Below are 57,671 nucleotides of genomic sequence, written 5' to 3' on the forward strand. Positions count from 1 at the left end.
TTTCTGAAGCTCGGATAGTTAACTCACCAGTTTTTCCAAAACCATCGTTACTAACTAATATCAATCCACCATCATTGACTCGCAATTTTCCAGTTTCTAGAATTAATTTGCCTGCATTACCTGTACCTCCAGGCAGAACACTAGCAAATAAACCGCTCGAATTTCCAGGACTAGAGCCATTGACATCAATCTCTACAGCTTTTACAATTACATTTCCAGCATTTCCCGAAGCCCCGAAACCAAAACTACTGGCAACTATTTGGGCGCCATCAGTGATTAACAAACGTCCGGTTTCTATGTTGATATTCCCTCCATTTCCTGAAACTCCTGGGGCAACTGGCGCAAACAAACCACTTGTTCCCAAAGGAGTGGCGCCAATAAGTTCCACATTCTCAGCTTTAACTGTTAAAGTGCCTGCATTTCCTGAGCTAAATGTGCCACTTGATATTTGAGTACCATTCGCAACTAATAGGCGCCTGGTTTCAATCGTTAAATTGCCTCCATTTCCCGTAGCACCCGGAGCAACATCAGTAAATACACCTCCATAAAAAGGATTATATGAAGCCTGTCCAATAACCTCTACTGATTCAGAACCTTTGACGGTTATAATTCCTGCGGCACCGTCATTAAAATTATTTGCAAGCATTGCCGAACCATCAATCAGGCTAATACGCTGACCTTGAATGTGAATTGCACCACCATTACCACTGGTATCAATCGAAGCAGCTTGCGATAGTTTAATATCTTTAAAATTATTTATATTTTCATAGCTAAATGCCCATCCTGGATTGGTGCTTGTCAGCTTAACCGTTCCCTCTTGATTAACACTACCAACCTCTACTCGTCCTCCCGTTGCCGTGAGATTTCCTCCCTCTAGCAAAACATTACCACCAACTAGTGCTAAAGTTTGACCGGGCGCCACCGCAAGTCCCACAGGACGATTTTGCCTGTTAATCGCAAAAGTATCAAAATCAATACTAAGACTGTTCCCCACTCCCTGCACAACGATATCCCCTGCACTGTTGCCAAATTGTAAGCCAATAGGAACACTAACCTTTAGTAAGGGGGGAGCTTGAGGGTTTGTCGCACTAAAAAAATTACCCGAAGCAAACTGAATACTGTTGGCTGTAGTAGCGATAAAAGAACCACCAATATTAAGAGAAGCATTAGAACCAAAAATAATGCCTTGGGGATTGAGAAGAAATAAATTAGCAGTACCGTTATTCCGAATTAAACCATTAATCTGAGAGGCTGATAAACCAGTTACCCGACTAAATATGTTTTCAACCTGAAGGGGGTTATTGAAATAAGCTTCTGTTCCTGTGGGAATGGAAAATTTCTCAAAGCTGTGAAAAAGTAACTTGTTCTCAATGATTGTGCCACCTGTTATCTCGTTGACGCTCCCGTTCGTTTGGATGATGGAATTGCTAGGTAGAGTCGTATCGGGTATAATTTCGGCTTTGGCTAAAGAACCTAAATGATAACCGGAGACGAGGACAAACACTAGGAATTTATTCATGGAAATGGAGTAATAATTATTATTGACATTATAAGTATTACCACTTAATTTGATGAATTAATATTGTTTGACGGTTTTGGGCGTGACAGCTTTTTTCGAGAAACCAAACCCAGCCCAACAAGCCCCAACAAGCCAATAAATGACGATGGTTCTGGTGTTTTTGTCGCTTTACCCTGAGTATTTAAAGTTTGCCAGCTATAATTTTGCCAGAAACCTTCTTGGCGCCAACAGCCTGGGGTTCCACGGATACAAGTTACAGGACCCCACTCATAAATTTGGCTTTGATCAATCATCGTTGCTACGTCTTGGTCGCGATTTTGACTAAGAAGTTGAGCAGCTGCGATGGGGTTTGCATCAAGCCAAGCTACTGTTTTACCTATTCGCTGTGCTAGTCGCTCTTTAGCTTGACCATGTAAAGTCGTATAATTAATATTACCTTGTCCCAAATCCCAACCAATGGCATCCATCGCGCGTCTGTCAATAGTTGTGATACTTCGTCTCTGACCTACATTCAGTAATGGATCCATAATGCCTAATACATTACTTTCCTGTTTCCAGTGACTTGCTTGTTCACCATCACCACCTAAGCTAGTATTTTCTCCTGTTGCGAAATAAGCTAAAGAAGTTTGACCACCATCAACAGAGAAATAAGGATTACCACCGATGGATAGGTCAAGCCAATTCTCAGAAACTCCTCCTGCTGCAACGCTCTGTTGCGAATAACGGAACATATCCAGTGGGGTAACGTTGTTTAAAGTACCTGTTAAGCTGGAATAAAAATCATCTATATTATTCTGGTTATATTGCGTCTTTTGGCTTAACCATCCTGGTCTATCAATTCCACTCACAAAGCCAAGAATATGACCAACTTCGTGAACTCCAACGCTCAAGAAATCCAATTTGTTATTGGGAACGGTGTTATTCAGAAAATCGTAATTCCAACTCACAGGTAAGCTTGATAAGTTACTCATGAGTATATAACCATCAAGAGCATTGTTATTGCCATTCAACATTCCTAGTGCCTTTGCGTTGGCACGAGTCATATTCAGTTCTTCGTTATTATCGACTTTAAAACCATCGATATAAGCAGTAAACTTGTCTACTTCATCTTGTAAGTTGTTAAAAATGCTGGTGTCATCAGCAGATGTGATGTCTGCTTGTAAATTATTTCGCCAGTTAGTATATGTTTGATTTGCTGCTATTCCAGGAAGCGCACCACCAATAACATTCGTTGGTAAGTCGTTTGTCATCTCGACGTAGATATTAACACTTGCATTATCCGATAAATGTGATGACCAGATTCCACCAGCCATTTCAAAACCCACCATTTGCTCTAGTGTTGTTCCTTGTGCATAATTAAAGTTGAAGGTAAGAGCATTCGCTGAGGCACTACTTGCTATAACTCCTGTAAAAGCAAGAATAACTTTTAAATACAAACTATTAATGTTGAAACTAATATTTTTCACTTTATTGCCTGTATAAAATTATAATTTTTATGCTGGAATATTCATAATATAATTTAATTTTGTTTAAAACTTATTTAATTTAGAAGAATTTTATTTAAATTAATTACTAATCTTTATTCGATAATTAGACATTAACGTATAATTGTTTAAGTGAAAATACATACTTAAGCTGCTTTTATCATACTATTTTATGATTTGTGTCCAAATAAATTTTGGAGGTATCTACAATTCAACCTAAAGATATATATGTAGCTTCAAAAATTAAAATACGATAAATTCAAGTTATTAACTTCCCCAAAAAAAATTCATCTAAACCCGAACAATATGCTTGGACGGTTGATGATGGCATTGCTTTTAGCCATCATACTTTGGAGTGGTTTATTCGCTAAAACCGCTTCATCACAGCTTATCGAATCTCGCTTAAATAACCTACAAGCCGATTTTAATCGCTTGGAGTCTCGTTTAGCTAATCTTGAAGCCCAAACAAATCGTACACTACCTTCACCAGGAGGACGTACTTCACCAACCTTACCAGCACCCGCGCGTCGAACAACAACGCAGTCACAGCGTGACCAAATGTTTGATAGGTTAGCAACTTTAGTAGTTGAACTCAAACAGCAGGTAAGTAACTTAGAGCAGCGTGTCAAAAAGTTAGAAGCACGTTGATACTATGTAGCAACTACCCGGCAGTATTGAAAATCAAACTTTATACTTGAAATAGAGTTAATTTTAACAGGAGACCAAAAAATGGCTCCCAATCCTTCGATAATGCGGGCTGTTGAACAATTAGGGTACCGTGTCACCGTTGGTGATGTGGCAACCCAAGTTGGTTTAAACGTTGGACAAGCCAATCAAGGTTTGTTAGCTCTTGCATCCGATGCTGGAGGTCACTTACAAGTTGCTGATACTGGTGATATTGTATTTTTATTTCCTAAAAACTTCCGTGATATCCTACGCGACAAGTATTTTAAGCTTAAGTTGCAGGAATGGTGGAATAAAGTTTGGAGTATTTTATTTTACATAATTAGAATTTCTTTCGGTATTTTTCTGGTTGCTTCGATTGCTTTAATAACTATTGCTATATTTTTGATAATTACTGCCATGTCTAACCGTGATGATGGTGGTAATAGTGGTGGTGATTGGGGTTCTAGTGGAGGAAGTTTCTTTTACTTCCCTAATTTTTGGTGGTTTCTTAGCCCTAATTACGATAGTCATTATCGGGAGCGGCGCCGTGAGAAACGTGAGCTAAATTTCTTCGAGGCTGTTTTCTCGTTCTTATTCGGTGATGGTAATCCGAATGCGAATTTAGAGGAACGTCGCTGGCAGGAAATTGCTACAGTTATAAGTGAAAATCGCGGCGCCGTTGTGGCAGAGCAAATATCACCATATTTAGATAATATCGGCGAAAAGTACCAGCAAGAATACGAAGATTACATGCTTCCAACGTTGACACGGTTCAACGGTCAACCTCAAGTTAGTCCCTCTGGAGAAATTGTTTATTACTTTCCTGAGTTACAAGTAAGTGCAGTTAAAAAACGGCGCCATGCTATAGCATCTTACCTTGAAGAGTTGAAATGGAAGTTTAGCGCCGCAACTTCTGGACAAATTATGCTGAGTGCTGGTTTGGGTATTGCTAACTTTGTAGGCGCCTTAATTCTTGGTAGTTTACTACGTGGTGGTGTAGTTGCCGCCAAGTTAGGTGGACTTGTCGGATTTGTTCAAGGTATTTACTGGTTGCTTCTAGCTTACGGTACCGGATTTTTAGTTATACCGCTAATTCGGTATTTTTGGATTCAGTGGCGTAATACTAAAATCACTGAAAGAAACTCCGAACGAATTTCTCGTGCCAAATTGCTATCTAGCATTAGCCAAGAGTTACAAAATAAAATCAACTTTGCACAACAGTTTGCCGCTAACAAGTTTATCGGTAACGAAAATCTAGCTTATTCCACAGAAACCGATTTACTTGACCAAGAAGTTAAACGTTTGGAAGAGTAAAAAGTGCTGAGTGCTGAGTTAGGAGTTAGGAGTTAGGACTTTACATGATTAATTAATAATCTTGTGGGTAATAATCTTGTGGGGTGGGCATCCTTGCCCGCCTTCTTTCAATGAACGGGCAGGATGCCCGTTCCACAAAAAGATATTGGAGATTTTTTTATTTGGAAGTCCCTAAGTAACAATCAGGAGTTAGGAATTACTACTTTGCACTCAGAACTTAGAACTCAGCACTCAGCACTCAGCACTCAGCACTCAAAACTCAGCACTTAGCACTATTTCCTATCTTGCTTTTATAGGTGAGAGTGCTACACCTCGGAAGTAATAAGCTAATATTTGCAAGTGATTTGCACGTTGTAATGCTAAGTTGTAGGCGCCCCATTGACTCAAGCCTACACCGTGCCCGAAACCTCGACCCTGAAGTAAAAAGCTACCACCAGGCGCATTAGCAACTGTAAAGCGGGTACTTCTGAGTTTGAGCGCTGTCCGTACATCTTCACCACGTAATACTTTGGTACCCTTATCACCGACAATACGTAGCGACCTAACGCTACCAAAGGACGATACTGTTTCTATTGCCATTTGCTTGGCTTTACCAATTTCAGGAAAACGTTGACCAATTTCTGCTGCTGTAAAAGTTCGTTGCCAACTGCACTCAGGAATATTTTGGTCAAAGTCTGGTACTGCCCGCAGGTAAGGTTCTTTTCTTCCCCAAACATCTTCGACATTCTCGGTATGTCCACCTGAACAAGCATGAAATACTGACTCAATTATTCGGTTGTTGTAAGTTAACACTTGACCCGCTGTTTTATCGACTGCATCTAGTGTACTAGGAGATTCGCTTACTATTCCTTTGTATATTTGCCACTTGTCTGGAGTGTCCCCTAAATCAAAAATTGGGTCATTGCGATTTTGCTCGCGTCTGTAAATAGCATAAGTCCGTGCGGCAATAGCTTGTGCTTTAAGTGCTTCTTGGGGCCAACGTGCGTCCATTTCACCACCAATAACGCTGTAAAGATACTCTTCTAAATCGATCCAATTAACCGCTGTTAAACCTTGACCAGTTGGAACTACTAAAGTTCTGCCTCGATACCACTTGTCACCAATAAAAACATACCCTTTTCCAGTTGGCTCAATCCAAAACAAACCTGAACGCCATTTATCTAACGCAACTCCACCTCCAGGTACAGGTTGAGCAAAGTATGCGCTGTTTGCTGGTAATTGTCCTAGCGTCCGACCACTACCATCCTTTACAACCGCAGTTGTAGAACTACCGACTCGGACTTGGTTAACGTTCTGCTCAATTGCGATACGCAAAATTACTGATGCTTGAGCAGGAGCGGCCATTGCTATAGATAACAAAATCCCAAACCACCAGTGACGGGCTTTAAACTGGGACAATAATGAAGCAAAGTTAACTTGGATTTTCATGTTTATATAATAATATTTTTCCTACGCCTCTATACATATATATATTCCCTATTACACGTAGAGACGTTACATGTAACGTCTCTACAAAAAATGTTATTCAGACTGAATTGGATTATCCTTTGGGTTTACTAGTCTCAACAACTTCTGCTTGATTTGCGAGTCGTAAACTTCCCATTTCATTCTGGCATAAGCGGAATTTTCGTTCCCTCCCGACAAAAAGCCCATTGGAATTTCAAATCCACCTGCACTGGTACGTCCACCACCAAAAAATCTACCGCTACTGTCTTGCCCAAATGCTTCTTTTATGAATTCGTCGGGGTCTAAAGTCAGTTTGCTTGTTCGTAACGAACCAATAACTACTTCGAGTTCTTCGTCTTCGTCGTGAACTATACCATACACCACAGCAGTATGGACATTCTCTTCTGTCACCAGAAAATCTGCTGCTTGCGGAATTGCGTCACGGTCGTCATAACGTAAATACCCAACTCCAGCTATCGAAAAGTTGTTTTGAACGATTCGATTTTTTAATGACCGCTCAATTACATCCATCACCCGTTTCGAGCGATTCGCTTGTAATACAGCGTTTAAAAGTTGAGCATCGTAAAACCTACTCAAATATGCTGCTGCCATAAAATCTTCCTCCTGCGCTTGCATCAACCGATTGGTATCAGAACGCAAGCCGTGCATTAAGGCAGTAGCACATTTAACATGTTGACTAACGCTATTGTCAAGGGTTAGTAACCCTGTTTGTAAATACTGAGTAAAAATTGTTGCGGTTGCTCGTACCGAAGGACGTATATCTGTAAACTCTGACTTAAGTTCTCCTTGCAAACTGTGATGGTCGATAACTGCTACAAGCGGCAATTTTGCTTGGACAACTGCCGATAATAACTGTGAGGTGGTTCCTTGGTTATCGATTAGTACAAAGCCATGATAAAGTGATAAATCTTTTGTTTTTAGCGTTGGTGGAGTCCAACGTTGTGCTGGTAAACCCGTTAACTTGACTAATGCGATGTTTTCTTGGTGACTTAACGTGCCCCCGTAAATTATTTCACACTTGATATCGTATTGCTGGGCTATTAACTGGTAAGTCCAAGCTGATGACAACGCATCTGGGTCAGGAAAATCTTGCAATACTATTAAATGACGCTCGTGTCGGCGCCCCATTAACGTTTGCTGTAGTTCTTCTGATTTCTGGTACGCTAGGTAGTTATTGCGCTGCTGTCCGACAAAGCCACTTTCAGTGTTTGATCCATTAGTCGGTTGCCTTACCAGGGGTTCGATGTCTAGGTCTGTCTCTTCAGAATGTGAATCGTTTGTCAAGGTTAGACTCTCAAGCTGAGAAAGGGAAGAGTTTAGTTGCATATAAAATTTGTTTTTGATTGGGTGAGGCTCCTTATCTCTGTTAATAAAATAATTACCACCAGTGACACCGTCAGTCACTATGAATCGCCACACACTTATAATTTTCGCAAAAATTTCTAAGCTTGGCACCATCTATTATGCCAGTCTTATACATCACTGCGCTTGAGTTAAATATACATTTAGACTGAACCTTTTTAGGCAATATCGCTCAACAGCAGTATATCTATCGCACCAAACCTAAGCACGATAACCCTTTAGTATATATTTTAGCCAATAAGTCAATCACAAGAGTGAACTAGGCGCCTCAAGAAGACGCGCCAAATATCGTCAAAATAAAAATATTTCAACACAGCAGTTGCCTACGACGATTTTCTCTGCTAAACTCTAAAAGTTCGTCGCTCAACTCGCATTCTGTGCGAACGTTATCGATTGCTCTCCACTACTTTACATTTCTTAACAAACTGTTGTAGTATTAGAGACCGATTACATATTTCTGCCATTCCTTATGCGTTCCTGTTTTAAGGTGTTTGCTCACCTCAAAATAAAGACTGCTGTAAGGTCTTCTTGGCGTATGCCGTAAAGGCATATTAGCTTCTTGTGGTGTACGACTGCCTTTTCTAACATTGCAGCGAACACAGGCCGTTACAATGTTTTCCCAACTGTCTCCACCACCACGGGAGCGCGGAATAACGTGGTCTAACGTCAATTCATCTCCGGAATAACCGCAGTATTGACAGCAGTGACCATCGCGATGTAGTAAGTTCCGACGAGTAAGGGGAATTTCTTTGTAAGGTACGCGGACATAATGCCTCAACCGAATGACGGTAGGCAGTGGGAAGTCAGCGTAAAGAAATTTACCATTATGCTCAACCTGTTCCGCTTTGCCCTTGATAAGCAAGATAGCAGCACGGCGCCAGCTTGTAATGTTAAGCGGTTCGTAAGAGGCGTTTAATACTAAGACCTTCCCCATTGATCAAAGCTCAAGGTATTAGTTTTACATATATTAACACAAATATAACCCAGTTTGCCAGAGTAGCACAATTTATACATACGACAAGTGATTCTAAAAGCTGGAAAGACTGAGATAGATTTAAAGATTAAGATATTTTAGATACAACTCCAGTCTCATAGTGTTGATTGCCTTTAGCTTCAACATTCGCATTCACACGGCTTTTTACGCAATTATCTATAAAAAGTTTATGTGATTTTTATTACATATATTGTCGTAAAAATATTTTTATATAGATTGAGGATTGTCACAGTTTGTTACAGTTATATACCGCTTTGCTCTTGCCCGAATTTAGTTTTGAGGGTTAAACTTCCAAATTATTCGGAGTTGCTGGGAGTGATTTGTATATTCAAGTAATATTCATTCAATGAAGGGTGACGTGATTGTGTGGTGTGTAGGAGTTATATGGATATGTTGAGTAATGAGCAGTTTTTGGGTATTGCTCAGAAGGATTGCGATACTTATTCTTGGATGCAGCAACGTGCTTGGGTGGAAATTGATTTAGGCGCCGTGGAGCATAATGTTAGGCAGTTAAAGAAGTTGCTGGCACCACAGACACAGTTAATGGCGGTCGTTAAAGCTGATGCTTATGGTCATGGAGCAGTTACTATCGCTAAAGTCGCGTTATCATCTGGCGCCAGTTGGTTAGGAGTTGCGACAGTTCCAGAAGGTATTCAACTGCGCGAAGCAGGGATTACTGCACCGATTTTACTATTAGGCGCCGCACAAACCTTTGAACAAATACACGCAATCGCGAATTGGCAACTTCAACCAACGTTGTGTAGTCCCAGACAAGCTTTAGTTTTTTCCGATACGTTAGAAGCAATTAATTATAATTCTTCATTACCTGTGCATATCAAGCTAGATACAGGAATGTCGCGTTTAGGAACTAATTGGCAGGAATCTGGGGAATTCGTTAAGTTGGTAACTCGCTTACCTCGCTTGCGTATCGCGAGTATTTATTCGCATTTAGCAACTGCTGACAGTCCAGACCCTACCATTATGAACCTTCAGCATGAACGGTTTGAGGCTGCAATTGCCCAAATTAAAGCTAGCGGTATCACAATACCCAGTTTGCACTTTGCCAATAGTGCCGGAACACTCGTTAGTAAGAAACTACATTACGATATGGTGCGAGTGGGGTTAGCTATTTATGGACATTACCCAGCAGAGCATTTGCATAATGTAAATCTTAAACCTGTTCTACAAGTCAAAGCCCGCGTTACCCAAGTCAAAACTATCGAGGCTGGAACTGGTGTAAGCTACGGCTATAAATATATAGCTTCTCGCGATATGCGTATTGCCGTGGTTGGCATTGGTTACGCTGACGGTATTCCCCGTAATTTGTCCAATAAAATGCAGGTGATAATTAGAGGACAGCGCATTCCTCAAATAGGCGCCATTACGATGGATCAAATTATGCTAGATATCAGCAGCATCCCAGATATTCAAGAAAACGAAATCGTTACCATATTGGGTAAAGACCAAAACGAACAAATTACTGCCGACGACTGGGCAAACGAGCTAAACACCATATCTTGGGAAATTCTCTGCTCTTTCAAACACCGTTTGCCTCGTGTTGCAGTAGAGACGTGATTAACCACGTCCTCTACTTTGGGAAATTTGTAATTTAGTATTCCCATTTCATTTTTATTGTGTTATTGTTTATAACTGATGCGGATGTGGCGGAATTGGCAGACGCGCTAGATTTAGGTTCTAGTATCGTAAGGTGTGAAGGTTCAAGTCCTTTCATCCGCATTTAGTTAAAAAACATTAAGACCTGGCAACACTAACTGCCAGGTTTTATTGTGTAAGTAACTAGAAACCCGGTTTCTAAGCAAAATCTTCATTTTGATTACAGATTGTAACAAGAAACCGGGTTTCTAAGATTTTGCGAAGTCACAAGAAACCGGGTTTCTAAGCAAAATCTTCATTTTTATTACAGATTGTAATAAGAAACCCGGTTTCTAGGATTTTATTACACCTGACTAAAGAAAATAACAAGTAGCAAATTTTATACAAATACAGAAAATATTGTCGGAAAAAACACAAACAGATGTTAAGTCAAGTCTAGACGATTGATTATAATTTTGATATAAGCATTATTTCTTAATTGATACTTAATGCTTGTTAACTTTGAACAGTAACTTAACCTGAGCAACGAAGTATTTTAAAATTGTATAAAATAAAACTTTATATTGATTTAAAGCCCATAGTCTTTAATTTTACTGAATAAAAATCTCTAGAAAATAAATATACAAAGGTAAATATGACTCAGTGCTGTAAAAATAACAACATAAATAGTAAAAGTGCTTATGGTTGATAAAAAGGAAGCAAGTGTTTGCATTGTTAGATAATGATGCTTTATACTTAAGTGTTAACACTGGAAAATGAGCATTAATCATTGCGACTTGATACAGTGTTATTACAAAAACATCTAACTAAAGTTTACATAGAGGAGAGTGACTTCATTTAGTCTTTACAGATTTTTTAGCAACTGTGTTCAAATGTTTGGTAGGCTCAGTATAGATAACTAGATAATTCACTCAAGCTAATAAATAATTGTTATGCTGAGTCGGGTGAGAAGGTTACGGGTAGAGAGTTCTACCACTTTTCCCCAATTAGGATATTTGTAGTTTAATATACAAACAGTCCAAATTTACTGAAGTAGTGGGTGCGATGATTAAAAATTTCGATTATACCTATCAAATGAAGTTTAGGTAGCAGATACAATGAGTACAACTCCTCTCGATAGTTATAGGGTATTTCAGAAGCTACACCCACTATCGTTGCTAGCGCAGTTAACTAGTCGCCGTGCAACTGGCTGTTTGAAAGTATTGACTGGTGCGATTTCTTGGTCGCTTTATCTTGAGGAGGGTAAACTTACCTATGCCTCATACTCAAATCAACTGTTTGATTGGCTTGATGGACACTTAGAGCGTTTTGCTCGACAAATACCTACTTTGAATCGCTCGACTCGAATGCAGATGCGACTATTATTCGAGCCGAAACACATTAATCAATCGATTGCACAAGCTGACTATCAAGCTATTTGTTGGTTGGTTAATCGTGATTACATGACGAGAGAGCAAGCATCTGTATTAATTGAGGAATTAGCGCTCGAAGTATTAGAGTCGTTTCTAACGTTGAAAGAGGGTAGTTACGAATTTAGTCGCGAAACAGCTTTAGATGACCTTCCTAAGTTTTGTCGTCTAGATTTAAGAACTTTGGTTGAACAATGTCAAAGACAATTACGAAGTCGCTACAGCTATTCTGCTCCTGATGTAATTACCCACATTGAGGAGCGAAATCAGGCGCCACAATATGATAATGAGTCAAAAAATGAAGATAGCCAGCAAGTATCTAGCAGCATTCATACTACAGATACTTATGACAGGAATGACAATAATATAAATGTAGAAACTAACACTATAGGAGGTAATAACCAGTATTCAAGCAAGCAACTTCGTAAAAAAGTGTACACAGTCGCTTGTATCGATGACAGTCTAACGGTTTTAAGCTCGATTAAGCGGTTTTTGGATGAAAGTACTTTTGCAGTGGTGATGATAAATGACCCAGTAAAAGCTTTAATGCAAATTCTTCGCAGTAAGCCCGATTTAATCTTGCTAGATGTGGAAATGCCGAATTTAGATGGGTATGAGTTGTGTTCGCTTTTGCGAAGACATTCATCATTTAAGGACATACCAATAATAATGGTTACAGGTCGAACGGGGTTTATTGACCGCGCTAAAGCCAAGATGGTACGTTCTAATGGTTATTTGACGAAGCCATTTACCCAATCTGAATTATTGAAAATGGTTTTCAAACACATCAGTTAGATTTAATTTTTAAGCTTTAGCTATTTGGGATTTATTCCCAAATATAAATTAAATTTATCAAATTTGTTTATACAGTTCGATTATTATTTGAGGGAATTTAATATGACTCTTACAATGTTAAGCACAATTTTAATAGTCGAAGATTCTCCTAGTGAACTAGAGTTGATGAGTCACTATCTCAAAGAAAGTGGCTACGAAGTTATTCAAGCGACAGGCGCCAAAGAAGCTTTGGAAAAAGTCACGACTCTAAAGCCTGATGTGATAGTAACCGATGTTGTAATGCCTGGAATGAGCGGTTTTGAACTGTGCCGTGCGCTCAAGCGAAATCCTAACACAGAAAACGTACCAATTGTTGTTTGCAGTTCCAAAAACCAAGAGATTGACCGTTTGTGGGCAATGCGACAAGGTGCAGATGCTTATTTGACTAAACCTTACACGCGCGACGAACTACTGCTAGCTATCAAATCACTTGCAATGTAATTAATATATGAACAATCCAAAACTTCCACTCTCGACAACAGAAAACTTAACTAGCTTGGGAGACGGCTATCTCAAGTTTCAGATTAACCAGCAAACTACTGCGGTGATTTCGATGCTTCATACCCAAGAAGCTATTGTAGTGCCTGTTGAGTCAGTAACTTCGATGCCGGGAATGCGAGAGTGTATTTTGGGGTTGATGAATTGGCGCAGTCGCATAGTTTGGGTAGTTGATTTACCAAGAATACTCAATTTAGAGTCTATAGAAACTCGATTGCGTCAGTACAGCGTAATTATTATACGAGTTGATTCACTATTATTAGGCTTAGTTGTTGATGACATTATTGGCACGGTCAAATTTCTTCCTGATGAGATTCATTCGCCAATTGGACAAGTTGCATCAAGCTTAGTTCCATATTTACGCGGTTGCGTTATACAACAGCAAGAAACGCTATTAGTTTTAGATGCTCACGCAATTGTACATTCTTCTGCGTTAAAAGCAGATTAATTTAATTAATAATGATGTCGTGAGGGAGAAAGGAGAAGCCTTTACTCCCTCTCCCTCACTTCACACTTCATAAAATGTGCGTCTATTGTAATGAACGGCTAGTTTGTAAAATGATTGGTTTCCAAGATTCGGTGTTCTCGATAATTTATTTGAGGGAAATTATTTATGTTTAATAAAACTGAGCCTGCAAAGAGCAGCGATACTCAAAAGAAACCGTTAATGCCTACAGAATCCAACAACGGCACAGATAAGAATAATAAAATTATATTGTATTCTCAGGAATCTAATTTTTCTCATCATAATATTAATAACTCTGTGGCAGAAAAATTTAAACAGCTAAGTTTGCGGACAAAGGCAACAATTATCGCAATTGCAATTGGAACTATTCCTGTTTTAGGATTTGGGATTTTATCTTATTCGATTGCGAGTAAATCAATTGAGAATAAATTTACTCAGTCGCAGCAGTCCGAAACTGAAGGTTTAGCCGATAAAGTTAGCCGCTTTATGGTTGAACGTTATTCTAATGTTCAAGTATTGGCAAACCTACCAATTTTTGCAAATCGAAGAATTCGCGAATCACTTTCTCCTCAAGAAAAACAAGTTGTTCTAGATAAAATTGCTGAGACGAGTAAAGTCTATGACAGCATTGCCGTTGTCGATTTAGACGGCAACGTCATTGTACAATCTAAAGGCAGTGTAATACCATCAAATATTGGCGACAGAGATTACATCAAAGCTGTTAAACGAGACGACCGTCCTTACATCAGCCAACCTCAATTATCCCCATCATCAAACAAACTCAGTATTTATACTGTGTCTCCTGTCAAGGATAATGTTAGTAATGAAACGGTTGCAATTTTAAGAGCAAGAATGCCTGTTGAATCATTAGAAAGTGTGATTAAAAACTATGGGGGGGCAGGTAGAAAGTATAGTCTTGCTGACGTGACTGGAAAAGTTTTTGTCGCAAGTAAAAAAGACCAAGTTGGTAAAAATATTAATACTCAGAAATTGGGTGGAGACGAAGTTGTTAGTTCTGCTTCTACAACAACTGTTCAAGGTTTACCCGATTTAAAATGGAAAGCAGTATTGGCAACCAACAAAGCAACAGCATTTGATGCACAGCGTCAGTTATTATTAACTACTGTTATTGGTACTGGGTTAACTGCATTGCTTGTAGCAATGCTAGCTTACTTACTCGCAAAACGTGCAACGGAACCAATATTAAATGCAACTGCTGCGGTTGCCAGGTTAGGAGAAGGAGAACTAGATACACGCTTAGAAGTTGAACGTGGTGATGAATTAGGTGTTTTAGGCGCCAATATTAATCAAATGGCAGAGCAAATGCAAGCTCTACTTCAAAAACAGCAGTTAGATGCTGAACGGGCAAAACTATTGGCGGAAATCACATTAAAGATACGCCAAACACTTCAATATGACGAAATTACAAAAACTGCTGTTCGCGAAATTCGTCAAGCACTATTAGCTGACCGAGTGGTTTTTTACCAATTTAACCCACAAACTTTTGAAGGGACAATTGTTTCTGAATCTGTGGTAGCAGGGTATCCAAAAATGACGGGTGTAGAAATTGATGACCCTTGTTTCCGTGAGAGACATGCAGAAACTTATAAAGATGGGCGAGTCAGGGTAATTTATAATATTTACAATGACCCTAGCTTAAAAAATGCTGCTTGCTACATTAAGATGCTTGAAAAATTTGTAGTTAAAGCTAACTTAATTGCACCCGTAATCAAGCAAAAGCAATTAATTGGATTACTTATTGCTCATCAATGCGACGGTCCCCGTCAATGGCAAGCATCAGATATTGAATTTTTTAAGCAATTAGCGATTCAAATTGGTTATGCTGTTGAACAAGCGCAACTTCTAGAAACCGTCGAAAAAGGTAAAATGGTTGCTGAAAAAAGCACCGAAGATGAACGTCATCAAAAAGAAGCGCTACAAATGCAACTTCTGGAACTACTTAGCGAAGTTGAAGGCGCCGCAAGTGGTGATTTAACTGTACGTGCGGATGTTACTGCTGGAGAAATTGGCACCGTCGCCGACTTCTTTAACTCGATTGTTGAGAGTTTGCGTGAGATTGTTACCCAAGTTCAACAAACAGCAATAAAAGTTAACGATTCGATTAATGTTAATTCTGGCGCCATAAACGAACTCGCTGACGAAGCACTCGAACAAGCAGCCGAAATAAATCGTACTCTCAGCGCCGTTGATAGCATGACAAGAGACATGCAAGCAGTCGCCCAAAACGCTCAAAAAGCCGCGTATGTGACTAACACAGCACGAAACACAGCTACAAAGAGTGGCATGGCGATGGATATGACAGTGCAAAATATCTTGAGCTTACGCGAAACAGTCGGAGAAACCGCGAAAAAAGTTAAGCGTTTGGGTGAGTCAACACAGCAAATTTCGCGAGTTGTGGCACTTATTAACCAAATTTCAATGCAAACCAACTTACTCGCCATCAATGCTGGTATCGAAGCAGCTCGCGCTGGAGAAGAAGGTCAAGGATTTATTGTTGTAGCTGAAGAGGTGGGAGAACTAGCGGCACGTTCAGCAGCAGCAACAAAAGAAATTGAGCAAATTGTCGAAAATATTCAGCGCGAAACCAGTGAGGTTGTACAGGCAATGGAATTGGGAACCACACAAGTTGTAGAAGGAACTCATATTGTAGAAGATGCTAAATCAAGCTTGAATCAAATTTTAGAGGTATCACGTCAAATCGATGCTTTAGTACAATCTATATCAAATGCTACAGCATCGCAATTAGAGACTTCCAGCACGGTTAGCGAACTGATGAAGCAAATTGCTGCATCTTCCCAACGTACTAGTACTTCCTCACGCCAAGTTTCCCAGTCATTACAGCAAACAGTGGCAATATCTGAGCAACTACAATCAACCGTCGGAACCTTCAAAGTCAATTAGTTAATGGTTAATAGTGGGCATCCGCTTGTAACAGGTGCTTTGGGTTAGTCTTTGAATAAGTCACAAATGTAGCCAGAGATTATGTGTAGTAGCAAAAATTAATAGTTTGTAGTTGATAGTTCTTGCATCCCTGTTAGTATTAGCTATTAACTAGTTTAGGAGATATGTTACTCACTATAACCTTTTACACAAATAACCCAAAGCTAGCTAATGGTTTTAACCTAAAGCTAGGCTAAATTAATTAGCCAATACCAGTTACTTATTATCCGAAAAAAAAATAAACAGATAACAAAAAACCAATAACTAATGACTAAGGGCTAGTAATCATGTCACAGGATAAAGAGCATGAAATCCAGATGCAGTTTCTGGAAGAAGCGACGGATTATCTGAATACGCTCGAAGGAGTTCTTCTTGAAATCGACAGCAACCGAATTGATATTGATAAAATCAATGCGGCACTAAGAGCTGCCCACTCAATTAAAGGTGGAGCAGGAATGATGGGGTTTCGTGTGTTAAGCGATTTGGCGCACCGAATAGAAGATTCGTTTAAAGTTTTAAAAACAAAACGAAATTCTGTTTCGGTTGATACCGAGCTTCAAAGTTTGTTGCTAACAGGTGTTGATTGGCTGCGTCAAATCGTCGATTTACATTCGCAGGGTGCCACTTTAGACTCAGAATGGCTAGCAACTTTTTGTAACCCTGTTTTTGATGAGTTGCACGAGCGTTTAGGTGACCCAAGCGAAGAAGATGCTTCGACTATCCTGTCATCAGAAGATGGGCAAGATATAATTCCCCTATTATTTCAGACTGAGGTTGAGGGTTGTTTAGAGCGTCTTGAGTCGATGTTGGCAGACAACCAACCCGAAAGCTTATTGGAAGAAGTCAGCATTATGGCTGCTGAGTTGGGTGGGTTAGGAGAGATGTTACAACTCGAATCTTTTAGCCGTTTATGCGAGTCAGTGGCACATCATTTAGAATACGCCGACCCTGTCCATATTTCTACTATTGCCCGTGCTGCACTTTTATCATGGCGCCGTTCGCAAGCGCTAGTTTTAACGAATCAACTCGATAGTTTACCCGTAGAACTTGATTTAGAAGAAGTTACCCCTGCTAGCACTGATGTAGTTACAGCTATAAATGATACTGAGCATGTCGAGTCAACTCTAGAAGAAATTTCTATAGAAATTCCAGACCACATCGGCGCCGCAGAAACAGCAGTTAGTAAAATAGAGTCAAATTGGCTAAACGACGAAATTTTACATACTGATTTTGAAGCATTAGAAGCAGCGTTTGCAATTGAAAGTGCAGCAGCAGAATTTGAGGAAGTGCAATTAATCGAAACCGCAGATGCATCTAGCATTATCGGTGAAGAATATCAAGATTACCAGCTACAAACCGAGCGTGAGAGTACAGAGCGTAAAGTTGAGCAACCCGAAAAAGCTAGAGAACGTGACCAAGAAAACACAGTACGTGTTCCTAGTAAGCAGCTTGAACAAATCAACGATTTGTTTGGGGAACTAGTTATTCAAAGAAATGGTTTAAATTTACAACTCGAACGTTTACGTAAATTAGTTCGTAACCTTAACCAACGAGTTCAAGTATTAGAGCGTGAAAACCAGTACTTACGTGCAGCATACGATAAAATTTCCACAAGAGCATCTGAGTACTTTAATACATCACCAACAGTAATATCCGAAGTTCCTTCTTACTTTGTTGCCAGCCAAGAACTCGAAGAAAGTTTAGAATTTGCAGATGGTACAGAGGTGCAAAGTATTGAACATCGCTTTGATGCTTTGGAAATGGACCGTTACAACGAGCTTAATCTATTATCGCAAGAGGTAATGGAAACCATAGTTCAGGTGCAAGAAGTTACAACTGACTTACAGTTAAGTCTTGATGATACAGATAATATTTCTCGTAAACTCAATAAAACTTCTAAACAACTCCAACGTAAACTAACTCAAGTGCGAATGCGTCCACTTTCGGACGTATTAGACCGTTTTCCGCGTGCGTTGCGGGACTTGTGTATTGAATATGGTAAAAACGTTCAATTAAAAATAGAAGGTGGAAACACTTTAATCGAGCGCAGCATACTAGAAGCGTTAAACGACCCCTTAATGCACTTAGTTAGAAACGCTTTCGACCACGGTATTGAAGACCCCGCTTCGAGGGTAGCAGCTGGAAAATCTGAGCAGGGAACAATCGAAATTAAAGCTACACACCAAGGCAACCGTACTATTATTACAGTGCGTGATGATGGTCGCGGTATTCCACTCGCTAAAATTCGCAACCGTGCTTTAGCGATGGGGTTAGATGAAGCATTACTTACTGCTGCCACAGAAGAAGAGTTACTATCATTAATTTTTGAACCTGGTTTTAGTACTTCTGAGCAAGTTACCGCTCTTTCGGGTCGCGGTGTTGGCATGGATGTAGTTAGAAACAACCTTAAGCAAGTTCGAGGCGATGTTAAAGTTAATACAAGTTTGGGTGAGGGAACTACTTTTAGTCTCTCTGTACCATTTACGCTTTCCGTCGCACGAGTGCTGCTTGTAGAAAGTAACCGCATGTTATTAGCATTCCCTACCGATATAGTAGAAGAAATTTTCTTGTCACAAGAAGACCTAGTATATCCAATGGGAAATGGAGAAGTTCTTAACTGGCAGGGTAACATGCTGCCATTAGTGCGTCTAGGTAGATATTTAGAGTTTAACTGTCCTCGCTTTGATAACCCTAACTTAGAAACGGCGCCTGCAATTAATGCGGAGTCAGTATTAATTATTCGGGGTAACAACCAACCTGTAGCTGTACAGCTAGACAAAACGTGGGGAGAACAAGAAGTTGCGATACGTTTAGTAGAAGGAAATATTTCATTACCTCCAGGTTTCAATAACTGTACAATTTTAGGTGATGGAAGAGTAGTGCCTTTAGTCAACGCCAGTGAGCTATTATATGCCATTGCAGCGAGTGAGCGTACACCTCGGAACCAACAGTTACCATCTGCACGGTTGAAAACTCCTTTCTTGAACTCAGTTGAAGAAAAACCCGCACCACCAAAAAACCAAAAAGGTACAATTTTAATTGTCGATGACTCAATAAACGTGCGTCGTTTCCTTGCCTTAACTCTTGAAAAAGCTGGATACAAAGTAGAACAAGCAAAAGACGGGCAAGATGCAATTGAAAAACTTCAAACAGGTTTAAGAGTTCAAGCTGTAATTTGCGACATTGAAATGCCACGTGTTGACGGTTATGGGTTCTTAGGACGTGTAAAAGCCAATACTGATTTTAAAGGTATACCTGTAGCCATGTTGACATCGCGAAGTAGCGATAAACACCGTCAACTAGCAATTCAATTAGGCGCCCGTGCTTACTTTTCAAAACCATACAACGAGCAAGAATTACTAAGAACTTTGGAAGAAATTATCTTTCCAATGGCGGGTGCAACTAAATAGTTTATAACATCCCAAATTGTGTAGAGACGTTACATGTAACGTCTCTACATTTTTGTTTGTATCGGTTATCATCAATACATCATTTTTGTGGTAATTACGGTAAATTAGTAGTCAACATTAGAAACCCGGTTTCTTCACGTAATTAATATTACTATAATATGTATAAACCAGAGCTATCATTAAATAAAAAACGGTTGTCCATTTTAGAATATTTTTATAATCTACCAATTAGCCGTAAGCAAATGATAGCGTTAATAGTGTGCGAAATGGTATCTATCCTAGGTATAGGAATGGGCGCCACGCTAATAATTACTCAAGGATTACGAAATCAAATACTTGAACAAGCGAAATCAGAAATTGCCGTTACAGACATAAACTATAATATCAAAGTTAATCAAATGGGGCTTGGGTTTCGTGGACAATCAGATAACCAAGCATTAATTCGTGCAACTAAATTTCATAATTCCGGTAGGTCATTAAATCGAATTTATCGGTCGGAAATAAAGCAAATTTTAATTAATGAAGTCAAAGCTAGACAAATTGAATATGCAACCTTGGTAGGTAAAGATTTAAAGATTATTGCAAATGCCAATACTGACCGAACAGGTGAAGAATTTAATCCAGATAATTTAGTTAGCGAAGTTTTAAATAATCCTAAACAGATTAAAGCGTCTCGTGTTGTGAGTTGGAGTGAACTAAGTAAAGAAGCACCACCCCTACCAACAGGATTTAGTAATCAAGATGCTCTCATTCGTTATACAGTCACACCTGTAAAAGACCCAGTGAATCAAGCTGTTATAGGTGCTTTAGTATCAGGAGATATTGTCAATGGCAAAAATGGGATTGCTAAACAAACTCTACAAGCAACTAGAGGTGGTTATAGTGCGGTTTATTTTTACAAAGCGAATGGAGACTTTGAAGACGCTAGTTCGCTTCATCAAGGAGAGTCTCAAGATATTAACCAAGCTGTATCGAATGTTGAACTGCCTATTGAGAGTAAGTCATTACTTACTGCTGCTGCAAAATCTCCCAACGGTCAAGTTATAACTGGAAGGATGAATATAGGCGCCCAAAGTTATACAATGGCTTTTAAAGCTATTCCCAGTAAAATTATTGAAAATATAGACGAACAGCAAGCTATTTACGATAAAACTTCAACAGCTATTTTAGTTAGAGGAACACCAGAGTCATCGCTGAATAACTTGCTAATGCAAAGTTTATTCCAGCAAATGCTAACGGTGTTTATTGCTTTAATACTAGTTGGCGCCTGTATAATAATATTACGACGGTCAATAGTTAAGCCAGTTGATAACCTTAAAACTGCTGCTCAAAAATTTGCAGACAGCGTAACTACTGAAAATCATAGAGATATTCAAACATCGCGAGCGCAAATTTTTGCAAAAGATGAAATTGGCGAATTAGCAGTCAGCTTCAACACAATGGCTGATACAATTTATACACAAATTCAACAAAGAGAAAGTGAAGCACATTTAGCGTTACAACTTAACGCTATTACAGCAGTAATACGTGAATCACTCGATAGCGAAAAAATTCTAAGAGTCGCTGTCATGAATACACGTAAAGCAATGCAAGTTGCAAGAACGTTATTTTACAGTTTAAATGAATGGCAAAGTCAAGTGGTTGCAGAGTCAGTTGACTATAAATCTAACACACTCTTAGGAGCAAATATAAAAAATCCTTATGATATTAAGGAAAATATAGAAGATTTACCAATTGGTAGCATTAAAGCCGTTAATAATATAGATATTGTTTCCAACACACCGCGCTTGAGTCAAAGTTGTATCAAGTACTTACAACAATTTAACGTCCAAGCATACTTATTGGCGCCTATATTTGTGAATAAAGAGCTATATGGTTTATTCATAGCACACCAATGTGAAGATGCACGTCCGTGGCAAGACAGCGAAATAAATCTATTTAAACAAGTTGCGGTTCAAATTGGTTATGCGTTAGAACAATCTCAACTACTACAACAAGTTCAACAAGGACGAATAATAGCAGAAACAGTTTCTGTTGAAGAACGACGACAAAAAGAAAATCTTCAGATGCAGCTTATGGAACTTCTGCAAGATGTTGAAGGTGCAGTCAGTGGAGATTTAACCGTGCGTGCTGATGTTAGCGAAGGTGAAATTGGAACTGTCGCTGACTTTTTTAACTCTATCGTCGAAAGTTTACGTGATATTGTCACGAAAGTAAAAGCAACAGCAACCCAAGTCAATGAAGCAATCGGTTCCAACTCAGGAGAAATTCGACAGCTAGCAGAAGAAGCACTCGAACAAACAGCAGAAATTAATATCACACTTGAAACAGTTGATAGCATGACGACAGAAATGCAAAATGTCGCTGTTTCAGCACGTCAAGCATCAACAGTAGCTTCATTAGCAGCGCAAAACGCAGAAGAAAGCGAAAAAGCAATTGACCGTACAGTTCAAAAAATAATGCACTTACGAGAAACAGTAGGTGAGACAGCTAAAAAAGTGAAGCGTTTAGGAGAATCAACGCAGCAAATCTCGCGGGTAGTATCATTAATCAATCAAATTGCCGTCCAGACAAATCTTTTAGCCATTAATGCGGGTATTGAAGCAGCACGTGCAGGTGAAGAGGGACAAGGTTTTGCGGTGGTAGCAGAAGAAGTCAGTGAACTTGCTGCACGTTCATCGTCTGCGACAAAAGAAATAGAGAACATTTTAGAAAACGTTCAAAGAGAAGCAACCGAACTAGTACAGGTAATCGAATTAGAAACAACTCAAGTCGTAGAAGGTACGCGAGTAGTAGAAGACGCAAAATACAGTCTTGCACAGATTTTGGAAGTATCGCGTCAAGTAAACTTACTAGTAAACTCCATCTCTAATGCCACAGATTCGCAATTAGAAACATCACAAATAGTCAGTACACTAGTCAAACAAATCGCCTTAACATCGCAGCGTACAACAACATCATCGCAAAAAGTATCACACTCGTTACAACAAACAGTAGCAATTTCGCAACAACTACAGAAAACCGTAGGCGCCTTTAAAATAATGTAGAGACGCGATATATCGCGTCTCCATTACTACAAGACGCGAATACATTGAATTAGACGCGACATGTCGCGTCTCTACATTGAATTAACGTTCGACTTTGACGCCGCGCCAGAAAGCTACATATCCTTCTATTTGTTTGGCTTTATCTTTTGCAGTGGGGTAGTACCAGGCAGCATCTTTGTTAACTTGCCCGTCAACTTCAATGCTGTAATAGCTCGCGACACCTTTCCACGGACAAGTTGTGTGAGTATCGCTGTCTTTGAAATATTCTTTGTTAATTGCGTCAGCAGGAAAATAGTGGTTGTTTTCGACGACTACAGTTTTGTCGCTTTCCGCAAGAACGGCGCCGTTCCAAGTTGCTTTTGCCATGAGTAATTATGGTTATACTGAGAATTTACACTTATTTTACTTTATATATCTTTACATAACACAGCCAGGATGCCTGTGCTACATTACCCTTGTTTTATGGGAATTTTGATGATAAATGTAGTACCTTGTTCTGGTGATGAAATACACTGCAAATCACCGTGATGTTTCTCAGTAATAATTTGGTAGCTAATAGATAAACCCATACCAGTACCTTTACCAATGGGTTTAGTGGTAAAAAATGGGTCGAATAAACGTTTTTGGACTGAAGGTGGGATGCCAGAACCATTGTCTGTAATTTTAATATTTATATATTTATTATTATTCTCAGTTGTTATATTTATATAACTAGGTAAAATTTCAATATCAGCAAGTGGACGCTTAAGGTCTCGTTCTTCTAATGCATCTAACGCATTACCAATTATATTCATAAATACCTGATTTAGTTGACCTGCATAACATTCAACGAGTGGTAAATTTCCGTATTGCTTAGTAATATTAATTGCTGGACGATTAATTGTTGCTTTGATACGATGTTCAAGTATTACAAGCGTACTATCAATTCCTTCGTGAATATTGACTTCTTTATATTCAGCTTCGTCCATTCGAGAAAAATTTCTTAAGGATAAAACAATTTGCTTGATACGGTCGGCGCCCATTTTCATGGAAGTAAGCAATTTGGGTAAGTCTATTTTAATAAATTCAAGGTCAATAGCATTAATTTCTTCTGTAATAGTTGAAGCTGGGTTTGGATGATATTTTTGATACAAGTAAACTAAATGTAGTAAATCATTGATATAACTTTTAGCAGGTTCAAGATTACTGTAAATAAAGCTAACAGGATTATTGATTTCGTGTGCAACTCCTGCTACAAGCTGACCAAGTGATGACATTTTTTCGCTTTGGACAAGTTGCGCTTGGGTACGTTGAAGTTGTTGAAGTGCTTGTTCTAAATCTTGTGCTTTTTGCTGTAAGCTTTCTTCTGCTGCTTTCTTTTCATGAATATCTCGAAGAATACCTTGCATTGCTGTAATGTTGCCCAAACTGTCTAATACAGGTGAAACGCTGCATGTTACCCAAATATATCTCCCGTCTTGATGCTGAATACGAAATTCTATTCCTTCTTGTTTTTTGCCTGTTTCAACAACATATTTACTTAACGCTGTAATTTTTACTACATCTTCAGGATGAACATTAGAACTAGTCTGTTTTCCTATTAGTTCCGATACTTGGTGCCCAAATATATCTACAATTCGTGGAGAAACATAAGTAAATTTTCCGTCGGCAGAGTATTCAAATATAATATCGTTGGCATTTTCAACTAAACCGCGAAATCTTGCTTCGCTAATTCGTAGAGCTTCTTCGACACGTTTGCGTTCGCTAATATCTATACATGTAGCGACAATACGATATATTCTGCCATCGTTATCGAATAAAGGATGTAGTTGAGTTAATAACCAGAAAGTTTGACCATCATGCAGAAAAAAATCTTCAAACGATTTCGTTTGACCAAGCTGTACACATTTATCATAATGTTTTCGTAATTTTGCTGCTTCAATGGCGCCGAATATATCTTCAAATGTTTTCCCTCTTATCTCTTGTCTTTTAATACCAGTTATTGCTTCAGCAGCTTTGTTCCAACCAGCATAGTGATATTCACCATTTTCCAAAACATCCACGACAATAAAAGGATTTTGGGCGCCATCGTAAATACTGCGAAGGAATTGTTCTTGGTTACGAAGGTATTCCTCGTTTCCTTGTAAAGCTTGTTGAATAACTTGACGCTCTTCAATTTCTGCTTTGTGCGTGGTGATATCTTTAACTTTTATAACAAGCTGATGTACCTGCGAATTTTCATCACGTAATGGCGCCACATCTAGTTGCCACCAACTTTGTTTGCCGTCTACCCAAAACTGTTCCTCAAAAGAAACCGTTTTACCTGTACGCACGCACTCTATATACTTTACGCGGTATGGTTTAACTACGGTATCAGGTAAAGTTTCTTTAAGCGTTTTGCCTAATAAAGTTTCGGTTGGCATTACACTCATTCTTTGAAAAGCAGGGTTAAAAGCAGCAAAGCGATATTCTGCACCATTATCCAAAACATCCAAAACCATGATGCCGCACTCCACAACATCCCAAATGTTACGAAAGAAGTCCGCATTTTCTATCGAGTTAGGGGTTAATAGCTTGTCTTGAACTGGGTTTAGATTTTGCTGCTTAATATATTCCATAAGGAGCGTGGCGCCAACGTCGTTTGTATTTATTCTTCCCCTAGAATCGTAATATCTATCACTCTTAACTCTTGTACATGTATTTATTGCTACCAAAAGTAGCTATAATTTAAGATTTTTTATCAAAGGTTAACAATTTACCCATAAAGACGTGTTATTGTTTGGGGAATGTGAGTTGAAAAATCATCCTAAGGTATGATGCAAAATTCTTTTAAGTTGTCCCTTAACCTGGAAGCAGAATTTTTTTTCCAGCAAGGACTGCGCCGTAACAAGACAGAAAAGTTTGAAGCAGCTATAGCGAGTTTTGACAAAGCGCTGCGATGCAAGCCAGAATATCCCGAAGCCTTATTCCAAAAGGGTTTCGCACTAGGTTCTTTAGGTAAACACGAACTGGCTATTGGTTGTTTTGACCAAATGTTAACTTTCAAAAGCGATGATTGCTGGGTTTGGCATAACCGAGCGATAGCTCTTGGTAAGTTAGAACGTTACAACGAAGCACTCAATAGTTTTGAGCGTGCAATCGAGTTTAATCCCAACGGAACAACCGCATGGCACAATCGTGGTTTGACGTTATGTGATTTAGGGAAGTATGAGAAAGCAGTTCTCAGCTTTGACCGTGCGTTAAAGTTACAGCCAGATGCTTATTGGGCATGGTATAACCGAGGTAATGCGCTCAAACAGCTCGAACGTTATGAAGAAGCGCTAAATAGCTATGACCGTGCTATCGAGTTTAGCCCCAAAAACTTGTTGGCTTGGTACTATCGAGGTGTAAATTTAAGTGAATGGGGATGCCATGAAAAAGCGATTCTTAGCTTTGACCGTGCGTTAACAATTCAACCTCAATATTATAAGGCTTGGCTGCACAAAGGCTTTGCTTGGGAACAGTTGAAAAACTACGAAAATGCGATTGCATCTTACAACCAAGCTTTGGAACTGGCGCCTAGTGATGACGCTGTTTGGTATAACAGAGGTCGTTGCTACATGGTACTACAGAATATCGACCGCGCGGTAGAAAACTTCCGTCAAGCGATAAGCATTCATCCAGGTAAATATTTACAAATTATCCAAACAGATGCTCAATTTGACTCATTACGTCAAGACGAACGCTTTCAAGCTCTACTCAATTGCTAGCCATAAATGCTAGACGGTATTATAAGCGCGTTTATTATTACGCATAAAGTGGGTGTGGGTTCAAGTCAAAATTATTTTATAATTGCGCGTATCTAATACCGATTAGCCATATACAATTAGTGAACTAAATATAACTTTGACCACCTTTGTTGTAGGATGCTAGCTAGGGTATGTAAACCCCAAATTTCACAGCGATAGTGCCCAACAGCAATTACAGACATTTGAGTATCAATAACTGCCTGTGCAGCTGGTTGTCTAAGTTGTCCTGTTATGTAAACATTAACACCGTGTGATGCGGCTTCTCGTACCAGCAAATCTGTCATGGCGCCAACCACCGCAACTTTTTTGACTTCGTTTTCACTTGCCGCCCGTATTTGCTCGTACCCATTAAATATTTCTTTTACACAATTAAATATATCAGTAAACGTTTGATTAGGCGCCTGTCCAATCATCCCAATTGGTCTATTTTGCTTTTCTCCAAATACTTCTAAATTAGAAAAGCTTAATACATCAGCCAAGCGAGTATTAAATCCTAGTGTCAAGGATTCATCAAACGGCAAATGATAAGAAATTACTCCTATATCGGGTGGGAGTTGTTCGACATCAAGCTTCCAAGGTCGATGTAAAAATAATGCATCAATATGTTGATTTGCTACCCAGTTATATAAACCATCCCAAGGTTCTAATGCTAAACCCAAACGTTTGATGGAGCGCGTGGAGGGAAGGTATATACCACCTTGTTCATCTTCGTTATAGCGCTCAACCTGGAAAAATGTGTTGAGAAATTTAGTAATTGTGTCTAAATGCATGTTAATCCCAACCCCCCCCTTAATAAGGGAGGGCTTTAAATTCTTTTTTTTTCTAAAAATAAAATAAACTAAAAACCCCTCTTATTCCCCCCTTATTAAGGGGGGTTAGGGGGGATTTAAAATCTATATTATTTTACAAATGATAGAATTTCCAAAAATGTATCTAAAGGTTGAAAATATAGCATTCAATTTTGATTATTTTTAGATGTTTCAATAAATCTCCTAATCTCCTCTATGATCCACACTTTTTCATCCCGACTCAAAAACAGTCCAAACTTAAGCTTCTTTGACCCAGTTTTTAAAGCACAGTAAAAATTAGTAAACTTCCAAAATAGAAGCTTATATTGTTCTAACCGCACTTCTGATATATTTTGGTCAGCAGTAAATTCGCTCTTGATATTCCAGAAATTCAATAAACTTTTTACTACTTTAATTTCTTGCCAAGTCATTATTTCAATGCGAGTATGAAAAATGCCACTAAAAAGTAAACTTTTTGTAGCAGTAATCCAGATACTAGCAGCCATTTGGAAACTAAGCATCACCATTAGCGTGCGAAAATATACTTCTACTTCTTGTTGTAGTCGAAGTCCTGGTTCTACAACTTGAAAAATCAAATCATATATAACTACTAGGCTAAAAACACTTCCAAAAAGCGGCGCCATTCCAAGCCAAAAGCTTTGCGGGCTATTTAAAAGAGTGCTAGGAATATCAACAATCAATTTATTGATTGTTTGTGTTAATTGAATTGCAGTGTTTTTAGGACGCTTATAAATTAAAGGACATGGTGGTAAAGATTTTCCAAGTAAAGCTTCTAAAGCTTGTTGGGCAGAAGTAAATCTTGCTGCACTAACAGGTTCAATCATCCGCTCTAACCAATCTGCATAATGTTTTGACAATTGAATTGCTGATTTAAAATTAATTTTTAGCTGACGTTGTGGTAAATCTGCTGGAGATTGACCTGTGAGTAAGAATAAAAGCGTTGTTCTAAGTCCGTACAAATCAGTTGACAATACAGCTTGACCCCGAAATTGTTCAGGCGCCATATATCCAAATGTCCCAACAATAGTGCTTCCACCAGTCACGGTATTTTGATATGTATCTTGAACGGCGCCGAAGTCAACAAGAAATATTTTGCCGTCGTCAGAGCGAATAATATTTTGTGGTTTGATATCGCGATGAATAACCGCAGGAGTCAACTGCTGTAAATAAACAAGAATTTTTAGAACTTGAGCCGCGATAATTAGCACTTCTTTGATAGTTGGGTGCCAACCTTCATTTATCCAATCAAATAGAGGTTTTCCAGGTGCTAGTTGTTGAACGAGATAGAAAGCTTTTTCTTCTTCAGTTTCAACTTGAAAATAATCTATATATTGAGGAATACTAGAATGTTCAAGGTTTGCGAGGATTTTGGCTTCTCGTTCAAATAGCTCTAGTACTTTCCAATCATTGATTCGATGTAAAGAAAGGACTTTAAGTGCTACAGGTTTTCCAAGTTGTAAATCATTTGCAGCATAAGTAATACTAGTTCCACCATGTCCTAAAATTTTGATAATTTGATAACGCCCTGCAATTATATCAGCAGTATTTAAAGTATTCATGCTTATTTTTTACTTTCTTGCTGCAATTCACGAATGCGTTGAGAACTTGAATATAACTTGGCAATTGCTCCTTTTGATAAAAGCATTTGCCCAGCGTTTTTTTGATAAGCTGCTGCTGCAACATCAAGTGCCGTATAGCCACCTGTGTCTTTTGCGTTAATTTCGGCACCACTGCTTATAAGTAGTTCTGCAATTTCAATTTGACCGTACTGTACAGCCTCGTGCAATATAGGGTACTCGTAAAGTGGTTTCATTTTCTGTATGATTTTAGTGTTAGGGTCGGCGCCGTATTCCAATAGCAATTTGACTAAGTTTAAATCATTAGATTTGATTGCTGTGAAAAGTATAGGCTCGCCTAATTCTCTAATATTTGGATTGGCACCATGCTTTAGTAATAGCTTGACACCTTCAGGAGAAACACAAAATAATAATGGATATTTGCTGTCTCCTTTTTCGTTAAATGGCGAATAAGTAAAGTGCCGAAAATAATAAGCGCGAGTATCAGGATTACCACCTTGATTAAGGTAATTTTGCAGCACAGTTATATTTTCACAAATTCCGCTTGGCGTAAATCCAAACGCACTTAATACTTTCCACTTAAATGCGTTACCTGCCCATAATGCGACAAGTGTTACTAACACTCCTCCAATTATCGTGTCAGATGGTTTGAATTTAGTTGGAGTTTGAAGATTTTTTGGCTGTTGACGTAAAGCGGTCAGCGCTGCTTGTGCTGATACAAATCGTTCATTTGCATCAGGTTCGAGCATTTTTTCTAACCAATTAGCAAAACTATCTGTAACTTGAACTCGCGAACGAAAATCGATAGCTAAACCATCTGTTGGTAGGTCTTTTGGCTCGCGGTGTGTTAACAAAAATAGTAGCGTTGCTGCCAACCCATATAAATCAGTTGCTGGTACTGCTTGACCGCGAAACTGTTCAGGCGCCATATATCCATATGTACCAACAACTGTACTACCTCGCATCAAAGTGCTGTAGTATGTATCCCGAACGGCGCCGAAATCAACCAAAGCTAAAGAACCATCTTCACCACGAATAATATTTTGCGGTTTAATATCACGGTGAATAACAGGAGGGTTAAATTTTTGTAAATAAATTAAAATTACTAGTATTTGCTGGGCAATTTGCCGCACAGTAGCTTCCGAAGCGTGCCATCCTTGTTCTACCCAAGAGAAAAGCGATTTTCCCTTTGCCAACTCTTGGACTATATAAAATTTGCGGTCTTTTTCTGTATCAACGTAAAAAGAATTATGATAACGTGGAATTCCTCTGTGCTGGAGTTGCGCTAGTACTTTTGCCTCACGTTCAAACAACTCTAACGTTTTCCAATCACTAGTGCAAGAAGGCAGAAGTACGAGGGCAGAGGGCAGAAGGAAAAAAACCTTATTTAATAAGCTTTTTAGCTTTTTCTAACTGGATAGTTATTTTAGCCATGCTGCACTAGTATGCTGAAGCGATAAGACTTTCAGCGCAACGGTTACAGCAGACTGGGTGGTATTTTCCGCAGCATAAGTAACACCGCTCGAACCTTCACCTAAGATACCTACAACACGGTACTGTTGCTGGGTATCACTAATAATATCGCCGACTTGATGCAATGGCGCCTGCATTTCGAGTCCCCATAAATCAACCCTAATTCTAGGGTTCCCAAATTTGAGGCTCAACACATCATTGTGGCACAGGCCGAAAAGCCTGTGCAGTGATTAATTATTTGATATAGAGACGGTTTATCTTAAGCCTTGCTCGCGTAATAAAATATCTGCCCAGGCGCCATCATTTTTAACTAGTTGTGGAACTGGGGGTTTATTATAATCAATGACTAAATCGTAACCTGATACATCATAAATATCATTTAACAGCGTATAAAGATTAATAACGGGTTCTGTATCGCCTAAGCGTAGAGGGAGTGGAAATAAAGGTATTGTATCCTGAACATTAAACGCATATAAATCAGCGTAGGGACGATTATCACCACGACATACTAAAATTCGATAATCACTGCTAATTTGATCTTCAGCTAATGGCATTGCTTTGCCACTACGTAATAAATCAATTTCTACTAAATTAGTACGAGTTGCCAAAATTTCTTCACGTTTTTCTTCGTACTGCTGTCTTCCTTTTCCCCGCTTATTACTAGGTGATAAAATTTCAATCGTAGTGACTAATATATCTGTTTCCACTTCACGGACTTCTAAGTATCCTTCACGTATAGATAGTGGCACAGGAATTTTGACACGTTGCGGTTGAGATACAGGTGTTACAACAGCAGTGTTTGTTTGCGTTGACTGAGTATTAGATTTTCGGTTGATAACTGATATGTCAGGGATACCAACTGTTAATGAATTTGTTTTATTTACTTCGTACATTCTTACCTCAACTGCAACACGATATTTAGGACGCAATAGAGGAGAGATAAATCTAGCAATTTCAATAATTAACCAATGATGAAACCCTGGAAATAATTCTGGGTGTTCTAAGTAAGGATTCATACCTGGGAATGGTGAAGGCATAATATTTTCTTAAAATATATAAATATTGCTTTATAGAAATATATCTATAGATTAGAATATAGTACAAGTGTAGCAGTTGAGAGACTGGCTACCTTTAATATTATTGTAGAGCCTACGTACTATACTTGACATTACTAGTTCACCAAAAGCAGGTGGAAATTTGCTGGACGAGCGTGTTTGGGAGCAAATGCCTCAAGCATGGGAAATTCATAAGCTTAAATGGCAAAAAAGTAACTTGAAGCAGGCAAAAAGTGAGTTAAAACAGAATTATTTAATATCTGTTTAAACTATATAAAAATTTAAATAAAATGTAAGAAAGCAAATCAAGAACTTACAAATAAAAATATTCAAAATTCTCTTGTGGAGCGGGCATCCCTGCCCGCCCTTATATCTAGAACTGCCCACCCTTATGTCTGGAACGGGCAAGGATGCCCATTCCACAATTGGATTCCATAATTGGATTCTACAATTGCAGTCTAGAATATAAAAGTCAAAATCTAGGGATGCATAAAAAGCAATGACACCTAAAGTAGCGCCATACGGGTCTTGGAAATCACCTATTACTACTGATTTGATTACGGGGGCAACTATTGGACTAGGGCAAATATCACTTGATGGTGAAGATATTTACTGGACTGAGTTACGACCGACTGAGAAGGGACGCAATGTGATTGTAAAACAGGCGCCCAATGGTACTATTCATGATGTTACTCCAGATGGTTTTAATGTACGTACTCGTGTTCATGAGTATGGTGGAGGCGCCTATTTTGTAGCAAACGGAACAGTATATTTTTCCAATTTTGCCGACCAGCGTTTATATTATCAAAGTGGTGAAAATGCTGTTGCTTTAACTCCTGATGTTGCCATGCGTTATGGTGATGGTATATTAGATGCCCAGAGAAACAGAATTATTTGCGTATGTGAAGACCATACCGCAGGTGAGCATGAGCCTATTAATAAGCTTGTCGCTATTAATTTGGAAAATAGTGATATACAAACTTTAGTATCTGGTAATGATTTTTATACATCGCCTCGTCTTAGTTCTAATGGTTCACAGTTGGCTTGGTTAACTTGGAATCATCCTAAAATGCCTTGGGATAGTGCTGAGTTATGGGTTGGAGATGTACAAAGTGATGGTTCGATAGGTGATGCGAAAAAAATTGCAGGTGGCGCCGAGGAGTCTGTATGTCAGCCAGAATGGTCGGCAGATGGAAGATTATACTTTATTTTAGATAGAACTGGTTGGTGGAATATTTATTGTACTGCGGGTGATAGTATTGAAAATTTAACACCAATACCCGCAGAATTTGGTAAGCCACAATGGATTTTAGGCACTTGTACATACGGTATTGAATCTAATAATCGAATTATTTGTAGTTATACTCAGCAGGGAACTTGGAAGTTAGCTAGTCTTGATATCACTTCACGTCAATTAGAAACTTTTGATTTGCCTTATACGGAAATTAGCTCGTTACAAGTGGCGCCTGGTAAGGTAGTATTTAACGGTGGCGCCCCAACTCAACCTACAGAACTCGTTGTATTAGATTTAGCTACTCTTCAACGCACAGTTTTACGGCGTGCAAGTGAAGTTACTGTTGATAGTGATTATCTTTCACAAGTTCAAGGAATTGAATTTCCTACGACAAACGGAAAAACTGCGTTTGCAATATTTTACCCACCACAAAACCAAGATTACACGGCGCCATTCGGTGAAAAACCACCATTATTAGTAAAAAGTCATGGAGGCCCAACCGCAGCAACTTCCACAAGTTTAAGTTTAAGCATTCAATATTGGACAAGTCGCGGAATTGCAGTTCTCGATGTAAATTATGGTGGAAGTACTGGATATGGTCGCGAATATCGTCAGCGTTTAGAAGGTACTTGGGGTATTGTTGATGTTGATGATTGTGCAAATGGTGCGAAATACTTAGTTGAACAAGGGTTAGTAGATGGAAACCGTTTGGCTATTGCTGGTGGAAGTGCTGGTGGATATACTACTTTATGCGCGTTAACTTTTCGTGATACTTTCAAAGCAGGCGCCAGTTATTATGGTGTAAGCGACCTAGAAGCATTAGCCAGAGATACACATAAATTCGAGTCACGCTATCTAGACGGTTTGATAGGCGCCTATCCAGAAAGGAAAGACTTATATATTGAGCGTTCTCCCGTCCACTTTACAGAAAAACTTGCTTGCCCTGTAATTTTCTTCCAAGGTTTAGAAGATAAAATTGTACCTCCTAACCAAGCCGAAATCATGGTAGAAGCATTACAGCAAAAAGGTTTACCCGTTGCATACGTCGCTTTCCCCGGAGAACAACACGGGTTTCGCAGTGCAGAAAACATCAAAAGCGCACTAGAAGGAGAAATCTATTTTTACTCCCGCGTCTTTAAATTTGAACTAGCAGACAATGTACAAACAGTCCAAATAGACAATTTGTAATAACATCTTGTGGAACAGGCATCCCTGCCTGTCCTATTTAAATCTTCTTCAAATATTGTTGTAATTTTGTTTTTTATTTCTTTATACAGGAAAATATAAAATAGAGTTATCAGCAAAGACTATGCGATTTTTCATACCGACTTTATTATTCCTTTCTACATTTCTACCCACACCTCTAAAAGCTCAAATAGTTCCTGACAACACCATTGGAACTATATTGAGACCGAATATGATTATCAATGGCGTACTCAGCGATAAAATTGAAGGTGGCGCCCAAAGCGGTAATAACTTATTTCACAGTTTTAGTGAATTTAATATTAATACAGGACGCGGTGTATATTTTACAAATCCGACAGATGTTACAAATATATTTACTCGTGTAACTGGCGCCAATCTTTCTAATATTAACGGAATATTGGGCGTTGAAGGTAATGCTAATTTATTTTTGATGAACCCAAATGGAATTATATTTGGTTATGGCTGGCGCCGTAATTACAACGACAACAACTGGAAAAGGTAATGGTGTATTTTATTTCTTTTTCATAAAATATAGAACCTAACAGTGAAAATTATAATCAATGCAAATTACGCTTGTTTCATCTTTTGCTTTATGTTTAATTTAAGCTGCAACCAGCTAGTGCCCAAGTAGTTATGTGTTACAGGTTCGGGTTCATCAAATGTGTACTTTTCTTTTTTTATGGGAAATATAGAAGCATGAATGAGAATTATAATAATGCAAATCACACCTGTTTCATTTCTCGCTATATGTTTGTTCATGCTGCAGCCTGCAACTGCCCAGGTTATTCCCGATGGTAGTATGAACACAACACTGGCGCCTAACATCAATATCAATGGGGTGTTGACCGATAGAGTTGATGGTGGTGCCCAAGTAGGCAGTAATCTATTTCATAGCTTTAGCAGTTTCAACATCAATCCTTCATCTGGGGTTTATTTTACAAACCCTACGGATGTTACAAACATATTTGCTCGTGTCACAGGTACAAGTTCATCAAATATTAATGGAACACTTGGAGTACTCGGTGGCGCCAATTTATTTTTAATGAATCCAAATGGTATTGTATTTAACAGCGGCGCCAACCTTGATTTGAACGGTTCGTTTCTGGCGACAACAGCAAGCAATATTAGTTTCGCTGATGGTAAAGTATTTGCTACTCAAAATACGAGTAGTAGCGTTTCTATTCTAACGCAAAGTGTTCCTATCGGCTTAGGATTTGGCAGTAATCCAGGAAAAATTTCAGTTAATGGTGCAGGACACCAATTAACTGCCCAAGACCCTAATTTTGCACCATATATAAATATGGGTAACACAACAGGGTTACATGCAAAACCAGGAAAAACATTAGCGCTGGTTGGTTCTCAAGTCAATTTAGATGGGGGTATATTAACGGCGCCGCAAGGTCAAATAAAATTAGGTAGTGTTAGTAGCAACTCAACAGTTGGTTTAAAGATAGATAATCGCTTTAGTTTTGGATATGAAAATGTATCTTCATTTGAGAATATTTCTTTGTCGCGTTCTTCGCTATTAGATGCAACTGGTAATGGTGGTGGTTCGATTCAATTAAACGGTCGTTCAGTCAGCTTAACTGATGGTTCGGTGGCTTCAGTGCAAAATATAGGTGTTCAAAAAGCAGGAGATATCAGAGTTAATGCTTCTGAAACTCTGGAATTAAAAGGTACGGCGCCGAATAATATAGTACGTAGCACAATAGGAAATAACACTGTGGCAGGGAGCATTGGAGATATTTATGTTAATACTAAACAGTTAATTATTGAGGATGGAGGTGCTATTGGTAGCAGAAGCTACAGTCAAAGTAATGGAGGTAATGTATATATTAATGCTACAGAATCTACAAAAGTAGCGGGAGTATCTCCGGTTAATCCAGCAGCATTTAGCAGTATTGCTTCTATCACTTTAGACCGTGGCAAATCTGGTGATATATTCGTTAATACGCCAAATTTATTTGTATTAGATGGTGGTGCGATTTCTGCAACAAGTTTTGGTCGTGGTAATGGTGGTAATGTAAATGTAAATGCTTCAAATATAGAAGTTAATGGCACTGCAAAAACTATATTTGGAGTTAGCACCATTTCTAGCTCAAATTTAGGTTTAGGTAATGCTGGCAATATTAATTTTAACACTAATAGTTTAACTATTGCAAATGGCGGAAATATAAATACTGCTAGTAGTAGTAATGGAAATGCCGGCAGCATTACTATTAATGCAAATCAAGATGTGCAAGTCTTGGATAATAGTATCTTAGCATCAAGTGTTGCACTTAACCGAAGTTTTCAAAGCGCATTTAATCTACCAGAATTTCCCAGTGGTAACAGTGGACATATTACTATTAATACTGGGATACTAACAATCGCAAATGCAGCGCGTGTTGGTGTGAATAATTCGGGTACAGGTTCAGCTGGAACAGTTACAATAAATGCAGGCGCCGTAAAGTTAGATAACCAAGGCGCCCTCTCAGCAGTAACGGCATCTGGCAATGGTGGAAATATAGCACTTATAAGTCAAAATTTGCTTCTTCGTCGTGATAGTAGTATTTCTACTGATGCCCGTGGTCCCGGTAATGGTGGCAATATTAATTTAAATATAGGCACAATTGCTCTTACCGAAAGTCTAATCAGCGCTAATGCAGTACAACAAAAAGGTGGTAATATTACTATCAACACTCAAGGATTATTTAATTTTAACAGTAGCATCACTGCAACTGGTGCCAGCAACGGAGAAATTAAAATCATAACTCCAGATATTAAACAAGACAATTCACTTCAACAACAAGCAAGTAATTTTATTAATGCAGAACAAGCAGTTGCTTCTAGCTGTTTAGTTAACCGCAATGCAGCGCAAAGCCGTTTTGTAGTAACAGGTAATGGTGGTTTACCTCAAACACCTGATAATCAAGAAGTACAATATACGCTTACAAAACCACAAGCAATTAACACTATCAATACAGTACTTACTAAAAATACAAATTTTACCATTCGCACTTCAAGCTGGAAATTAGGAGACAAAATTAACGAAGCAACGCAACTCGTAAAAACTAGCGACGGCAGAATTTTATTAAACAATACATCTAATTATGATGTAAATACGGTGCAACTTTCACAATGCTCTTAGAGGTTGTTTGAAAAGTTATATTTGATACGCAATTCTTGGATTAATCCCCCCTGACCCCCCTTAATAAGGGGGGAAAAGAGGCATTTAAGTCCCCCTTATCAAGGGGGGTTGGGGAATTTTTTAGGACTAAAGTTTAATTTTATACTTTTCCAACATCCTCTTGAAGAATGCTTGAAAAGTATTAAATAAAACTTTAGATGGCAAAAAGTATATATAGCTGTTCTGAGAGTTTTTGTATAAAATACATTTACGTAGAAAGCGTATTAATTCGGTCTTTACAGCGTGCGGATTTACCTGCGGTACACTACGTGAATACAAATAATGTGCGGACTGCTACAAATACAGCGCCAGTAACACAAATTCCATCAATCTAAGACTCAAGTAGTACATAAAAATCACTTATTTGCTGTGGCACAGGCGCCTGCTGATATGTAATTTGTACTATAATATTTCAGATTGTGTAAAGCAATCAAGTTTGAGAGTAACGTAAAGTTCTACTTTTTAGGTTCTATTTTACTGAGCAAATTTTTGTGCATCAAGTTACAAATGCAGCCTGTGCGGTAGTAGATATTAATCTTTTTTCTAATAAACTATAGATAATGCCGCGTTCGGTCTAGTTAAAAAGCGTTTATGCACGAATTTGATGACTCCACTCAAACAAAAGATTTCGGCGCCCCCTCACAGTCTTTAGCAGAAGAGGGAATGGTACTACAGTTAGCGGATGGCAAGATTCAGGCTTGTAACGCTGCTGCTGAGAAACTTTTAGGATTAACAACCGAGCAAATCGTAGGCTGGACTTGGACGCATTCCCCCTGGCAAGCAATTTATGAAGATGGAACTAATTTTACTGGTGAAACCCATCCTGCAATGATAGCGCTACAAACTGGACAACCACAGTTTAATGTCGTGATGGGGCTTTATCACCCAGATGAAGAATTAATTTGGCTTACTATTGATGCTCAACCGTTGTTTCAAAATTCTGGTTCGGCGCCCTATGGAATAATATTAAAATTTCGGCAAATCTCACCGTCACAATTCCAGAAAAACCAATTTCAAGAGGAGCGCGAACAGGCACTTGAATTGCTGCGCGAAAATATCTCTAGATTAGAGTTAGTGCAACAAGCTACGTATTCTGGTATTTGGGACTGGAACTTTGCTACAAATATTGCTCACGTTTCTCAGCAATACTGCGCTATTTTTGGTATTGCGCCTGACACCCGCACGGTTTCATATGAGCAATGGCTGGAACATATTTATCCAGAAGACCGTGTTTGGGTGAGTGAATACTTAGCAGAAGCGGTTGAGCAGGGTAAGAATTATGCAGTTCAATATCGTATTCTTCATCCCAATGGTGTACGGTGGGTTGATTCACGCGGGCTGGTTTACTACAATGCAGCGAATCAAGCCGTGCGAATGCTGGGCAATGTACAAGACATTACCGACCACAAACAGGCGGAACTTTCTTTACAAGAAGCTCATATCCAACTCGAAGCGGCATTAGCTGCAGGTTCAATTTATACTTGGCGCTGCGATATCCCTAACAATTTGGTGTTTACTGATGCCTACTTTGCAAACCTGTTTGGGCTTGACGCAGAAACATCTGTCGCGGGCTTGCCGATTACGCAGTTTCTTAAAGGCATTCATGTGGACGACCGTTCTCACGTTACTACCCTTATCGAACGTGCAATTTTAACTGGAGAAGATTATACGGCTGAGTACCGTGTCTACAATGCTCAAGGGCAGGAGCGATGGGTAATTGCGCGAGGACGGGCTGAGTATGACTCCCAAGGAAATGCAATCTCGTTTCCAGGCGCCCTTACCGATATTACCGACCGTAAACAAGCTGAAACTGCCCTGCAACAAAGTGAAGAACTGTTACGCATGGCTCAGGAACGATTACAAGCTGCCTTATTTGCGGCTGAAACAGGGACGTTTCGCTGGGATATTAGTACTAATGCTCTGGATTGGGATAACAACCTTGACCGCTTATTCGGTTTACCACTGGGAAAAACGGCGCGGAGTTTAGATGCTTTTATCCAGATGGTGCATCCTGATGACCGTCAAGGTGTAATAGATCGGTGTCAACGGTGCGCTACGGAAGGCGCCGACTTTGATATGGATTTCCGTGTGGTGTATCCTGATGGCAGCATTCGTTGGCTCTCGGATAAAGGCAAAACATTTTTCGACGAGGACGGCAAACCTGCGTATATAACAGGTGCTTGTGTTGATATAACAGACCGTAAAAGCACAGAAGAAGCCCTACGGCAGAGTGAAGAATTTAAAGACCGTATGTTAGAGAGCAGTCCTGACTGTATTAAGGTATTAGACCTTAATGGGCGCCTGCTTTACATGAATAGCGGTGGCATGTGCGTGATGGAGATTGACGACTTCACGCCTTATTGCAACACCGAATGGGTTCGTTTTTGGGAAGGTGACACTCAGCAACAAGCTTACCATGCACTTGCGACTGCCAATAGAGGCGAAGTTAGCATTTTTCAAGGGTATTGCCCCACCGCAAAAGGTACCCCAAAATGGTGGGAAGTAATTGTTAGTCCAATTTTGAATACCAGAGGGCAGGTGCTACAACTACTGGCAATTTCGCGAGACATTACTGAACGTAAACAAGCTGTTGAAGCCTTGCGCCAATCTGAAGAACGTTATCGCATACTGTTTGAATCGATGGAGGACGGCTTTTGTGTAATTAAGGTGCTGTTTAATGAGAATAACACACCTATTGATTATCGCTTTCTAGAAATGAACCCAGCGTTTGAGGTACAAACTGGGTTGAAACAGGCAGAAGGTAAAACAGCACGACAACTACTTCCTAATCTCGAAAATCATTGGTTTGAAATTTATGGGAAAGTGGCTCTTAGTGGTGAACCCGTTCGTTTTGAGCATGGCTCTCTTGCAATGAATCGTTACTTTGACATTTATGCTTTTCGCGTTGGGCAACCCGAAAACCGCAAAGTTGCCATTATGTTTAAAGAAATAAGTGAGCGTAAAGCAATTGAGCAACAGCGAGAAAAGCTACTACAGCAAGAGCAAGTGGCACGAGAAGCGGCAGAACGTGCCAACCAAATTAAAGATGAGTTTCTTGCTGTTCTCTCTCACGAGTTGCGTACTCCCCTCAACCCTATTTTAGGCTGGGCGAAGTTACTCCAATCAAGGAAACTTAATCCAACAAAAATTACCGAAGCGCTTGGTATTATCGAGCGCAATGCCAAACTCCAATCGCAGCTTATAGAAGACTTGCTAGATGTATCTCGTATTTTGCGCGGTAAAATGACGTTAACCACGGCGCCAGTAAATATCGCTAATACGATTTATGCTGCGCTCGAAACTGTTCGCCTTGCTGCCGAAGCGAAAAATATTCAGATGGATTTCTTCACTGAAGAAGTTCGTCCCATTATTGGTGATGTAGGTCGGTTACAGCAGGTAATGTGGAACCTCTTAACCAACGCAATCAAATTTACATCAAAAAATGGTCGGGTCGAGGTATACTTAACGCAAGCTGAATCCCATGTCCAAATTCAAGTACGCGATACAGGAAAAGGGATTAGTCCAGAATTTCTACCCTATGTGTTTGAACATTTCCGCCAAGAAGATGGCGCCATTACTCGTCAATTTGGTGGCTTAGGATTAGGATTGGCAATTGTACGGCAAATCGTCGAAATGCACGGGGGAACCGTTAAGGCAGATAGTCAAGGAGAAGGATTTGGCGCCACTTTTACAATAACTTTACCCCTACCCCAACAAACATTGAAAGTCCCATTTCAAGATTCTCGCTCCATTTCAATGGCTTTATCTGCTCCCCTCGCTGGTATCCGTGCATTAGTAGTGGACGATGACCCCGACTCACGGGACTTTGTTGCTTTTGTGTTGGAACAAGAAGGTGCGGAAGTAGTACAAGCGTCATCAGCAATTGAAGGGCTAAAAATTATCGCCCAGTCTCAGTTTAATATTTTGGTTAGTGATATTGGAATGCCTGAAGTTGATGGCTATAGCTTTATGCGGCACATTAGAAAAAGCTCACAAGAAGCAAGCGGACAAATTCCAGCAATTGCCCTTACTGCTTATGCTGGTGAACTAGATCAACGGCAAGCTATGTCAGTTGGGTTCCAGAGGCATTTATCTAAACCCGTTGACCCTGAACAACTTGTTGAAGCAGTTCTTACCTTAGTACATTGCTAAGGTGGGCACTGCCCACCCTACGTCAACTTGCTGTTGGGGTTGGTGTTTCGTTTATTTCTATTGATTTTTGTCCTAATTTTGGTTCAGTACCCGCTAAAATACGTTGTATATTACTGCGATGGCGGATAATTACGTATATTCCACCAGCTACACCAAATAGTACATAAGCTAGTGGTTGATGAAATAGAACCATTAATATAGATACTGCAACGGCGCCGAAGCAGGAACTGAGCGAAACAATACGCGATATTGCCACAACAATAGCGAAAACACCAAACGTTGCCAAACCAACTTGCCAATTCATCGCTAGCAATATACCTAAACTTGTGGCAACAGATTTACCTCCAGTAAAACCCAGAAATATAGATTTACTGTGACCAAGCACAGCGCACATCCCTGCAAGTGTTACCATCCAAGGTTCCCATCCAAAGTTTATAGTTTGAGGAATTAAATTCTGACTAGTCGCAAATTCAAAAAACCAATGCACTAATAATATTGATAAAACTCCCTTCAAACAATCCACCAACAAAACAAAAGCCCCAGGACCCTTACCCAAAGCTCTTAGCACATTAGTGGCGCCAGTCGAACCAGAACCAACCTCTCGAATATCAATACCCTTTAAAATTTTTACTGCTGTATAACCTGTAGGTATTGAACCCAATAAATAAGTAACAAACAGAACAGTTCCACACAAACTTAACCAAATAGCCATAATCAAAAGTTAAAAAGTGCTGAGTACTGAGTGCTGAGTACTGAGTGCTGAATCTGCCGCGTTTCCACTCAGCACTCAGCACTTTCTACTCATCACTATTTAAAAGTCATCGTCGGAGTTATTTCGCATCATGCGGGGGTCAGGAGCAAACGCCAACCATAAAGGGAATTGTAGCAATCCAAGGCTAATTTGCTCTTCCGAATCATCAATGATTATAAAGGGCATTTGATTCGCCTTTACGAGTCTATCTGCTCTTTGAGCCACAACATCGGCTGTCTCAAATATTACTACCCCTCCATCGCGTCCAAAATCTGGGCGCCCAATACCTAAACAATCTTGTAAACCGCGTCGCCACTCTCCTAACCTTTCTGGGGTGCTTGTTAATACTATTGTGCGAACTCGCTCGCCATAAAGCTGGTGCAATATAGATATTGCTGCGGATGAGATTAGTATGTTTTGTAACCTACTGCCCATTGTCCGAATGGCGCCGCGTCCACCTTGAGTAAAAAACCAGTTTGAGACGCGCTCGGCATGAATAGGTTCAAATGTACGGCGAAGTTGCCAAGGTGGACCGTAGTAGTCGGGTTTTGTACGGTATTGGTCAATTAGGCGCCGAATTTGCTTGCCAGTGTCTTGAAACTGTTGCGGAGCAAATTGGATATTTCCTGAATTTTCGGAATTTGCTAAAGGTTCGCGATATTTTGGCTGACGTACTGGTTCTTCTTCTATTTCGACTTTTTCTTTTCTAGCTTTGTTTACGAGCGGAAGTTGTTCGGCTGCTGCCGCTAAGTCTTGCAAGCTGCCTGTAAGATAATCTTTAAACCCTTGAACTCGAATTGCTAAATCTTGCGAGGCGCCTGCAAAAGTGGTTCGCATTTCGTTACGAATACGCTCTTGACGACGCTCGAGTTGTTCAATTGAAAGTTGCAACGCACTTTTTTTGGTTTCAAGTTGCGCTAAAACTTCTTGCACAATTTTTCCCATCGCCATTTGGGTATCGCTTACTTGTGCTTGTAAGTCCGCTATTTGTCGCTTTAAACCAGCTTCGGTTTGCTTTAGTTCATTTATTCTTTGAGTAATTTCTGCCTGCTCATCTGGTTTTGGTGGAGCGTCTAATTGTGCCAAAATTTCAGCAACAGCTTTTTCTTCGCTTTGCGGTTTTAATTCTTCGGGCTGCAAATCTTGTTGTTCCATAGAGCTACGAGTCCCGGTTTGCCCAAGATATTCAACTTTTGCTTCTGGGTTTTGAGATTCTTCTCCGGTCATATATAGTAACGGTTAATGGTTAATGAATAATCGCATATATTATCAAATACTGGGAAGGATAAAATTTGCGTTATGCAGGCGTTAAATCTTTGGGCAACGTTGCTCTAGACAAGCTTTTAGGGTATTAGGGTCAAAGATAATAGGTAGAAAGTGAATGCTTTTAACTTCTTTAAAATAAAACAATATTGGGACTGGATACCAGAATATCCGCCAGTTGAGCCATTCAAGGTATGGAAAGCGTCGAAGTAGCTTTTCGCCACGATAAAGATCTAAATCTGTAGCTGTGAACTGTAAGCGTATTGTTACTGCTTGCACCATTAGAAACAAGCCTAGTATTGCACAAACGCCTCCAATAATTGGTTGTACAAATAAAAGTGGGACTGCTGCAATTACCAAAACTAGAGGAATATTGTAACTCGCTTTTAGTTCAACAGTTGACAGTCTATCTGTTGTTGTCGAAGTCATAAGCTTTTAAATCCTGTATTTATTAATAGGTATTTTATATTTTACAGGCAAATGATTTCTGAAACCCTCGTAGAGACGCGATGTTTTACGCGTCTCTACAATATGACCATGTTCTATGCTCCTTGCTGGAAAGCGCTGCCTTGTCCTTGGAACATTACCGCTGATAAGAAAAAGTTGAAGACAAAAATTAACAACAGTGCAGTTACAACCGCTGTTGTCGTCGATTGTCCCACACCTTTGGCGCCTCCTGTTGTCGTTAGTCCCCAATTACAGCCAATTATGGCAATCAAAGCACCAAAAAAACCAGCTTTAACTAAAGAACTAACAATGTCCCATATCGAAAGAAAGCTACGGGCAGAGTCTAAAAATACTGTGTCAGCTAAGTTGTACACGTTAGTCGCGATTATTAAACCCCCTAGCATCCCTGTCACTAACGATAGTAACGTCAGAATGGGAACCATTACCAAACAAGCAATGGTACGAGGAATTACAAGATAATCAATTGGGTCAGTTTTTAAAATCAATAGCGCATCAATTTGTTCTGTGACACGCATAGTCCCAATTTCCGCAGCAAATGCCGAACCAACTCGTCCAGCTACAATAACTGCGGTTAATACAGGTGTTAACTCTCGCGTCAGAGCTATAGACAGTACTCCACCAACTATATTACCGGCGCCAAAGTTAATAAATTCCCGTGCGACTTGAATTGTAAATACTGCACCTACAAACACAGCAGTCACTAGCGCAATAAACAGCGAGTCGGGTCCTACTGCTGCCATTTGTTCAAGCGTGTTACGTCGGTGAATTTTTCCCCTCAACAAATGAACTATCACCTGTCCAGCAAGGAAAACTGCCGATAGTAACCGTTGACCCCACGCTCCTAAACTTGATTTAGATATACTTTCGCTCAATGTTTAAATGTACGCGCGTATGCTTAACTTACTGCCGTCATCTTAGCGAATTTAAGCATATTTTTTTCGTAGCCTTCATTTTACGGGCAATTACAAGCTTTTTATTAACTTAGGTTAAAGCTATTCTCATAAAGATAAATTTCTTAATATTGCCTTGTGATATTAAGCAAGAGGGTACAGACCCTCATCATCCTTTGTACATCTAGCCTCTGCTTGGTTTATACCAGGCTCAGAAAACGCCATATTCTGAAAAAAAGTATGTAGGTATTTTAATGAAAACTTAAGATTTTTAAATTATCGCCTAATTCCGGGCAATCCAAATTATTGTAGTAAATGACAGGCGCTTGTACTTGACTGCTTTGTATTTAATCCACGGAGCCTATAGTCGTGACTATTTTAATTAACTTTCTCCGCTCGCTACTGCTGACTGTTGTTTTTGGTTTTACGGCGCCTATGCTATTCGTTGGCGCCTTACTTGCGAGTTTTATGCTGATTGGGTATGTACCCGGTCTGCAAACCATAGCTAGCGCATTCGCAAATCTGATTTTGCAGTTTCTGGCGACCTTTGGTAGTGGCGCCCCCATACGCGGACTAATTACCATAGCTTTAACTTGCAGCTTTGTTGCAGCATTATTTGATACTTATGTTCATTATCGCTACCAAATATTAAGACTTGATTCTTAATCAGTACTCGATACTTAAATTTAGTAAGTAACAAATAATACTAAAAAATATTTGATAGCATTTTTGAAGTGGCGCGCGATGAATGGCGCTCAGACAGGGCTTTTCGATTTAATTTTAATATAAAAATATGAGGTCATGTAGCGAGTAGCATTATGACCTCACACTGGTATTACACGCAAAAAATGAAAAGTCAATTAAGATTGTATTGTTAGTAGTTAATCACTATGGCTAGTAACGTTATTTATAATTAAGGTGTTTTGACTGCTCATGGTTTGGCCTTTTAAGCCTAGATTTAGCAAACAAATTGCTCGAATAGAAATTAATGGTGCTATTGCTGGCGCCACACGTAAACAGGTGTTGGAAGCTCTTAAAACTGTTGAAGAGAGAAAATTTCCAGCACTCTTACTTCGCATTGATAGTCCTGGTGGAACTGTTGGAGACTCACAAGAAATTTACAGCGCATTAAAACGACTAGGCGAAAAAATCAAAATTGTTGCAAGTTTTGGTAATATTTCTGCTTCCGGCGGTGTATATATTGGCATGGGAGCGCAGCATATCATGGCAAACCCTGGCACTATCACTGGCAGCATTGGTGTAATACTGCGTGGTAATAACTTAGAAAGGCTGCTTGAAAAAGTAGGAGTTTCTTTCAAAGTTATCAAATCGGGTCCCTACAAGGATATTTTGTCGTTTGACCGTGAACTAACTCAACCTGAAGAACACATTCTGCAAGAACTTATAGATATTAGCTACAGCCAGTTCGTTCAAACTGTCGCTTCATCACGAAATCTTTCTCTTGAAACTGTGAGAAGCTTTGCTGATGGTCGTATCTTTACAGGGCAGCAAGCTGTTGATTTGGGTGTAGTAGACCGTTTGGGTACCGAAGAAGACGCACGTCGTTGGACTTGCGAACTCGTTGGACTCGACCAAGAAAAAACCCCATGCTTCACTTTAGAAGAACGTAAGCCTTTATTAAACCGGATTTTATCCCGCGAGCAAGCTCAAAGTAGTTTGTTCTCTAACAGTTTACTCTCAAACAGGTTGCTGTCAACAGGCGCCGAATGGTTAGAATTTGAAATCTCTACGAGTGGCTTGCCTCTATGGCTATATCGTCCGTAATTACTACTTGTTTTTCCAATAAACAGAAAGATTGTGCAATTATTGTGCGATTACAGATTTGTACGATTCTTATTTCTGAGGAATAATAGCAAGTGGTAACTTCAGACAACGGAGGATATTTTCGTGGAGGGAGAGTGGCGGATGCGAGCAATACGTGGTGCAACGACGGTACCTTCTAATACGGTGGAAGCAATGCGCGAAGCTGTTACAGAGCTTATAGACGAACTCGAAGGACGTAATCAATTACATCCTACAGATATAATTAGCGTTACTTTCTCTGTAACACGTGATTTAGACGCAATATTTCCTGCTGCAATTGCCAGAACTCGTTCTTATTGGGACTCTGTACCAATGCTTGATGTGCAGCAAATGTTTGTTGAAGGTAGTTTGGAGCGTTGCATCCGTTTTTTAATCCACGTTTATGTCAATGCGTCAACCCCTATCCATCACATTTATCTTCGAGAAGCGGCAAACTTAAGACCCGATTGGAGTTTACCCCAGTCGTTACAGGCATCACATTCAGTCATGAAATCAAAAGTCTAGAATGCGTATGTAGACCGTGGGAATACTTAAGAAAATATGAAGTTTGACGGTGGAGACAACGGCATTGCACAATTTGGTGGGATTTCAGGTAGAGTATTCAGCGACCGTGGTACAGGTGTTAGGGTGCGGTGCGAGGACTTCCTGAATATTCTTTCTCGAAATCCTGAACCTTTAGTTATTGTGACAGCGGAAGGTTTCTTTACAAAACTTTATAAATATGCGACTGCGTATAAAGGTTTTGTTTTTTTTACTGAATCACTCGATAAGCTTGAACTCAGCAGCAATATTGAAGTGATTCAAGCTACCAGTATCTCATCTGAAATATAATTTGTAGGTTGGTTTCGCTTAAGCGTAACCCAACAAAAACATAGAAATGTTGGGTTCCGTTCCTCCACCCAACCTACTAATGGTGAAATCGAATTCCTACGAAAATATCGTATAAAAATCCTAGGAAATCTTTTTTGGTGAGTAATCCTAATGATTGAGGTGAACCTTTTTCATCAAGTCTGGGCTTCATTAAATAGTATGTAGGTTGATATTTATACCAAGGTACTGATGGCCAAAGGTGATGAACGAGATGATAGTTCTGTCCCAAAATTAAAATGTTGATAATAGGGCTAGCATAAACGCGCGCATTTTTCCAGCGGTCTCGCTCGTTAAATGGGCGATGAGGTAGATAATCAAAGAATAAACCCAATGTTACGCCTACAACAGCTGATGGGATGAACCAAAAATTTAGGACGTAGCCCAAGAAATGATGCTGAACTGAAATATATACTATTACGGCGACAAACAGGCGGCTTAAGAACCATTCCAGTAGTTCATTATTACGCCACAGGCGCCGTTTAAAGAAAAATATTTCGTGATAGAGAAAGCGCACAGCAATTAACCACAAAGGTCCACCAGTCGAAACATAGTGGTCTGGGTCGTTGTCTGGGTCATTAACGTTACTATGATGCTGTAAATGCACCCGTGTAAATACAGGGAAGGCAAAAACTAACATCAGCGCGCTGCAATGACCGAGTACGGCATTAATAATTCGGTTGCTGTGGGCAGACTGATGACACGCATCATGAATGATCGTGCCTGAAATATGAAGGGCAAGGACATTTAGACTAAAGCATACCCAGTGTTGCCATTCCCAAACCCAGTAACCAAAGCCAGATATAATGACAATTCCCACTGCTCCTAAAAAAAGTAACAGGGTTGGATTAAAACCACCAGGAGGCGCTAGTAAATCCTTCGGCGGGATTGTCAGTTGCTTTGGTGCCTCCGACGTTAGCATTGTAAACTCCTTAACCTTTAAACAATCAAATTGAAATATAGGACACAAAATTACGAACAATAAAGTTTTGTGTACCAAGATTAATTTATCTCATGATACATCAGCACCTCAATAAACGATATGATGCCAATCGAGCCAAAATATCGGCACTAACAGACACGTTGTGCAGTTTGATTTTACGATGATTCCCAGAAGCCTCTTTTCTATTACCCTCTATGCAATTTAAAGACTCAATCCGCCGGACTAAAATTGTCGCCACAATTGGTCCTGCCACTAGCAGCCCAGAAATGCTCAAAGCTATTATCGAAGCAGGCGCCACCACGCTAAGACTAAATTTTTCTCATGGTTCTCATGCGGATCATCAGCGTAACATACGTTTGATTCGGCAAACGGCATTTGAGCTAAATCAGCCGGTTGCTATATTACAGGATTTACAAGGTCCGAAAATCCGCTTGGGTAAATTTGAGAATGGGTCGATAGTTTTAGGGAAAGGTGACCGCTTTACATTGACGAACCGTCCTGTAGTTGGAACTCAAACAAGTAGCTGCGTTACTTATGATTATCTCGCCGACGAAGTTCCCACAGGCGCCCGAATTATGCTTGATGATGGACGTGTAGAAATGGTCGTCGAAGAGGTTGAGCGAGAAAAAGGCGATTTGCACTGCCGTGTTACTGTTGGAGGTACGCTGTCTAATAATAAGGGCGTAAACTTTCCGGGTGTGTACTTATCGATTAAAGCGATGACCGATAAAGACCGCGAAGATTTAATGTTCGGTCTTGACCAGGGAGTTGATTGGGTCGCATTATCATTCGTTCGTAACCCTCAAGATATTATTGAGATTAAAGAATTAATTGGAAGCACCGGTAAACAAGTACCAGTAGTTGCCAAAATCGAAAAACACGAAGCTATTGAACAAATGGAAGCAGTTCTAGCTTTGTGTGATGGCGTAATGGTGGCACGTGGTGACTTAGGGGTTGAATTACCTGCTGAAGATGTGCCAGTGTTACAAAAACGCCTGATTGCCACTGCTAACCGTTTGGGTATTCCAATTATTACGGCTACTCAAATGCTCGATAGCATGGTTAATAACCCTCGTCCTACACGCGCTGAAGTCTCAGACGTGGCAAATGCCATTTTAGATGGTACTGATGCCGTTATGCTTTCAAATGAGACGGCTGTGGGTAAATTTCCAGTCGAGGCAGTAGCAACTATGGCACGTATTGCCGAACGCATGGAGCAAGAAGCAGCAGAAAACCCTAATGCTTTAAAAGTAAGAGATGCACGTCGTTCGATACCTAACGCAATTAGCCAAGCAGTTGGACAAATTGCCGAACAGTTAGGTGCTAGTGCGATTATGTCACTTACTCAAACTGGAGCAACAGCGCGTAACGTTTCTAAGTTCCGTCCCCAAACTCCGATTTTAGCCATTACTCCCCATGTTAACGTTGCGCGTCAATTACAAATGGTGTGGGGTGTCAAACCATTACTTGTACTCGAATTACCTTCTACTGGTCAAACTTTCCAAGCGGCATTAAACGTAGCATTAGAAAATAAGTTAGTATCTGAAGGCGATTTAGTTGTAATGACCGCAGGAACGCTACAGGGTGTTTCTGGGTCTACCGATTTAATCAAAGTAGAAGTTGTCACATCTGTAGTTGGACATGGTATTGGGTTAGGAGGGCAAGGTTCAGTTAGTGGACGTGCGCGTGTCGCCCATAGCGGTATGGATGTTGGTAATTTTAATCATGGTGATATTTTAGTTGCATCGCGCACTAGCGCTGATTTTGTTGATGCTATTCGCAAAGCAGCAGGTATTATTACTGAAGAAGAAAGTTTAACAAGTCATGCGGCTGTTATTGGTTCACGTTTAGGAGTACCTGTAATTGTCGGTGTTAAAGACGCAACGCAAGTTATTCGCGACGGCTTAATTTTAACAATGGACATGCAGCGCGGCTTAGTTTATTCAGGCGCCGTCAACGGTACTGTAGTAACAACCTAATAATTTTGACATCTTGTAGCACAGGCCTTCTTCGCCTGTGCAGTGATATATTTTTTACCACAGAGACACAGAGTTCACAGAGTAGGAATCAATTGTAATTAATATGTATAAAAAATTAGTTAAATATACAAATTCATCTTGTAAAACAGCGCCTTTTTTGCGATAAATACTTAAGTCATCAAGCAACAAAGTAGCAATATTAACATTTAACTTCTCAGTTTGATAATATTGTAAATTCGAGTGTAGAAAAACGAACCGCGAAGTACGCAAAGGAAGAAATAAGAGAGCGGTACTAGTAATAAATAAAAGCTAAATTGTTAAAAATAACCTATCCGTTACATCCGTTTATCATCCGTTGCCAATATTCCTACACGAGCTTGTAAAACTGTTTGTTTCGGCTGATTCAATTTCAGCAAGTCTTTGTACAAACGCAAATGTTCAGCACTAATAGGTTCCCAACTATAATATGTTTTCACATGGTTTTGAGCATTTAGTGCTAATTTACTAAGTTCTCGATAATTCTGAATAGCCCATTCAAGCTTATAACATTTTTAATGAAAAATTTTCCTCAGTATTATAATAATTTATGTATTTTGCATTGACAATAAGTAAAGATAATGTCATGAAGCTTATCTTTAAATAAATTTCTTAAGTACTTCCACGGTCGCTAACCCTGTTTTTTCCCAGCTAAATTGCTTTGCTCTTAAAAGACCTAATTGCGAAAGTTTAGCTTGTAATGTTGTGTCACTGGCAATTTCCCGCATTGCTGCCGTTATTTCTTGTACATTGTATGGATTAATTAAAATTGCAACATCGGAAGTAACTTCTGGTAGTGATGATAAATTAGAGGTAATTACAGGTGTACCACATGCCATTGCTTCAAGAACAGGAAACCCAAACCCTTCCCATAAGCTCGGAAATACAAATGCAAGTGCGTTGCTAATTATTTTTGGTAACTCACTATAAATTACGTAGTCTAAAATTTTTACTCTTTTTGTAATTCCTAACTCGGCTATTTGTACCCTTAAATTGGGTGTGAAGCGTTTATCGGTTGGTCCAGCTAACCATAACTCGTAATCTTGATTATTTGGTAAAGCTGCAAAAGCTGTTACTAGCCGATTGATATTTTTATATTTATCATGTCTCCCTAAATAAAGAAAGTAAGGCTTGCGATTAGTATCTTTCTCTAACTTTTCTGGAAATGGTCGAAAATGATTACTATCATATGCTAGTAGTACAGGTGTAATTTTCCTTGCTGGAATTTTGTAAAATTCAGTAATATCTTTAGCTGTAGAATGGGAGTTACAAATGATATGTTGCGCTTGAGTAAGAATTTGCGGTACATAGTAGCGTGCGTAGTTAGTCAAAGGAGAGCGCCAATTTGGGAACCGTAATGGAATTAAATCGTGAACTTGAATTATATAACGACAGTTTGTAAATAGCGGCGCCTCTGGTAAAGGAGAAAATAAAAGTTTTGCAGCTAGTTTTTGGTAGATTTGCGGTAGCTGTAACTGCGTCCAAACCAATCGCCGTAAATGCCCTTTAGAGCCTTGAGCGGGTGTAAGATTATTGGGAACCGCCTCACATTGGAACTCTGGATAGTCCTGAACTGTTAAAAGTGTGGGTGTTAAAGCTTTTAAATGCGGGAATAAATTTAGAGCATAATTACTTATGCCAGTGGGCTGAGAAAATACCATTGATAAATTAACTAATAGTTCGTTCATTCAATTAATTTGGTTTTTCAAATATTGTAGTAAAGTTTTCTCTGGAATATGAAGTTGGGAATGGTCACGCCAATATGTGAATACAGCCTGAATTTTACCAATTGCAATTTTTGGCTTGATGAAAATAAAAATTACAGCAAAACCAATCAGTCTAATTAATCGTAATGTGAAAACAAAAGTATTAGTATATCGCTGTAATGTGATAAGATAACTATAAGTACTGTAGAAAATCTTTTTTCTCGTATAACGATTTGTAATCGAAGAAGGTTGATGAATTACAGAGAATATTTTTGTAACAGCAACTTTATAACCTTTTTGGGTATAGCTTTTACAGAAGTCAAAATCTTCGTAGTACAGAAAATATTCAGGGTCAAATAAAGGACATTCAGAAAAATTACGAAACTGAATTATTAAACTACAACCCGAAACCCAATCGCATTCAACATAATCAGCATCACAATTAGTTATCAAATCAACACTCTTTAAACTTCCAGTTTTTTGAAAAAAACGACCTCCTGCAAACCACACTTCATTACTAGGAGTGTGAATAATTGTTCCTAGTATAGAAATTTCTGGGTACAAAGTAAAAAATGCCTTAATATCAAACTTTGATTTTTCAGCAAAATACGCATCAGGATTAATAATCCATACTAGTGCATTAGTATCCTGAGTATAAATCCATTTTAGACCTAAGTTACATGCACTACCAAAACCAAGATTACATCCAGCATCAATTATCAAGATATTCTGGCAAGCCAGATTTTCTATACTCTTGTCGTCAGGGGAGTTATTGATAATAAGTAGTTTGTAATTTAAATCTATGGCGCCAGGTAAGGAATTAATTAGTTGAGTAATCAGTACAGTAGAATAGTAATTAACAGTTATAAAATATATCACGTTAAACAAATTTTGAGTAACAATTTTTACCAAAAATAACGAAATATCGAATTTACTAGAGTTGAGTTTTCTCGATTGTAACTCGCCTCGTTATTTGAGAAGCAAAATAGATTTTTATCATATTTCTGTTAAAGTTTGGCGCCAATGTGGCACAAGCTGGGACTTATTGTTGAGCGGTGAGTAGCACCAAACGCGGATATTTGGAGGTTGTGATTGGTATCACTGCGCTCACTGTTTGATGCTGATAATTTAAGGTTTAGGCTTCACAACAGTTAGCACCAATAAGCAAAGTTGATTGAGCCGTTATGCAATTGCAATAATTAAAACTGCATATTATGACATTTTTTGCCCTCAAGCACATTAGATATTAATAAAAATTAAACCTGTAACATTTCTTAACAATTCGGTGTAAGCACCAGCACGTCAGCATAAAATTAATTCATAAGACATTCTTATACAATAATTTTTGTTTTTCTACTGAAAAGATTATTTTTTTTGTAACATTTCGCAACATTTTACTCATAAAACTAGGCATATTTATGAGAATTTCGGATTTTGGGAACTATTTTTGTTTCTCTATCTAAAGGTAGAGGAGCCAGAATCTATAAGCACTAAAGATTTCACGGTTACGTAATTGTGTTAAATAAGCTTTACATGACTATGTGTATTTATTTTGATATAATCTCTACGTGTGTTCCCATCTCGTAGTTTTTGAATATTCAGTTATGATGCCATTCATCATGGCTGGATGCCGTATTGGCATAGGGAATACCAAGTGCAAACCTTATCCAGTAAATCTGGAAACATACCTATGCCCGTAAATTTATTTGACGCAAATTATTATAGTGGTGTTAATTCAAACCAACGTGGGTTGAGTGATGCAGATGCACTATCCAATTTTCAGACAACTGGCTTAAGTCAGGGGTTAGCTTTTTCACCCATCGTCGATTTATCTTATTACCGTTCTAGTAACAGTGATTTAGCTGGTTTAACGAATCAACAGCTTTTCGATAATTTATCAAATACAGGAATTGCAGAGGGTCGAAAATTTTCGCAAGTTTTCGACCTTAAATTTTATAAGGATAATAACCCTGATTTAGCAAGCTTAAATAACGAGCAGCTATTTAATCACTATATTTCTACAGGTTTACGTGAAGGTCGCAGTGCCAGCCCTTACATTACTTATGATGGCGTATCTGATAGATTCAAGTCTGCAACTTCGGTTTATCCTAGCTCGACTCCGATTATTTTGCGGGATGCGGTTGGAGACAATGACCAGAGCGACATGTACAAGTTACAGTTAGACTCACCAAGTACAAATTTAAATCTTGTGCTGAATGGATTGGGTGCGGACGCTAGTCTTGAGCTACTCGACCGCAAGGGCAATCTTCTAAGTAGTTCTAATAATGCTGAAAATATTAGTGAATTGATTAGCTACGATAACCTGAATAGCGGTATCTATTACGTTCGAGTATATCAGCCAGTAGGCGGTCAAAATACTAACTATAACTTGAGTGTGTCAACTAAACTGCTATCTAATGAAGCTAGTGTTTCTAATTCACAACCTGTCATACCTGTCGCTGAAACTCCTGCGGCGCCTCCGATTAGCAATAGTTTTCTGGATGAAGTCTTGAGACTGGTAAATATAGAGCGTGCAAATGCTAACACTGGGTTACAACCGCTTGTATTGAACGATAAATTGAATCAAGTCGCTTACAGCCATAGTCAAGATATGGCGTTGAGTGATTACTTCAGTCATACCGGAGCAAATGGTTCTAGTCCTCAAGACCGGGCATATCAAGCGGGTTATCAGTACTCGCGCTTTGGTGAAAACATAGCTGCTGGCTACGTTACACCAGAAGAAGTAGTTGCCGCTTGGATGACTAGTCAAGGTCATCGTGCCAATATACTCAATCCGAACTATAAGGAAATGGGAGTTGGCTATTACTATTTAGAAAGCGATACAGGCAATATTAACTACAACTATTATTGGACACAGGACTTTGGCACCTTAGCATCATAAGGGGGTAAAAGGAAAAGGGGTTTTAGACTCTTTCCTTTTTTGCCTTATTCATTTATGTGTGTGGGTATCATTGACTCTAAGAGCTTGGACATCCAGGGTAGTATCACAAAAAGGGCGCCTAAAACAACCAAAAATAAGGAAATACCTACAAGTTGTTCGCTTTTGACTTCAAGAACACCTTTTAATATCACTTCTCGTAGAGATGAAACAATAGAAATTTCTACTGCGGCGCCTACAGAAATGCGATGTTCTTGCAAATAATCAGCCAGCAAGCGAAACAACTCTACTAAAATTAAAATAAATAAAATATCTGATGTGACTTGTCGAACTTCAAGAGGTTGAAAAAAGTGAATGAATAAGTCAACAAGTCGTAATACCATTACACAGAATAGACTTATACATAGCGAAATAATAATAATATCTTGAAATACTTCCAAATTGCGTACAATTTGTCCGCGTTGGAACCAGTCGGTTAATTTTCCTTTGAGGTTTGGCAGCATGGTACCTCAAGCAACAGAGTTAATTTTCAACTTCATCATAAATAATTCATAAAATGCAAAAAGTTAGCGTTACACAGAAACCTGGTTTCTATGCGTTCATTGTCGCAGACAAATTGTTATTATTATTACAAAACTTCAATAAATAAACCAGGTTTCTACATTATGTGGGAACCATTGAGTGTTTAATTGGAATTTCAATCCAAAATTCTGTACCTTTACCAGGTTCACAGAAACACTCAAGCTTACCTCCATGTTTTTCAACAATAATTTGGTAGCTAATTGATAATCCTAAACCAGTACCTTTACCAGGGTCTTTTGTTGTAAAGAATGGATCAAATATACGAGATACTACATCATCAGGAATACCACAACCGTTATCATGTATACGAATTAATACTCTGTCGTTCTGTATAACTTGAGAATGAATGATTATTTGTGGTGAGTGCAATTTTTTACTATTCTCTTTTTGATGCTGTTTATATCCAATTTCAATTGCGTCTATAGCGTTGCTTAAAATATTCATGAATACTTGATTCAATAAGGCAGCATAACATTCAACATTTGGTAAATCTCCATATTTTTTTATAACATCTATTGGTGGAGTGTTTGCAGATGAGCGCAAACGGTGCTGTAAAATTAGTAATGCACTATCAATACCTCCATGAATATCTACATGTTTTATTTCTGCATGGTCAAGACGCGAAAATGTATGTAGTGACTCAACTAATTGTAAAATCCTTTCGGCGCCTGAGTGCATTGATAAAATTGTTTTGGGCAGGTCTTCGATGATGTAATCTAAATCGATTTTAGATGCTTGTGCTTGAATTTTTTGTGCTGGCTCTGGATATTGATGCTGATAAATTTTCATTAATTCCAGCATACTTTGAGTATATTCGCTTACATGAGATAAATTACCGTAAATAAAATTAATCGGATTGTTAATTTCATGAGCAATACCAGCAACTAGCTGTCCTAAACCAGCCATTTTTTCACCTTGAATTAGCTGAGTTTGGGTTCGCTGTAATTCTTTGAGCGCTTCGTTGAGTTTTTCTTTTTGAAGTCGAGTTTGTTCGAGTAACTCAGCTTGCTGTAACGCTACACCTAACTGTAAACCAATTTGTGCAAGTAAACTTACTTCATCTTCCATCCACTTGCGTGGTTTAGTATTTTGATATGCAGCAAGTAACCCCCATAAATTATCACCTTGAAAAATTGGCACCATTACATATGCACGTGCTTGAATTTGTTCGAGAAATACTAATTGCGGGTCAGAATATTCTTGCTTATAAATATCATCAACCGTAATAGTTTTCTGAAGCCGTGTATTGAGTTCGCCTAATGATTTTTGTACAAAAGTATTCATTATCAAAAATGGATTTCCAATTAATGGCATCCATTCTGAAGCTACTGACTCTGCCACAAAATCACCACTGCCATCGGTATAGAAACTGTAAATAGCTACTCGTTCAACTTTTAATAAATTCCTAACTTCTTGTGTTGTAGTCGCAAAAATTGTATGTAAGTCAAGCGATTGACGAATTTTTTCTACTGTAGTGGCAAGTGCTTTTTCGCGTTCTGCTGCTCTTGCGAGTAGTGCTGCTTGTGCTTGCACTTGTTTAAGAGTTTCTGCTTGTTGAAGTGCCACACCTAACTGTACTCCAACTTGTGCAAGTAAGTTAACTTCTTCTTCTTCCCAATAACGTGGTTGAGAGTTTTGATACGCGACTAATAACCCCCAGAGCTTTTCACCTTGTAAAATGGGAACAAAAGTTTCGTTACGTGGATACTTTCCTGTTTTTGCTGCTTCTAAAAATGTCTTTTCAATCGTTGGTTGGCTTTTTCCAACAGGTGTCCAACCATCAAGAATTGAATCAGCGACAAATTCCCCACTCCAATCAGGATAAAATCTATAAATTGCCACACGCTCGACATTTAACAAACGTCGAACTTCTTGTGTAGTTGCTTGAAAAATACTCTCTATATCTAACGATTGTCGAATCTTATCAACTGTTGTTGCTAAAGCACGTTGACGTTCTGCTGCTTTTTCTAACTGCG

The 57,671-nt window shown here is 39.1% G+C and carries 44 protein-coding genes and 1 tRNA gene (2 of these 45 running past the window's edge); 23 read left to right on the forward strand and 22 right to left on the reverse strand.

What is annotated here, in order from left to right:
- Nucleotides 1–1,519, reverse strand: partial view of a two-partner secretion domain-containing protein gene (locus DSM106972_RS29550; RefSeq protein ID WP_127084040.1) — the 5' portion only. It extends 1,121 nt beyond the left edge of the window; 1,519 of the gene's 2,640 nt are visible here — the first part of the coding sequence; its start codon is at nucleotides 1,517–1,519; the stop codon falls past the left edge of the window.
- Nucleotides 1,520–1,563: 44 nt separating this feature from the next.
- Entirely contained in the window at nucleotides 1,564–2,985 is a 1,422-nt protein-coding gene (locus tag DSM106972_RS29555) for an NF038122 family metalloprotease (protein WP_127084041.1), read from the reverse strand.
- 324 nt (nucleotides 2,986–3,309) lie between these two features.
- On the opposite strand from DSM106972_RS29555, the gene DSM106972_RS29560 reads away from it, so the two are divergent.
- From DSM106972_RS29560 to DSM106972_RS51600, 3 genes are all read left to right on the forward strand, one after another.
- Nucleotides 3,310–3,651 (forward strand): hypothetical protein, encoded by a 342-nt coding sequence (locus DSM106972_RS29560; RefSeq protein ID WP_170213610.1) that lies wholly within the window; start codon nucleotides 3,310–3,312, stop codon nucleotides 3,649–3,651.
- An 81-nt stretch (nucleotides 3,652–3,732) separates the two neighbouring features.
- On the forward strand, nucleotides 3,733–4,983 hold the full coding sequence (locus tag DSM106972_RS29565; protein ID WP_127084042.1) for a hypothetical protein: 1,251 nt from the start codon (nucleotides 3,733–3,735) through the stop codon (nucleotides 4,981–4,983).
- Nucleotides 4,984–5,106: 123 nt separating this feature from the next.
- On the forward strand, nucleotides 5,107–5,253 hold the full coding sequence (locus tag DSM106972_RS51600; protein ID WP_158632894.1) for a hypothetical protein: 147 nt from the start codon (nucleotides 5,107–5,109) through the stop codon (nucleotides 5,251–5,253).
- A 9-nt stretch (nucleotides 5,254–5,262) separates the two neighbouring features.
- On the opposite strand, the gene DSM106972_RS29570 is transcribed toward DSM106972_RS51600, so the two are convergent.
- The 3 genes from DSM106972_RS29570 to DSM106972_RS29580 form a co-directional block, all read right to left on the reverse strand.
- Complete coding sequence (locus tag DSM106972_RS29570; protein WP_127084043.1) at nucleotides 5,263–6,411, reverse strand: SpoIID/LytB domain-containing protein; 1,149 nt, start codon at nucleotides 6,409–6,411, stop codon at nucleotides 5,263–5,265.
- A 93-nt stretch (nucleotides 6,412–6,504) separates the two neighbouring features.
- On the reverse strand, nucleotides 6,505–7,776 hold the full coding sequence (locus tag DSM106972_RS29575; protein ID WP_127084044.1) for a DHH family phosphoesterase: 1,272 nt from the start codon (nucleotides 7,774–7,776) through the stop codon (nucleotides 6,505–6,507).
- Nucleotides 7,777–8,248: 472 nt separating this feature from the next.
- Nucleotides 8,249–8,746, reverse strand: coding sequence for an HNH endonuclease (locus tag DSM106972_RS29580; RefSeq protein WP_019495718.1), 498 nt, complete (start codon nucleotides 8,744–8,746; stop codon nucleotides 8,249–8,251).
- 450 nt (nucleotides 8,747–9,196) lie between these two features.
- On the opposite strand from DSM106972_RS29580, the gene alr reads away from it, so the two are divergent.
- The 8 genes from alr (at nucleotide 9,197) to DSM106972_RS29620 (ending at nucleotide 23,045) form a co-directional block, all read left to right on the forward strand.
- Complete coding sequence (gene alr / locus DSM106972_RS29585; RefSeq protein WP_127084045.1) at nucleotides 9,197–10,381, forward strand: alanine racemase; 1,185 nt, start codon at nucleotides 9,197–9,199, stop codon at nucleotides 10,379–10,381.
- 80 nt (nucleotides 10,382–10,461) lie between these two features.
- A tRNA-Leu gene (locus DSM106972_RS29590) sits at nucleotides 10,462–10,543 on the forward strand.
- 974 nt (nucleotides 10,544–11,517) lie between these two features.
- Nucleotides 11,518–12,624, forward strand: coding sequence for a response regulator (locus DSM106972_RS29595; protein ID WP_127084046.1), 1,107 nt, complete (start codon nucleotides 11,518–11,520; stop codon nucleotides 12,622–12,624).
- Between the two features lie 102 nt (nucleotides 12,625–12,726).
- Complete coding sequence (locus DSM106972_RS29600; protein ID WP_127084047.1) at nucleotides 12,727–13,104, forward strand: response regulator transcription factor; 378 nt, start codon at nucleotides 12,727–12,729, stop codon at nucleotides 13,102–13,104.
- A gap of 7 nt (nucleotides 13,105–13,111) precedes the next feature.
- Nucleotides 13,112–13,609, forward strand: a complete 498-nt coding sequence (locus DSM106972_RS29605; RefSeq protein WP_127084048.1) for a chemotaxis protein CheW — start codon at nucleotides 13,112–13,114, stop codon at nucleotides 13,607–13,609.
- Nucleotides 13,610–13,774: 165 nt separating this feature from the next.
- Nucleotides 13,775–16,549 (forward strand): methyl-accepting chemotaxis protein, encoded by a 2,775-nt coding sequence (locus DSM106972_RS29610; protein ID WP_127084049.1) that lies wholly within the window; start codon nucleotides 13,775–13,777, stop codon nucleotides 16,547–16,549.
- Between the two features lie 326 nt (nucleotides 16,550–16,875).
- A complete protein-coding gene (locus DSM106972_RS29615; RefSeq protein WP_127084050.1) occupies nucleotides 16,876–19,998 on the forward strand; it encodes a hybrid sensor histidine kinase/response regulator in 3,123 nt (1,040 codons plus the stop codon).
- Between the two features lie 158 nt (nucleotides 19,999–20,156).
- On the forward strand, nucleotides 20,157–23,045 hold the full coding sequence (locus DSM106972_RS29620) for a methyl-accepting chemotaxis protein (protein WP_127084051.1): 2,889 nt from the start codon (nucleotides 20,157–20,159) through the stop codon (nucleotides 23,043–23,045).
- Between the two features lie 81 nt (nucleotides 23,046–23,126).
- Here the strand turns inward: DSM106972_RS29620 and DSM106972_RS29625 are convergent, their stop codons facing one another.
- Entirely contained in the window at nucleotides 23,127–23,411 is a 285-nt protein-coding gene (locus DSM106972_RS29625; RefSeq protein ID WP_127084052.1) for a DUF427 domain-containing protein, read from the reverse strand.
- An 83-nt stretch (nucleotides 23,412–23,494) separates the two neighbouring features.
- Nucleotides 23,495–25,738 (reverse strand): PAS domain S-box protein, encoded by a 2,244-nt coding sequence (locus DSM106972_RS29630; RefSeq protein ID WP_233787925.1) that lies wholly within the window; start codon nucleotides 25,736–25,738, stop codon nucleotides 23,495–23,497.
- Nucleotides 25,739–25,840: 102 nt separating this feature from the next.
- Here DSM106972_RS29630 and DSM106972_RS29635 point away from each other — a divergent pair, with 102 nt between their 5' ends.
- Complete coding sequence (locus DSM106972_RS29635) at nucleotides 25,841–26,773, forward strand: tetratricopeptide repeat protein (protein ID WP_127084089.1); 933 nt, start codon at nucleotides 25,841–25,843, stop codon at nucleotides 26,771–26,773.
- A 116-nt stretch (nucleotides 26,774–26,889) separates the two neighbouring features.
- Here DSM106972_RS29635 and DSM106972_RS29640 read toward each other — a convergent pair whose 3' ends face one another.
- The 5 genes from DSM106972_RS29640 to DSM106972_RS29660 all read right to left on the reverse strand — a co-directional run bounded on the left by DSM106972_RS29640 (nucleotide 26,890) and on the right by DSM106972_RS29660 (nucleotide 31,708).
- Nucleotides 26,890–27,582, reverse strand: coding sequence for a Nif3-like dinuclear metal center hexameric protein (locus tag DSM106972_RS29640; RefSeq protein WP_127084054.1), 693 nt, complete (start codon nucleotides 27,580–27,582; stop codon nucleotides 26,890–26,892).
- 185 nt (nucleotides 27,583–27,767) lie between these two features.
- Nucleotides 27,768–29,180 (reverse strand): serine/threonine protein kinase, encoded by a 1,413-nt coding sequence (locus tag DSM106972_RS29645; protein ID WP_127084055.1) that lies wholly within the window; start codon nucleotides 29,178–29,180, stop codon nucleotides 27,768–27,770.
- A gap of 2 nt (nucleotides 29,181–29,182) precedes the next feature.
- Entirely contained in the window at nucleotides 29,183–30,511 is a 1,329-nt protein-coding gene (locus DSM106972_RS53975; protein WP_127084056.1) for a protein kinase domain-containing protein, read from the reverse strand.
- 108 nt (nucleotides 30,512–30,619) lie between these two features.
- Entirely contained in the window at nucleotides 30,620–30,865 is a 246-nt protein-coding gene (locus tag DSM106972_RS29655) for a hypothetical protein (protein ID WP_127084057.1), read from the reverse strand.
- A 60-nt stretch (nucleotides 30,866–30,925) separates the two neighbouring features.
- Entirely contained in the window at nucleotides 30,926–31,708 is a 783-nt protein-coding gene (locus DSM106972_RS29660) for a DUF4058 family protein (protein WP_127084058.1), read from the reverse strand.
- Between the two features lie 160 nt (nucleotides 31,709–31,868).
- On the opposite strand from DSM106972_RS29660, the gene DSM106972_RS55025 reads away from it, so the two are divergent.
- The 5 genes from DSM106972_RS55025 to DSM106972_RS29680 all read left to right on the forward strand — a co-directional run bounded on the left by DSM106972_RS55025 (nucleotide 31,869) and on the right by DSM106972_RS29680 (nucleotide 41,487).
- Nucleotides 31,869–31,994: a hypothetical protein gene (locus tag DSM106972_RS55025; protein WP_267901169.1), complete on the forward strand. Its 126-nt coding sequence runs from the start codon at nucleotides 31,869–31,871 to the stop codon at nucleotides 31,992–31,994.
- Between the two features lie 231 nt (nucleotides 31,995–32,225).
- A complete protein-coding gene (locus DSM106972_RS29665; RefSeq protein ID WP_127084059.1) occupies nucleotides 32,226–34,148 on the forward strand; it encodes a S9 family peptidase in 1,923 nt (640 codons plus the stop codon).
- Between the two features lie 121 nt (nucleotides 34,149–34,269).
- Nucleotides 34,270–34,668, forward strand: a complete 399-nt coding sequence (locus DSM106972_RS29670) for a filamentous hemagglutinin N-terminal domain-containing protein (protein ID WP_127084060.1) — start codon at nucleotides 34,270–34,272, stop codon at nucleotides 34,666–34,668.
- 255 nt (nucleotides 34,669–34,923) lie between these two features.
- Nucleotides 34,924–37,296: a two-partner secretion domain-containing protein gene (locus DSM106972_RS29675; protein WP_158632895.1), complete on the forward strand. Its 2,373-nt coding sequence runs from the start codon at nucleotides 34,924–34,926 to the stop codon at nucleotides 37,294–37,296.
- 630 nt (nucleotides 37,297–37,926) lie between these two features.
- Nucleotides 37,927–41,487, forward strand: a complete 3,561-nt coding sequence (locus DSM106972_RS29680; RefSeq protein ID WP_127084062.1) for a PAS domain-containing hybrid sensor histidine kinase/response regulator — start codon at nucleotides 37,927–37,929, stop codon at nucleotides 41,485–41,487.
- Between the two features lie 22 nt (nucleotides 41,488–41,509).
- Here the strand turns inward: DSM106972_RS29680 and plsY are convergent, their stop codons facing one another.
- The 4 genes from plsY to DSM106972_RS29700 all read right to left on the reverse strand — a co-directional run bounded on the left by plsY (nucleotide 41,510) and on the right by DSM106972_RS29700 (nucleotide 44,841).
- Nucleotides 41,510–42,199: a glycerol-3-phosphate 1-O-acyltransferase PlsY gene (plsY, locus tag DSM106972_RS29685; protein ID WP_127084063.1), complete on the reverse strand. Its 690-nt coding sequence runs from the start codon at nucleotides 42,197–42,199 to the stop codon at nucleotides 41,510–41,512.
- 99 nt (nucleotides 42,200–42,298) lie between these two features.
- On the reverse strand, nucleotides 42,299–43,465 hold the full coding sequence (locus DSM106972_RS29690) for a DUF3086 domain-containing protein (protein ID WP_127084064.1): 1,167 nt from the start codon (nucleotides 43,463–43,465) through the stop codon (nucleotides 42,299–42,301).
- Between the two features lie 81 nt (nucleotides 43,466–43,546).
- Nucleotides 43,547–43,930, reverse strand: coding sequence for a DUF3119 family protein (locus DSM106972_RS29695; RefSeq protein WP_127084065.1), 384 nt, complete (start codon nucleotides 43,928–43,930; stop codon nucleotides 43,547–43,549).
- Nucleotides 43,931–44,043: 113 nt separating this feature from the next.
- Nucleotides 44,044–44,841 (reverse strand): MlaE family lipid ABC transporter permease subunit, encoded by a 798-nt coding sequence (locus DSM106972_RS29700; protein WP_127084066.1) that lies wholly within the window; start codon nucleotides 44,839–44,841, stop codon nucleotides 44,044–44,046.
- Nucleotides 44,842–45,228: 387 nt separating this feature from the next.
- Here DSM106972_RS29700 and DSM106972_RS29705 point away from each other — a divergent pair, with 387 nt between their 5' ends.
- The 4 genes from DSM106972_RS29705 to DSM106972_RS29720 all read left to right on the forward strand — a co-directional run bounded on the left by DSM106972_RS29705 (nucleotide 45,229) and on the right by DSM106972_RS29720 (nucleotide 47,514).
- Nucleotides 45,229–45,525: a hypothetical protein gene (locus tag DSM106972_RS29705; RefSeq protein ID WP_073616602.1), complete on the forward strand. Its 297-nt coding sequence runs from the start codon at nucleotides 45,229–45,231 to the stop codon at nucleotides 45,523–45,525.
- Between the two features lie 267 nt (nucleotides 45,526–45,792).
- On the forward strand, nucleotides 45,793–46,644 hold the full coding sequence (gene sppA / locus DSM106972_RS29710; RefSeq protein ID WP_127084067.1) for a signal peptide peptidase SppA: 852 nt from the start codon (nucleotides 45,793–45,795) through the stop codon (nucleotides 46,642–46,644).
- Between the two features lie 141 nt (nucleotides 46,645–46,785).
- Complete coding sequence (aroH, locus tag DSM106972_RS29715) at nucleotides 46,786–47,187, forward strand: chorismate mutase (protein ID WP_127084068.1); 402 nt, start codon at nucleotides 46,786–46,788, stop codon at nucleotides 47,185–47,187.
- Nucleotides 47,188–47,223: 36 nt separating this feature from the next.
- Nucleotides 47,224–47,514: a hypothetical protein gene (locus DSM106972_RS29720; protein WP_073616608.1), complete on the forward strand. Its 291-nt coding sequence runs from the start codon at nucleotides 47,224–47,226 to the stop codon at nucleotides 47,512–47,514.
- A gap of 76 nt (nucleotides 47,515–47,590) precedes the next feature.
- Here the strand turns inward: DSM106972_RS29720 and crtR are convergent, their stop codons facing one another.
- Entirely contained in the window at nucleotides 47,591–48,472 is an 882-nt protein-coding gene (gene crtR, locus DSM106972_RS29725) for a beta-carotene hydroxylase (RefSeq protein ID WP_127084069.1), read from the reverse strand.
- A gap of 215 nt (nucleotides 48,473–48,687) precedes the next feature.
- Between crtR and pyk the strand changes: the two genes are divergently transcribed.
- Entirely contained in the window at nucleotides 48,688–50,472 is a 1,785-nt protein-coding gene (gene pyk / locus DSM106972_RS29730; protein WP_127084070.1) for a pyruvate kinase, read from the forward strand.
- 335 nt (nucleotides 50,473–50,807) lie between these two features.
- Here pyk and DSM106972_RS29735 read toward each other — a convergent pair whose 3' ends face one another.
- The 3 genes from DSM106972_RS29735 to DSM106972_RS29745 form a co-directional block, all read right to left on the reverse strand.
- Nucleotides 50,808–50,948, reverse strand: coding sequence for a hypothetical protein (locus DSM106972_RS29735; protein ID WP_186538811.1), 141 nt, complete (start codon nucleotides 50,946–50,948; stop codon nucleotides 50,808–50,810).
- A 159-nt stretch (nucleotides 50,949–51,107) separates the two neighbouring features.
- Entirely contained in the window at nucleotides 51,108–52,196 is a 1,089-nt protein-coding gene (locus tag DSM106972_RS29740; RefSeq protein ID WP_127084071.1) for a glycosyltransferase family 4 protein, read from the reverse strand.
- Nucleotides 52,197–53,093 carry a glycosyltransferase family protein gene (locus DSM106972_RS29745; RefSeq protein ID WP_127084072.1) on the reverse strand — a complete coding sequence of 299 codons (897 nt, stop codon included), beginning with the start codon at nucleotides 53,091–53,093 and terminating at the stop codon, nucleotides 52,197–52,199.
- An 811-nt stretch (nucleotides 53,094–53,904) separates the two neighbouring features.
- Here DSM106972_RS29745 and DSM106972_RS29750 point away from each other — a divergent pair.
- Nucleotides 53,905–55,116, forward strand: a complete 1,212-nt coding sequence (locus DSM106972_RS29750) for a CAP domain-containing protein (RefSeq protein ID WP_127084073.1) — start codon at nucleotides 53,905–53,907, stop codon at nucleotides 55,114–55,116.
- Between the two features lie 44 nt (nucleotides 55,117–55,160).
- Here the strand turns inward: DSM106972_RS29750 and DSM106972_RS29755 are convergent, their stop codons facing one another.
- Nucleotides 55,161–55,616, reverse strand: a complete 456-nt coding sequence (locus DSM106972_RS29755) for a phosphate-starvation-inducible PsiE family protein (protein ID WP_019495747.1) — start codon at nucleotides 55,614–55,616, stop codon at nucleotides 55,161–55,163.
- Between the two features lie 160 nt (nucleotides 55,617–55,776).
- On the reverse strand, nucleotides 55,777–57,671 hold the 3' portion of the coding sequence (locus DSM106972_RS29760) for a GAF domain-containing protein (protein ID WP_127084074.1). 1,705 nt of this gene lie beyond the right edge of the window; the window shows 1,895 of its 3,600 coding nt (coding positions 1,706–3,600); its start codon lies beyond the right edge, outside the window; it ends in the stop codon at nucleotides 55,777–55,779.

The organism is Dulcicalothrix desertica PCC 7102 (assembly GCF_003991905.1).
GTDB lineage: Bacteria > Cyanobacteriota > Cyanobacteriia > Cyanobacteriales > Nostocaceae > Dulcicalothrix > Dulcicalothrix desertica.

What these genes read in the sequence shown, in the direction of transcription:
- DSM106972_RS29560 (WP_170213610.1), top strand. Translation starts at nt 3,310, where the DNA reads ATGCTTGGACGGTTGATGATGGCATTGCTTTTAGCCATCATACTTTGG.
- DSM106972_RS29565 (WP_127084042.1), top strand. Translation starts at nt 3,733, where the DNA reads ATGGCTCCCAATCCTTCGATAATGCGGGCTGTTGAACAATTAGGGTAC.
- DSM106972_RS51600 (WP_158632894.1), top strand. Translation starts at nt 5,107, where the DNA reads ATGCCCGTTCCACAAAAAGATATTGGAGATTTTTTTATTTGGAAGTCC.
- DSM106972_RS29570 (WP_127084043.1), bottom strand. Translation starts at nt 6,411, where the DNA reads ATGAAAATCCAAGTTAACTTTGCTTCATTATTGTCCCAGTTTAAAGCC.
- DSM106972_RS29575 (WP_127084044.1), bottom strand. Translation starts at nt 7,776, where the DNA reads ATGCAACTAAACTCTTCCCTTTCTCAGCTTGAGAGTCTAACCTTGACA.
- DSM106972_RS29580 (WP_019495718.1), bottom strand. Translation starts at nt 8,746, where the DNA reads ATGGGGAAGGTCTTAGTATTAAACGCCTCTTACGAACCGCTTAACATT.
- alr (WP_127084045.1), top strand. Translation starts at nt 9,197, where the DNA reads ATGTTGAGTAATGAGCAGTTTTTGGGTATTGCTCAGAAGGATTGCGAT.
- DSM106972_RS29595 (WP_127084046.1), top strand. Translation starts at nt 11,518, where the DNA reads ATGAGTACAACTCCTCTCGATAGTTATAGGGTATTTCAGAAGCTACAC.
- DSM106972_RS29600 (WP_127084047.1), top strand. Translation starts at nt 12,727, where the DNA reads ATGACTCTTACAATGTTAAGCACAATTTTAATAGTCGAAGATTCTCCT.
- DSM106972_RS29605 (WP_127084048.1), top strand. Translation starts at nt 13,112, where the DNA reads ATGAACAATCCAAAACTTCCACTCTCGACAACAGAAAACTTAACTAGC.
- DSM106972_RS29610 (WP_127084049.1), top strand. Translation starts at nt 13,775, where the DNA reads ATGTTTAATAAAACTGAGCCTGCAAAGAGCAGCGATACTCAAAAGAAA.
- DSM106972_RS29615 (WP_127084050.1), top strand. Translation starts at nt 16,876, where the DNA reads ATGTCACAGGATAAAGAGCATGAAATCCAGATGCAGTTTCTGGAAGAA.
- DSM106972_RS29620 (WP_127084051.1), top strand. Translation starts at nt 20,157, where the DNA reads ATGTATAAACCAGAGCTATCATTAAATAAAAAACGGTTGTCCATTTTA.
- DSM106972_RS29625 (WP_127084052.1), bottom strand. Translation starts at nt 23,411, where the DNA reads ATGGCAAAAGCAACTTGGAACGGCGCCGTTCTTGCGGAAAGCGACAAA.
- DSM106972_RS29635 (WP_127084089.1), top strand. Translation starts at nt 25,841, where the DNA reads ATGCAAAATTCTTTTAAGTTGTCCCTTAACCTGGAAGCAGAATTTTTT.
- DSM106972_RS29640 (WP_127084054.1), bottom strand. Translation starts at nt 27,582, where the DNA reads ATGCATTTAGACACAATTACTAAATTTCTCAACACATTTTTCCAGGTT.
- DSM106972_RS29645 (WP_127084055.1), bottom strand. Translation starts at nt 29,180, where the DNA reads ATGAATACTTTAAATACTGCTGATATAATTGCAGGGCGTTATCAAATT.
- DSM106972_RS29660 (WP_127084058.1), bottom strand. Translation starts at nt 31,708, where the DNA reads ATGCCTTCACCATTCCCAGGTATGAATCCTTACTTAGAACACCCAGAA.
- DSM106972_RS29665 (WP_127084059.1), top strand. Translation starts at nt 32,226, where the DNA reads ATGACACCTAAAGTAGCGCCATACGGGTCTTGGAAATCACCTATTACT.
- DSM106972_RS29670 (WP_127084060.1), top strand. Translation starts at nt 34,270, where the DNA reads ATGCGATTTTTCATACCGACTTTATTATTCCTTTCTACATTTCTACCC.
- DSM106972_RS29675 (WP_158632895.1), top strand. Translation starts at nt 34,924, where the DNA reads ATGCTGCAGCCTGCAACTGCCCAGGTTATTCCCGATGGTAGTATGAAC.
- DSM106972_RS29680 (WP_127084062.1), top strand. Translation starts at nt 37,927, where the DNA reads ATGCACGAATTTGATGACTCCACTCAAACAAAAGATTTCGGCGCCCCC.
- plsY (WP_127084063.1), bottom strand. Translation starts at nt 42,199, where the DNA reads ATGGCTATTTGGTTAAGTTTGTGTGGAACTGTTCTGTTTGTTACTTAT.
- DSM106972_RS29690 (WP_127084064.1), bottom strand. Translation starts at nt 43,465, where the DNA reads ATGACCGGAGAAGAATCTCAAAACCCAGAAGCAAAAGTTGAATATCTT.
- DSM106972_RS29695 (WP_127084065.1), bottom strand. Translation starts at nt 43,930, where the DNA reads ATGACTTCGACAACAACAGATAGACTGTCAACTGTTGAACTAAAAGCG.
- sppA (WP_127084067.1), top strand. Translation starts at nt 45,793, where the DNA reads ATGGTTTGGCCTTTTAAGCCTAGATTTAGCAAACAAATTGCTCGAATA.
- aroH (WP_127084068.1), top strand. Translation starts at nt 46,786, where the DNA reads ATGCGAGCAATACGTGGTGCAACGACGGTACCTTCTAATACGGTGGAA.
- DSM106972_RS29720 (WP_073616608.1), top strand. Translation starts at nt 47,224, where the DNA reads ATGAAGTTTGACGGTGGAGACAACGGCATTGCACAATTTGGTGGGATT.
- crtR (WP_127084069.1), bottom strand. Translation starts at nt 48,472, where the DNA reads ATGCTAACGTCGGAGGCACCAAAGCAACTGACAATCCCGCCGAAGGAT.
- pyk (WP_127084070.1), top strand. Translation starts at nt 48,688, where the DNA reads ATGCAATTTAAAGACTCAATCCGCCGGACTAAAATTGTCGCCACAATT.
- DSM106972_RS29740 (WP_127084071.1), bottom strand. Translation starts at nt 52,196, where the DNA reads ATGAACGAACTATTAGTTAATTTATCAATGGTATTTTCTCAGCCCACT.
- DSM106972_RS29750 (WP_127084073.1), top strand. Translation starts at nt 53,905, where the DNA reads ATGCCCGTAAATTTATTTGACGCAAATTATTATAGTGGTGTTAATTCA.
- DSM106972_RS29755 (WP_019495747.1), bottom strand. Translation starts at nt 55,616, where the DNA reads ATGCTGCCAAACCTCAAAGGAAAATTAACCGACTGGTTCCAACGCGGA.